General features: G+C 71.7%; 39 protein-coding genes (1 of these 39 cut by a window edge). 16 read left to right on the top strand and 23 right to left on the bottom strand.

All coding sequences use genetic code 11. From position 1 onward, the window contains the following. Positions 1-69 precede the first annotated feature (69 nt). A complete protein-coding gene (locus tag OG199_RS06955; protein WP_356802379.1) occupies positions 70-549 on the bottom strand; it encodes a carboxymuconolactone decarboxylase family protein in 480 nt (159 codons plus the stop codon). Between the two features lie 342 nt (positions 550-891). Between OG199_RS06955 and OG199_RS06950 the strand changes: the two genes are divergently transcribed. From OG199_RS06950 to OG199_RS06940, 3 genes are all read left to right on the top strand, one after another. Continuing rightward, positions 892-1,617 carry a hypothetical protein gene (locus tag OG199_RS06950; RefSeq protein WP_405828600.1) on the top strand — a complete coding sequence of 242 codons (726 nt, stop codon included), beginning with the start codon at positions 892-894 and terminating at the stop codon, positions 1,615-1,617. A 36-nt stretch (positions 1,618-1,653) separates the two neighbouring features. Beyond that, positions 1,654-2,079: a hypothetical protein gene (locus OG199_RS06945; RefSeq protein WP_405828598.1), complete on the top strand. Its 426-nt coding sequence runs from the start codon at positions 1,654-1,656 to the stop codon at positions 2,077-2,079. Positions 2,080-2,282: 203 nt separating this feature from the next. Next, the gene (locus OG199_RS06940) at positions 2,283-3,503 is read left to right on the top strand and encodes a carbohydrate-binding protein (RefSeq protein ID WP_356802373.1); all 1,221 of its coding nucleotides are present in this window, start codon (positions 2,283-2,285) and stop codon (positions 3,501-3,503) included. 174 nt (positions 3,504-3,677) lie between these two features. Here the strand turns inward: OG199_RS06940 and OG199_RS06935 are convergent, their stop codons facing one another. After that, on the bottom strand, positions 3,678-4,892 hold the full coding sequence (locus tag OG199_RS06935) for a dipeptidyl aminopeptidase (protein ID WP_405828596.1): 1,215 nt from the start codon (positions 4,890-4,892) through the stop codon (positions 3,678-3,680). 287 nt (positions 4,893-5,179) lie between these two features. On the opposite strand from OG199_RS06935, the gene OG199_RS06930 reads away from it, so the two are divergent. Next, entirely contained in the window at positions 5,180-7,273 is a 2,094-nt protein-coding gene (locus OG199_RS06930; RefSeq protein ID WP_356802370.1) for an FUSC family protein, read from the top strand. Between the two features lie 93 nt (positions 7,274-7,366). Here the strand turns inward: OG199_RS06930 and OG199_RS06925 are convergent, their stop codons facing one another. Together OG199_RS06925 and OG199_RS06920 are read right to left on the bottom strand one after the other, a co-directional pair. Then, complete coding sequence (locus OG199_RS06925) at positions 7,367-9,298, bottom strand: N-acetylmuramoyl-L-alanine amidase (protein ID WP_405828594.1); 1,932 nt, start codon at positions 9,296-9,298, stop codon at positions 7,367-7,369. Positions 9,299-9,738: 440 nt separating this feature from the next. Further along, complete coding sequence (locus OG199_RS06920; RefSeq protein ID WP_405828592.1) at positions 9,739-11,253, bottom strand: M1 family metallopeptidase; 1,515 nt, start codon at positions 11,251-11,253, stop codon at positions 9,739-9,741. A 126-nt stretch (positions 11,254-11,379) separates the two neighbouring features. Between OG199_RS06920 and OG199_RS06915 the strand changes: the two genes are divergently transcribed. Further along, positions 11,380-11,553, top strand: coding sequence for a hypothetical protein (locus OG199_RS06915; protein ID WP_356802364.1), 174 nt, complete (start codon positions 11,380-11,382; stop codon positions 11,551-11,553). A gap of 423 nt (positions 11,554-11,976) precedes the next feature. Then, complete coding sequence (locus OG199_RS06910) at positions 11,977-14,700, top strand: SpoIIE family protein phosphatase (RefSeq protein ID WP_405828590.1); 2,724 nt, start codon at positions 11,977-11,979, stop codon at positions 14,698-14,700. A gap of 121 nt (positions 14,701-14,821) precedes the next feature. Here the strand turns inward: OG199_RS06910 and OG199_RS06905 are convergent, their stop codons facing one another. After that, the gene (locus OG199_RS06905; RefSeq protein WP_405828588.1) at positions 14,822-15,985 is read right to left on the bottom strand and encodes a PP2C family protein-serine/threonine phosphatase; all 1,164 of its coding nucleotides are present in this window, start codon (positions 15,983-15,985) and stop codon (positions 14,822-14,824) included. 623 nt (positions 15,986-16,608) lie between these two features. On the opposite strand from OG199_RS06905, the gene OG199_RS06900 reads away from it, so the two are divergent. Then, positions 16,609-19,074: a SpoIIE family protein phosphatase gene (locus tag OG199_RS06900; RefSeq protein ID WP_405828586.1), complete on the top strand. Its 2,466-nt coding sequence runs from the start codon at positions 16,609-16,611 to the stop codon at positions 19,072-19,074. A gap of 33 nt (positions 19,075-19,107) precedes the next feature. On the opposite strand, the gene OG199_RS06895 is transcribed toward OG199_RS06900, so the two are convergent. Together OG199_RS06895 and lpdA are read right to left on the bottom strand one after the other, a co-directional pair. Further along, on the bottom strand, positions 19,108-19,842 hold the full coding sequence (locus tag OG199_RS06895; RefSeq protein WP_356802359.1) for a hypothetical protein: 735 nt from the start codon (positions 19,840-19,842) through the stop codon (positions 19,108-19,110). Positions 19,843-19,860: 18 nt separating this feature from the next. Further along, positions 19,861-21,261 carry a dihydrolipoyl dehydrogenase gene (lpdA, locus tag OG199_RS06890; RefSeq protein ID WP_356802357.1) on the bottom strand — a complete coding sequence of 467 codons (1,401 nt, stop codon included), beginning with the start codon at positions 21,259-21,261 and terminating at the stop codon, positions 19,861-19,863. Between the two features lie 516 nt (positions 21,262-21,777). On the opposite strand from lpdA, the gene OG199_RS06885 reads away from it, so the two are divergent. The 3 genes from OG199_RS06885 to OG199_RS06875 all read left to right on the top strand — a co-directional run bounded on the left by OG199_RS06885 (position 21,778) and on the right by OG199_RS06875 (position 25,126). After that, positions 21,778-22,971 (top strand): trypsin-like serine peptidase, encoded by a 1,194-nt coding sequence (locus tag OG199_RS06885; RefSeq protein WP_405828584.1) that lies wholly within the window; start codon positions 21,778-21,780, stop codon positions 22,969-22,971. Between the two features lie 262 nt (positions 22,972-23,233). After that, on the top strand, positions 23,234-24,142 hold the full coding sequence (locus OG199_RS06880; RefSeq protein WP_356802354.1) for an SDR family oxidoreductase: 909 nt from the start codon (positions 23,234-23,236) through the stop codon (positions 24,140-24,142). A 279-nt stretch (positions 24,143-24,421) separates the two neighbouring features. Then, the gene (locus OG199_RS06875; RefSeq protein WP_405828582.1) at positions 24,422-25,126 is read left to right on the top strand and encodes a TetR/AcrR family transcriptional regulator; all 705 of its coding nucleotides are present in this window, start codon (positions 24,422-24,424) and stop codon (positions 25,124-25,126) included. A 93-nt stretch (positions 25,127-25,219) separates the two neighbouring features. Here the strand turns inward: OG199_RS06875 and OG199_RS06870 are convergent, their stop codons facing one another. From OG199_RS06870 to OG199_RS06855, 4 genes are all read right to left on the bottom strand, one after another. Continuing rightward, on the bottom strand, positions 25,220-25,642 hold the full coding sequence (locus tag OG199_RS06870) for an SsgA family sporulation/cell division regulator (protein WP_401807912.1): 423 nt from the start codon (positions 25,640-25,642) through the stop codon (positions 25,220-25,222). A gap of 530 nt (positions 25,643-26,172) precedes the next feature. Then, on the bottom strand, positions 26,173-26,721 hold the full coding sequence (locus OG199_RS06865) for a GNAT family N-acetyltransferase (RefSeq protein ID WP_405828580.1): 549 nt from the start codon (positions 26,719-26,721) through the stop codon (positions 26,173-26,175). 541 nt (positions 26,722-27,262) lie between these two features. Further along, positions 27,263-28,492, bottom strand: coding sequence for a phosphodiester glycosidase family protein (locus OG199_RS06860; RefSeq protein WP_356809625.1), 1,230 nt, complete (start codon positions 28,490-28,492; stop codon positions 27,263-27,265). A 481-nt stretch (positions 28,493-28,973) separates the two neighbouring features. Then, on the bottom strand, positions 28,974-30,227 hold the full coding sequence (locus tag OG199_RS06855; RefSeq protein ID WP_401807908.1) for a PP2C family protein-serine/threonine phosphatase: 1,254 nt from the start codon (positions 30,225-30,227) through the stop codon (positions 28,974-28,976). Positions 30,228-30,544: 317 nt separating this feature from the next. Between OG199_RS06855 and OG199_RS06850 the strand changes: the two genes are divergently transcribed. The 3 genes from OG199_RS06850 (at position 30,545) to OG199_RS06840 (ending at position 34,501) form a co-directional block, all read left to right on the top strand. Further along, the gene (locus OG199_RS06850) at positions 30,545-31,564 is read left to right on the top strand and encodes a DUF4331 family protein (RefSeq protein WP_356805932.1); all 1,020 of its coding nucleotides are present in this window, start codon (positions 30,545-30,547) and stop codon (positions 31,562-31,564) included. A 722-nt stretch (positions 31,565-32,286) separates the two neighbouring features. Further along, entirely contained in the window at positions 32,287-33,255 is a 969-nt protein-coding gene (locus OG199_RS06845; protein WP_405828577.1) for an SDR family NAD(P)-dependent oxidoreductase, read from the top strand. A gap of 217 nt (positions 33,256-33,472) precedes the next feature. Next, on the top strand, positions 33,473-34,501 hold the full coding sequence (locus tag OG199_RS06840) for a terpene synthase family protein (protein WP_356805934.1): 1,029 nt from the start codon (positions 33,473-33,475) through the stop codon (positions 34,499-34,501). 96 nt (positions 34,502-34,597) lie between these two features. On the opposite strand, the gene OG199_RS06835 is transcribed toward OG199_RS06840, so the two are convergent. The 3 genes from OG199_RS06835 to OG199_RS06825 form a co-directional block, all read right to left on the bottom strand. Further along, positions 34,598-34,993, bottom strand: coding sequence for a hypothetical protein (locus OG199_RS06835; protein ID WP_356805935.1), 396 nt, complete (start codon positions 34,991-34,993; stop codon positions 34,598-34,600). Between the two features lie 11 nt (positions 34,994-35,004). Beyond that, positions 35,005-35,241, bottom strand: a complete 237-nt coding sequence (locus OG199_RS06830; RefSeq protein ID WP_356805937.1) for a hypothetical protein — start codon at positions 35,239-35,241, stop codon at positions 35,005-35,007. Between the two features lie 137 nt (positions 35,242-35,378). After that, positions 35,379-38,063 (bottom strand): MGH1-like glycoside hydrolase domain-containing protein, encoded by a 2,685-nt coding sequence (locus tag OG199_RS06825; protein WP_405828574.1) that lies wholly within the window; start codon positions 38,061-38,063, stop codon positions 35,379-35,381. Positions 38,064-38,691: 628 nt separating this feature from the next. Here OG199_RS06825 and OG199_RS06820 point away from each other — a divergent pair. Next, a complete protein-coding gene (locus OG199_RS06820; RefSeq protein ID WP_405828572.1) occupies positions 38,692-40,563 on the top strand; it encodes a glycoside hydrolase family 76 protein in 1,872 nt (623 codons plus the stop codon). Here OG199_RS06820 and OG199_RS06815 read toward each other — a convergent pair. Further along, a complete protein-coding gene (locus OG199_RS06815; RefSeq protein WP_405828570.1) occupies positions 40,551-41,363 on the bottom strand; it encodes an SDR family oxidoreductase in 813 nt (270 codons plus the stop codon). The two genes, OG199_RS06820 and OG199_RS06815, sit on opposite strands and share 13 nt — an antisense overlap. Positions 41,364-41,587: 224 nt before the next feature. Here OG199_RS06815 and OG199_RS06810 point away from each other — a divergent pair, with 224 nt between their 5' ends. Both OG199_RS06810 and OG199_RS06805 read left to right on the top strand, forming a co-directional pair. After that, on the top strand, positions 41,588-42,403 hold the full coding sequence (locus OG199_RS06810; protein WP_401807887.1) for an endonuclease/exonuclease/phosphatase family protein: 816 nt from the start codon (positions 41,588-41,590) through the stop codon (positions 42,401-42,403). 145 nt (positions 42,404-42,548) lie between these two features. After that, entirely contained in the window at positions 42,549-42,950 is a 402-nt protein-coding gene (locus OG199_RS06805) for a hypothetical protein (RefSeq protein ID WP_405828568.1), read from the top strand. A gap of 219 nt (positions 42,951-43,169) precedes the next feature. Here the strand turns inward: OG199_RS06805 and OG199_RS06800 are convergent, their stop codons facing one another. From OG199_RS06800 to OG199_RS06765, 8 genes are all read right to left on the bottom strand, one after another. Then, the gene (locus OG199_RS06800; RefSeq protein WP_405828566.1) at positions 43,170-44,513 is read right to left on the bottom strand and encodes a protein phosphatase 2C domain-containing protein; all 1,344 of its coding nucleotides are present in this window, start codon (positions 44,511-44,513) and stop codon (positions 43,170-43,172) included. Next, positions 44,510-45,973, bottom strand: coding sequence for a hypothetical protein (locus tag OG199_RS06795; protein WP_405828564.1), 1,464 nt, complete (start codon positions 45,971-45,973; stop codon positions 44,510-44,512). Before OG199_RS06795 ends, OG199_RS06800 begins: the two co-directional genes overlap by 4 nt. 3 nt (positions 45,974-45,976) lie before the next feature. Continuing rightward, positions 45,977-47,779 (bottom strand): hypothetical protein, encoded by a 1,803-nt coding sequence (locus OG199_RS06790; protein ID WP_405828563.1) that lies wholly within the window; start codon positions 47,777-47,779, stop codon positions 45,977-45,979. Further along, entirely contained in the window at positions 47,779-51,264 is a 3,486-nt protein-coding gene (locus OG199_RS06785; protein WP_405828561.1) for a hypothetical protein, read from the bottom strand. Before OG199_RS06785 ends, OG199_RS06790 begins: the two co-directional genes overlap by 1 nt. A gap of 1 nt (position 51,265) precedes the next feature. Further along, positions 51,266-53,914 carry a hypothetical protein gene (locus OG199_RS06780; protein ID WP_405828559.1) on the bottom strand — a complete coding sequence of 883 codons (2,649 nt, stop codon included), beginning with the start codon at positions 53,912-53,914 and terminating at the stop codon, positions 51,266-51,268. A gap of 178 nt (positions 53,915-54,092) precedes the next feature. After that, positions 54,093-54,668: a hypothetical protein gene (locus OG199_RS06775; protein WP_405828557.1), complete on the bottom strand. Its 576-nt coding sequence runs from the start codon at positions 54,666-54,668 to the stop codon at positions 54,093-54,095. Beyond that, entirely contained in the window at positions 54,665-56,560 is a 1,896-nt protein-coding gene (locus tag OG199_RS06770; protein WP_405828555.1) for a hypothetical protein, read from the bottom strand. Before OG199_RS06770 ends, OG199_RS06775 begins: the two co-directional genes overlap by 4 nt. 350 nt (positions 56,561-56,910) lie before the next feature. Then, on the bottom strand, positions 56,911-57,671 hold the 3' portion of the coding sequence (locus OG199_RS06765; protein WP_356802294.1) for a Crp/Fnr family transcriptional regulator. Its footprint extends 55 nt past the window's final position; the window shows 761 of its 816 coding nt (coding positions 56-816); its start codon lies beyond the right edge, outside the window; the stop codon is at positions 56,911-56,913.

Below are 57,671 nucleotides of genomic sequence, written 5' to 3'. Positions count from 1 at the left end.
GCCGACGGATTCGGCCGGTGGCGCCGGCCCGGCGCCCCGGGGCACTGACGCGGGGTCAGTGCGTCGCGGTCAGCCGAACTGGCCGGGCTGGTAGTCGCCCGCGGGCTGCCGGACGATGACGTTCATACGGTTGTACGCGTTGATCAGCGCGATGAGCGACACCAGCGCGGCGAGCTGCTCCTCGTCGAAGTGCTTGGCGGCGTTCGCCCAGACCTCGTCGGACACACCCCCGGCGGCGTCGGCGACGCGGGTGCCCTCCTCGGTCAGCTCCAGGGCGGCACGCTCGGCGTCGGTGAAGACCGTGGCCTCCCGCCAGACCGCGACCAGGTTGAGACGGAGGGTGGACTCACCGGCGTGCGCCGCGTCCTTGGTGTGCATGTCCGTGCAGAAGCCGCAGCCGTTGATCTGGCTGGCACGGAGCTTGACCAGTTCCTGTGTCGGGTGGGGCAGCGTCGACTCCGAGACGACCTTGCCCGCCGAGTTGATGTGTCGCGCGAACTTGGCCGTGAGGGCGTTGCTGTAGAAGTTCAGACGGGGTTCGGCGTTCATCGTGGTCTCCTTGTTGCGTCGGTGGATACACCCCCATGACGGACCGGCCCGGCGGGATGTGACACCGAGGCGGGGCGGGTGGGTGTGACCCGCGTCTCCCCGGTCGGACGGGCGCAGCGGATGCGGGGGGAGCGGGGCGGTCGCAGCATGAGAGGCAGAGGTCTCGCCTCAGCGCCGAGCCGGGGGACACCTCGTGCCCTCGGCCCGATACGGCGGCTCAGGCCGCGGAGGTGTCCGATGGCTCCACCCGATGCGACGCACGGCCCCGGAGGGACGGGGACCGGCAGGACTCCGCCGCCCGGTGGCGCGGGGGCCGGTTCGCGGCCGAGGTCCGTGCCGCCCATGACGGACGGGGAACGGACGCCGGCCGGGCCCGTGCCCGGCCCCGGACCCGTGCCCGTGTCGCTCGCGCGGGCCGACGCCTCCGGCCGCGAACCCCCGCACACCCGCGGCGTCTTCCTAGGGTTCGCCCCCTGGATCGTCTTCGACGTCGTGGCGAGTCCCAGTACGTGGAAGTACGCCGCCCTGGCCGCGCTCGTCACGGCGCTGGTGCTCAACGTTCCCGAACTGCGGCGCGGGAGCCTCAAGGTGCTGGAAGCGGCGGGTGTGGTGTTCTTCGCCGTCCTGTGCGTGCTGGGGCTCGCGCTGAACCGTCAGGAACTGATCTGGCTGGAGACCTACGCGCAGACGTTGTCCAACGGGGTGATCGCCGCCGTGGCACTCGGGTCCCTCGCCTTCACCCCGTTCACCGAGCAGTACGCCCGCGAGTCGGTGCCCCCCGAGTACTGGCACTCGCCGGTGTTCCGGCGCACCAACCGTGTCCTGACGGCGATGTGGGGCGGGGTGTTCCTGGTCACGGCTCTGCTGGGGCTGCTCGCCCTGCGGGTGAGGTCGGGGGCGGACTGGCTCAACTGGGTCGTCCCGATCGCCCTGCTGGTCGCGGCGGTCCGCTTCACGAAGTGGTACCCGGAACACGTCCGGGCACGGGCGCGGGCCCAGGCGCAGGGGCCTCCCCGGGGCCAAGGGGACGACCGCGTTCCGGGGGAGGGGCCTCGCACGCTAGGGTGAGCGGCCATTCGTGCAGGTGAGGGGCAGGGGAGTCGGATGCTGGATCACTCGGAGGACAGGCTTCTGGAGGAGGCCCTCGGCGCGATCGCCGGACAGGGGCGCCTCGGCGCGAAGTTCGCGGCCAGGTTCCTCAAGCACGACGTCCACGAGATCGAGTTGCGGCTGCCGCTGAGCTTCGACCTCGCCCTCGAACGCGTCCGTGGGAGCCTGGTCGAGTCGACGGACGGTACGGATCCGTCGCTGCTGCAGTCCGGGGCGGACCGGGTGGCGCTGCGCGTGATGTCGGGGGCGGGTTTCGCGGCGATGAACCCGGTCGTGGTCACGGTCACCGTGACCCGCGTGGAGGAGGACAGCACCGGGATACGGGTGCGGGCGGTGGCCAAGGAGGGCCTGATCAAGCAGCACGCGGGTGAGAAGACCGCGCAGCGTGTGGCGTCGGCGCTGGAGGGCCCACGCGGGTGACTCCGGCCGGGCCCCGCCACGGGCGCCCGCGTCCACGCCCACGTCCGCGCGCGGGCCGTCGCCCACGGCGTCGAGCGCCGGGGGAGAGGTAAAGAATTCGTCTGGTCTAGTCCAAAGGGAAATCTGGTCTAGGCCAATCCATTGACATGGCCGCAACAGCATCAGGAAGCTGGGGCGAACCCCCTCTCCCCTGGAGGCACGCAGTGAGACGTCTTCGCGCATGTCTGGGCGCAGTCGCCGCCGTCGGACTCGCCGCGGCGGGTACGACCGCACTGGTCGCGGGCAGCGCTTCCGGCGCGACCTCCGCACTCGCCAACCGCTGGTACGCCGCGGCTCCTTACCTGATGCCGCTCGACAACGACCCGCCGGACCCGGGCGCCATCATGGACGCCACCGGCCTGAAGGCGTTCCAGCTCGCCTTCGTCCTCGCCCCCAACGGCGGTGGTTGCAGCCCCACTTGGGGCGGCACGGCCGCGGTCTCCTCGGACACCGCCGTCCAGTCCGTCGTCAACACCATCCGTGCCAGGGGCGGCGACGTCTCCGTCTCCATCGGCGGGTACGGCGGTACGAAGCTCGGCCAGGCGTGCTCGGACGCGGCCGCCACGGCTGCGGCGTACCAGCAGGTCATCACCAAGTACGGACTGCACGCCATCGACTTCGACCTCGAGGAGCCGGAGTACGAGAACACCGCGGCCATCAAGAACGAGATCGGTGCCGCCAAGATCCTCCAGCAGAACAACCCCGGCCTGTACGTCTCCGTCACCACCGCGGGCACGGCGGACGGCACCGGCTGGTTCGGCAAGCAGATGCTGCTGGAGGCCAAGTCGCAGGGGTTCACCCCGAACAACTTCTCCATCATGCCGTTCGACGGCGGCTTCAACGGCGCGGCCTCGCAGACCAGCGCGCTCACCAACTTCAACCAGATCCTGCAGTCCACCTTCGGCTGGGACCAGGCGACTGCCTACGCCCACGAGGGCTTCTCCGGGATGAACGGACGCAGCGACACCGGCGAGTACTTCACGCAGGCCGACTTCCAGACCGTGCTGGACTACGTCACCGGCCACAACATGGACCGCTTCACGTTCTGGTCCCTCAACCGCGACCGCCAGTGCACCCCGGCCGACAACGGCGGCCGCACATCGGGGACTTGCTCCAGCGTCGCGCAGAACTCCTGGGACTTCGCGAAGTATTCGGTGAAGTTCGCGGGCGTCACACCGCCCACCTCGACCCCCACGCCGACGCCGACGCCGACGCCCACGCCTCCCGGCACGGGCTGCAAGACGGCCTGGAGCTCGACCGCCGTCTACACCGCCGGCAACGAGGTGTCGTACAACAAGCACAACTGGAAGGCCAAGTGGTGGACCCAGAACGAGACTCCGGTCGCCTCCGACTGGGGCGTCTGGCAGGACGAGGGTGCCTGCTGAGGTCCTGACGGGAACGGTGGGGCGGGGTTCCCGGGGAGAGGTCTCGGGAACCCCGCCCCACCGCGTGCCGGCCCACGGCCGGTCTCCGCGCCCGTCGGGACAGCAGTGCACGGGCGGTGTCCGCGCCCGTCGGGACAGCAGTGCACGGCCGGTCTCCCCGCCCGTCGGGACGGATCAGTCCGGTGGCCCGGCTGCCAGGCGCGCGTCCAGCCAGTCGAAGACGCGCTGTTCGAACAACGCGCGGCCCATCGGCTCGCAGTGCAGATGGGCGCCCTCGGCCTCGGTGAAGCAGACCAGCGCCTTCGGACCGGGCAGCGCGTCGTAGAGCCGCCGCGACGCGCCGGGCCAGAAGTTCTCCCCCTCCGGCTCGGTGATCAGCAGCGGGGTGGTGATCCGCCCGGCCACCGCGGTCACGTCGTACCGGGCGACCTCGGCCAGCAGGTCGTACGGCGAGTCGACCCCGTACGGCCGGGCACGCCTGCGCCACATCGCGGCGAGCGCCGGATCCGCCTCCAGAGCCTCGCGGACGACCTGGTCGAACGTGTCGCGGTCACCTGAGTCCCACAGGCCGCGCAGCTCCGGGCCGAGGTGGCGCCACCAGCTCTCCGCGACGTCGACGACACCCGGATCGGCGACCGCCGCGGCGATCCGGTGCTCGAACGCGAGCGCGCGCGGAACCCAGTACCCCGCCTGGCTGATGCCCGCGAGCGCGATGCGCCCGGCGTCGACGTCGGACCGCGCGGACAGGAAGTCCACGACCGGCGTGACGACCTTCTCCCAGTCCGGACGGAACGTCACCCCGTTCTCGAACAGCATGGACTGCTGACCGGGCCCGTCGAACAACAGCGCACGGTGGCCCCTCGCCACGGCGGGCGCGCCGAGAAGCGTCCAGGCGGAGCTGACCGTGCCGTCGCTGCCGTTGTTGACGATCACCGTCGACAGCGGTCCCGGACGACCGGGCGGGCTCATCAGATAGCCCGGCAGCGTCCCGCCCCCGTACGGGATCGCGACCCGCTCGGCGGGTGGGTCCCATGCCCGCGCGAACCGGTCGAAGCAGTCGCGGTGTTCGCCGAACACCTCGCACAGCCGCGTCCGCGGGTCCTCGCACGACTCGACGCCCACGAGGGCCAGGCCGAAGTATCCGGCGGCCCGCAGGAAGGCGTCCCGGGCCGTGGCCGACCGGCCGCGGGCCGCGCTCTTCTCGCCCTGCTCCCGGACACGGCGGCCGAGCGCGGCCCAGGTCCAGAACCACGTCTCCCCACCGGCGTCCGACACGGCGGCCGAAGTCGCCAGCACCTCGCCCACGTCCGCGCCGTGCCGCCAGACGGAGCCCAGAGCGATCAGGATCTCGTGGTCGAACTGGTCGTTCTCGTTGAACCGGTACGCCATGGCGACTCCCGTGGCCCGCGCCGTCGGACGCCCCCGCGCCCGCGAGCGCACCGTTTCAGGCTACGAGTCCCCCCGTCCCCCCGCACCCGGCGGCGACCGCCACCACGTGCGCGGGTCCTCCACCGGGTCGAAAATGAGCAGAGGCCCGGTCGCCGAGCACCCGTGGCGCCTGCCGAGAGGAACATCCGCATGTGCCCCATGAGCCGCAGGACCGCGACGCCGCGACCCCCGTCACGGACCGGCCGTGCCGGGCGTGCCGGGCGTGCCGGCGTGGGTGGCGAGCGGGCATGAGGCCCGGGCCCGCCGGTTCCGCGGTCGTGCGGCGGTCCGTACAGGTCACCTGCTCGGCGAGCGTCGGCTTCTACGTGTTCCTCTACGGTCTCCACCAGCCCGTGGCGGCGCTGTACGCGCTGTTCACCCCCATCGCGTTCGGCCTGCTGTCCGTCATTCCCGGGACCGGCCGGCGGCAGGCGTGGATCACTCTGCGGACCCTGCCGTTCGGGCTGGCTCTCGTCGCTCTGGGCACGGCACTGGCGCGGTCCACGGCGGCCGCCGTCGCGGGCATGCTGGTCGTCGGGTTCCTGCTGACCTTCAGCGTGGTGGCCGGGCCCCGCGCGGCGGGACCCGCGCCCGGTCTGCAACTCCTCTACATCCTGGCCTGTTTCCCGCCCTACGCCCCCCAGACGCTGGGCGACCGGCTGACAGGCGTGGCCGTGGGCGTCGTCCTCCTCGCGCTGTGCCACGCGTACCTTCTGCGCGGACCGCCCGCCGTGGGCTTCCGCGACCTGCTGGCCGACGCGCTGGAGACGGGCGCGGTCGCGGCGGCCGACTCGGACCGCGTCCCCGTCGCGAGGCTGCGTGAACTCAGTGAGGGAATGCGGCTGTCGCGGGTCGCGCCCGGTGAGCGCCCCACCGGCCCCGGCCGCGGGGACCGGGCGCTGGGCCAGGCGGGCGCCGCGGCCCGCCGGATCCTGGACCAACTGGCCTCGCAGTTCGAGCTGTCCGCGTTCGAGGGCGTACCGCTGGGCACGGACCGGACGTCCGCGGCGCTGCGCGCCCGGGTCGCCGCCATGTGCGCGGACACGGCCGCGGCCCTGCGCACCGGTCGGCCACCGCCGTCGGCCGACCTGCTGCGACAGGAGATCCAGCGCTTCCAGGCGGACCGGATCCGTCGCGCGGCCGATCCCGGGGAACAGGGCGTGGACAGCCGTGTGCTGCGACGGCAGGCCGCGGTCCTGACGCTGGCGGAGTCGGCGTGGATCGCGGTGACCGCCGTAGGGGTCGCCGCCGCGCGGCGCCGCGGCGCACCGCTCTCACCCCGTGAACTCTTCTGGTACGTGGACCTGTCCACCGCGCAGCTGTGGGCGCGCCGGATCGCGGGGAACGCGACGCATCGCTCGGTGTGGTTCCAGAACGCGGTACGGGTCGCGTGCGGGCTCGCCGTCGCCCGGCTCGTCGCGGGCACCCTCGACCTCACGCACGGATTCTGGGTCCTGCTGACGGTCCTCACCCTCGCCCGCACCACGGTCGGCGCCACCTGGCGCGCGGTGCGCGAGGCGGTGACCGGCAATCTGGTGGGAGCCGTCGTGGCCGGTGCCCTGCTCATCGCCCTCGGCCGGCACCTGGACGCCTACGCCGCCCTCCTCGTTCCGGGCATGCTCATCGCCTTCGCCCTGGGCCCGCGGCTCGGAGTCGCCTGGGCACAGGGGTTGTTCACCCTCGTGGTCGCCCTCGCCTTCGCGCAGATCACCCCGACCGGCTGGCGGCTGTCGGAGGCACGCCTCGTCGATGTCGTCACCGGCAGCGTCATCGGCCTGTTGTGCGGGCTGCTGGCCTGGCCGGCGGGGGCCCGGAAGGAGGTCCGCCGGACCATGGCGAGCCTGCTGCGTTCCTGTGGGGCGCTGGTACCCGCCACGGTCGAGGCGCTGCTGGACGCGCCGGGGGCCGACCCCTGCGCGCCCCCGACCCGGCCCACCCTGCGTCACCTGCGGCTGGCGGAGGCCGCCTACGCGCAGTTCCGCAGTGAGCCGCCCGCTGCCTGGGAGGCGGTCCAGGTCGACTGGCACGGGGTGCTCGTGGTGGCGTACCACACCGTGCTGGGGGCCCAGCGGCTTCCCTGCTTCGAGGTACCGCTGGCCGATGTGCCGCCGGACGCGTGCGCCTGGGCGCGCCGGACCGCCGCCGAGCTGACGACGGACGTGGACCGCATCGCCCTGCACTTCACCACGGAGAAGCGCCCCGCGCCCTGTCGGCGTCCGTGCGCTCCGCCGCTGCCGCGGCACCATCCGGGGCTGCCCACCCTCGTCGACCTCGAAGTGTGGCTGACGGCCATGGACCATCAGCTCCGCCGCATCGAGGCTTCCGTCGCCGTGAAGTCGTGAAGTAGTGCAGCCGCGAAACCGCGAAGCCCACCGGCGTTCCGTTCCGGGACTCCGACCGGGACCCGGAACGGAACCCGGGTCCGGCCGTTCCGGTCACCGCTCGTGTGGGGGCGCCGCGTTGCCCGCCGTGGAACCGGACCCCTGCGACTCGACCACGTCCACGTCGCTCGCCCGGACGAAGGCGATCCGCTGGCCGAGCTGGATCTCGTACCACTCCTCACGGCCCGTCACGACCGGGCTCGGCGTGTCACGGAACTGCGACCTGTCGATGTGGGATCCGACGAGGCGGGCCTCGGTCGCGTACCGCTGCCCCGCGAGGAAGTGGTAGGGCAGCGGCGACTCGGGCTGCGCCGGGACCCCGTCCGGGTAGGAGTCCTTCTCCGGGAGGGCGCGTCCGTAGACCGGGACCTCGGTCAGGCCCGCCTTCGGAGTCACCATCCGGCCGCTCGCCCCGACGGCGGTCGGGTGGTTCTTCGAGTTCTCGAACCACGCCCGCTGTCCCTGGTACCAGATCGCCGTCCAGTCGCCCTCGTACCCGGCCACGGCGAAGGTCTGGCCCGCGGAGACCCGCGACCCCAGATCGTCGACGTCCACCGTGGAGGCCTCGCCCCCCGGGCGCCGGCCCGGGTCCTGGATCAGCGGAGCGCTCTCGTCCGGCGCGGTGTGGAGGCGGACCGCGCTGGAGCCGTGCGGCGCGCAGGGCGCGCCGGCCTCGGTGCAGCCCGTGAATTCCGGTCTGTGGGTGGCGTAGTCCGGCAGCACGGTCACCATGTCGCTGTCGGCCCCGGCGGTGGCGCGCAGGGGTACGCCGAGCAGGTCGAAGTAGTGCCGCCAGTCCCAGAAGGGTCCCGGGTCGTCGTGCATGCCGGGAACGGACGAGGCGGTCGGACCCGGTACGTTGTCATGGCCGAGGATGTGCTGCCGGTCGAGCGGGATGTCGTACTTCTTCGCCAGGTAGCGCACCAGACGGGCCGAGGCCCGGTACATCTGTTCGGTGTACCAGCTGCCGGGCTGTTTGAGGAATCCCTCATGCTCAATGCCGATCGAACGGGCGTTCACCATCTGGTTGCCTGAGTGCCAGGCCATGTCCTTGGTCCTGATGTGCTGGGTCACCTGGCCGTCGCTGGAACGGATCGAGTAGTGCCACGACGGCTCCTTCGGATTCTGCACGGTCTGCAGCATCGACCGCAGGGTCGCCTCGGTGTCGTGGAGGACGATGTAGTCGATCCTCTGGTCGCGGGGCCGGTCGGCCACGTCGTGGTTGCCGTAGCTGCCGTCGTCCGTCCGTACGTACGGGGCGCTGAGCCAGTCGCAGTCCAGCTCCGGCGGGCACTCGACCTCCTTCGGCCGGTGCGCCTTCCGCTCGTCGGCGGCGCGGGGGCGCACGCGTGGGCTGGCGGGCAGGGTGATCTGCTCGCCCGCGTCGGTGGTGCGGTGCGCGCCCCGGCGGATCAGCGAGAAGACGTCGTTCGCGTAGGCCGCGGCCGACACGGTGTCATCCGTGCCGGAGAAGCGCGCCACCGCGTCCCACCAGTCCGTCGGGTCGGCGCTGAGCGGTTTGCCGAGCTGTCGCTGGGTCGCGGCCAGCAGCGCCGCGCCGCCGCGGACGTTGGCGGCGGTGTCCGTCCGCAGCCGTCCCGCCGGGGCCCCGATCAGCAGGGCGGCGCGGCGCAGGTCCGCCGGCTGCTCGGCGGGGCTGCCCGAGGAGCCCTTCGGGGGAGCGGCCGACGGCCCCGCCGCGATCGCGGGCGAATCGGCCCGTCCGCTCGGTGGGGTCGCCGGGGCCTTGGCCTGACGGGTGTCCACCAGGTGCATCGGACCGTAGCCGCCGGCGACACTCGGGGTGCCCGGCCGGGAGTCCCACCGCGACTGCAGGTACGAGACGCCCATGAGCACGCTCCGCGGCACGTGGTACTCGTCCGCCGCGTCCGTGAAGACGTTCTGCAGCTTCGGGCCGGGAGCCGGGCCGCCGCAGGCCGGGGTGCCGGTCAGCAGCGGTATCAGCAGCGCGGCGGACGCGGTCATGCGGACGGTCCGGCGGCGCCCTCGTCCAGCAGCGGGGCTTCGGCGGGCGGCACGTGTCTTCATCCCGGAGATCTCCAACCATGCTCGTCGCGGCCAGGGCAAGGAGTTGCCCTTTGCACCACCCCTTGTACGTTTCCGTGCCCGACACGCGACGGCGCGTCGAGCGTCACCGGTGTGGACCAGCGGCCCGGCAGAGGCCACCCGGTCGGCGGCAGAAGCGCGGAATCTGACAGGTGGTCAGCAAGAATCCCCGTTCCGCGCAAAAGGGAGGGGAACGGGGGTGCGACGGCGAGGTGGGTCGGATGGCATGACGGACCGTTATGACGGCCTGGCGGGTACTCGAACTGACGGCCGGTCGGACTGACGGGTGGTCGGGCCGAAGGCCGGACCGACGAGCGGGTGACCTGACGGGCTGACGGTCTGACGGACGGCGCGACGCCTCAGCCCTGGACCGGGTCCGGGTGCCAGTCGGGGTGCCCCGGCATGGGCGGGGTGTGAGCCCCGTACAGCCACGGGGTCAGAAAGGAGCTCAGGTCCTGGCCGGCGACTCCGGACGCGAGCGCGACGAAGTCGTGGGTGCCGGCCACCCGGCCCTGATACGTCGTCACCCAGGACCGCTCGATCCTGTCGAAGGCCTCCTCGCCCACCTTCTCCCGAAGGGCGTAGAGCACCAGCGCCGAACCGTCGTACCGCATCTGCTTGAACAGGTGCGCGTCACCGTCGGGTTCGGCGGGCGCCCCGTCGTCATGACGCCACTGGTCGTGCCGTTCGTACGCGCTCCGCATCGCGTTCTCGAAGCTGTCGCCGCCGTGTGCGCCGGAGTACAGACGTTCGTAGAAGCGGGCGTGGCCCTCGCTCAGCCACAGGTCGGACCACCGTCGGATGGCGACGCTGTCGCCGGTCCACTGATGGGCCAGCTCGTGGACGAGGTTGCGCTCGGCGTCGACCCGGTCGCCCAGCAGGTCGGCCCTCGGCACCACGGACAGGGACTGCGTCTCCAGCGCCACCGGCAGGTCGGTGTCCCCGACCAGGACGCCGTAGCGGCGGAAGGGGTACCGGCCGAGCCGCCGTTCCAGCCAGGTCAGGTGCTCGGAGGTGAGTGAGCGGTACGCCTTGGTGCCGGCGACCAGGCCGTCCGGGACCACGTCCCGAACGGGCAGTCCGTGCGGGCCGGTGCTCTCGACGAACGTGAACTTCCCGATCGCCACCTGGACCAGCTGGGCCGCGACCGGGTGCTCGGAGTCGTACGTCCAGCGGATCCGTCCGTCGGGCCGCCGGACGCGCTCGACGAGCCTGCCGTTGGCCACCGCGCCGAGATCCGGTGGGGTGGTGATGTGGAAGGTGACCGGCGCCCGCAGGCTCGGATGGTCGTCCACCGGGAAGATCATCTTGGCGCCGTCGGGCTGCGGGTAGAGCACGATGCCGTCGGGTGTCGGCACCCAGCCGTAGTCCGCGATGGCGTCGCTCCGGTGCCGTTGCCGTGTCGGATCGGCGGTGTAGTCGACCCGCACGGTGAAGGCGCCGCCCTGGGCGATGGGCCGCACGGGTGTGATGACGAGCTCGTCGCCGTCGCGCACGGCGCGCGCCGGCGTGCCGTCGACGGTGACCCGGCGCAGGGTGTTGCCCGCGAAGTCGAGGTCGAAGCGGGAGAGGGCCTGCGTGGCGGTGGCCTCGACGGTGGTGCTCGCGCCGAACGGTGTTCTGGGGGCCGCCCAGTCGAAGTCCAGGGTGTAGCGCCGGACCGTGTAGCCGCCGTTGCCGTCGAGCGGCAGGAGCGGGTCGCCGATGCCCGGCGCGCCGGGGGAGGGGGCGGTCAAGGGCGAGGCGGGGGGTGCGGGGGAGGGGCCGGGGGCTTGGGTGCCGGGGCGGACGGAGGCGCGGTGCTCCCCGGAGGGGAGGGCGCCGGCGAGGGCGACCGCGCCGGCGATGCCGACGGCACCGGTGAGGGTGAGCACGACGACCGTACGGCGGGAGCGGAGACCCCCGCGGGGGCGTCCCCGCGGGTCGGCTTCTGGCGGGGGTGGCGTGAGCGGCGCGTTCACCGGAGGAACCGGCGGACGTCACCGCACGCGAGGACCGGCGTGCACGCGGAGGTGTGCGGGAGGCCGTACGCGCGGGTGTGCGAGCATGCGGCCGTTGTGTACGAGGGTGCGGCCGTCGTGTACGAGGGTGCGGCCGTCGTGTACGAGCACGCGGCCGTCATGTACGAGGGTGCGGGCGTGCGCGGGCGAGCGGGCGTGGTCGTGCAGGGGTGAGCGCCAGTGATCGTAGGCCGGCGGACCTGAGTGGGCCTCGGTCGGCGGACCGTCGCGGTCGTCGTTCGGTGGACGCGGCCGCCGGTCCACGGACGCGTGCGGCTCGCGGTCCTGTGGGGGACCTGGCCGACGGCGGTCGCGATCTTCATGGCCGCACTATGACAGCAAGAGGTGCCAACGGCGGCTTACCTCCTCATACCGTCCGCCCGCATGGACTATCCGGGCGTGAGGAGCGGTCCCCTATGTTGCCACCGCCCGCCCCGGAGCCCGCGGCCGTGGAGCGGGTGGCGCCCCACCGTCATCGCCGGCCGGCGGCGGCCGGCCGGTCAGGAGGTGAGCCGGAGGGGTGAAGTGCCGGGACGGGCGGGTCCACCCCGCGGGTGGCCCATGGCCGCCCGGGATCACCAGTGCTAGAAAGGTCACATGGCGAATCGTTTCGCCGGATTTGGACGGTTTTCACTCAGGCCACTGGTCAGCAAGAGCCCGCGTAGCGTAGCCGGGCAGGTGTTGGTTCTCCAGGTGGCACTGGTCGTGCTGCTCGTCGCCTTCGGTGTGCTCGGGCTCGCCCTGCAGTCGAAGCGCGACACCGACGCCGAGGCCAAACGCCGTTCCCTCGCGGTCGCGGAGACCTTCGCGCACTCCCCCGGCATCGTGGCGGCGCTGGAGAGCCCCGAGCCGAGCAAGATCCTCCAGCCGCTCACCGAAGCCGGTCGCAAGGCCGCCGGTGTCGACTTCATCGTCGTCCTGAACACCAAAGGGATCCGCTACACCCACCCCCTGCCGGGCCTGATCGGGAAGCGGTTCGTGGGCAACATCGCGCCCTCCCTGGCGGGGAAGATCTACACGGAGAGCGTCAACGGCCCGCTCGGCCGCGAGGTGCAGGCCACCGTCCCGGTCAAGAACGACGCGAACAAGGTGGTGGGCCTCGTCTCCGCCGGGATGAAGGTCAAGAACGTGACCAACCAGGTGGCCAGGCAACTGCCGATCATCCTGGGCGCCGGGGCAGGGGCGCTGGTGGTGGCCACCGGGGGCACGGCGCTGGTGGCCAAGCGGCTGCGGCGGCAGACCCACAGCCTGGCCCCGGCGGAGATGACCCGCATGTACGACCACCACGACACGGTGCTGCACTCCGTGCGTGAAGGGGTGCTCATCATCGGCGGCGACGGACGGCTGCTGCTGGCGAACGACGAGGCCAGACGGCTGCTGGCGTTGCCCGCGGATGCCGAGGGAAAGTTCGTGTCGGAGCTGTCGAGCCTCGACGAGGAGACGGTGGCACTGCTCGCCTCCGGACGCGAGGCCACCGACGAGGTGCACTTCGCGGGGGAGCGGCTGCTGGCGGTCAACCAACGGCCCACGGACCGCGGCGGAGGTCCGAAGGGCACCGTGGTCACACTGCGCGACTCGACCGAGCTGCAGGCGGTGACCGGCAGGGCGGAGACCGCACGCGAGCGGCTGAAGCTGCTGTACGACGCCGGAGTCCGCATCGGCACCACCCTGGACGTGCTGCGCACGGCCGACGAGCTGGCGAGGGTCGCGGTGCCCCGCTTCGCCGATTTCGTCACCGTGGACCTGGCCGACGCGGTGCTGCGCGGCGAGGAGCCCGCCCTCACGGCCACCGGCATGCGGCGCACTGCCGTGTGGGGGATCAGGAAGGACCACCCGCTCTACGAGAAGGGCCGGCTGATCGACTTCGTGCCCTCCACGCCCCAGGCGCGCGGCTACGGGACCGGCCACTCCGAGCTGGTGACCGATCTGTCCACCGCCAAGGGCTGGCACGCGCAGGACCCGGCGCGCACCAGGCGGATCATGGACTACGGCATCCACTCCCTCATCGCCGCCCCGATCCAGGCCCGCGGCGTCGTACTGGGCATGGCCAACTTCTGGCGGTGCGAGCAGCACGAGCCCTTCGACGAGGAGGAGCTGTCGCTCGCCGAGGAGCTGGTGGCCAGGGCCGCCGTCAGTATCGACAACGCGCGCCGCTACACCCGCGAACACGCGCTGGCGGTCACCCTCCAGCGCAGCCTGCTGCCGCGGGCCCTGCCCGAACTGAGCGCACTGGAGGTCGGCTACCGCTATCTCCCCGCCCAGTCGGGTGTCAGCGGGGACTGGTTCGACGTGATTCCGCTGCCGGGGAGCCGGGTGGCGCTGGCCGTCGGCGACGTCGTCGGTCACGGCCTGCACGCGGCCGCCACGATGGGCCGGCTGCGGACCGCGGTGCACAACTTCTCCACCCTCGATCTGCCGCCCGACGAGCTGCTGAGTCATGTGGACGATCTGGTGGGCCTCATCGACCAGGACGAGGCGGGCACGGACAGCGCCGTGGGCGTCGTGGGCGCCACCTGCCTCTACGCGATCTACGACCCGGTGACGCGTCGCTGTGTCATGGCGAGCGCGGGGCACCTGGCACCCGCGCTCGTCCACCCCGACGGGACCGTCACCTTCCCGAACCTGCCGGCCGGTCCCCCTCTCGGCCTCGGCGGCATGCCGTTCCTGACCACCGAGCTGGAGCTCGCGGAGGGAACGCAGCTCGTCCTGTACACCGACGGTCTCATCGAGGACCGCCGGCGCGATCTGGACGTCGGGATGGATCTGCTCGCCGCGGCCCTCGCGGGTCATCCCGACCGGACACCCGAGGAGAGCTGCGGGGCCGTGCTGGAGGAGCTGCTGCCCGGGCGACCCAAGGACGACGTGGCCCTGCTCATCGCCCGCACCCGGGGTCTGCCGCGCGACCGGATCGCCGACTGGGACGTGCCGCTCGACCCGGCCGCCGTCGCGGGGATGCGCGACGCCCTGTCGCAGAAGCTCGCCGAGTGGGGCCTGTCCGAGCTCGGCTTCGGCATGGAGCTGGTCCTGAGCGAGCTCATCACCAACGCCATCCGTTACGGCTCCGAGCCGATCCACGTCCGGCTGATCCGCGACCGTACGCTGATCTGCGAGGTGGCCGACGGGAGCAGCACCTCGCCGCACCTGCGGTATGCGGCGACGATGGACGAGGGCGGCCGCGGTCTGTTCCTGGTGTCGCAGGTGACCGAGCGCTGGGGCACCCGGTACACCCCCCAGGGGAAGGTGATCTGGGCCGAACAGGCGCTGCCGGCGAGTGTCGGGGAGCCCGGCCAGGAGCCCTTGGAGCAAGAGGACCCGGTCTAGGACTTCTGCCCGGGGCACTTCGCTTCTCCCCTCTCCGGTTCCCGGGAGGTTGCCCTTGTTGCCCTCCCGGACACCTCGGTCGCGGCCCGCCCGATCCGGGGTGGACCGGTCCGGGGCGGGGTCAGGGCCGACCGGTCCTGGTCGGGTCGGATCCGGGTTCCTCGGTCCGACACGTGGTGTCGGCCCGGTCGCGGCTCCCACCGTCCCGCTCCGGGGACTCGTCCGGGATGCGGTACGCGGCCAGGGCGGCGGTGTCGTCGTCGAGGTTCCCGCCGCTGTGCGCCAGCAGGTCCTGGTGGAGGCTGTCGAGCAGTTCGCGGGGCGGCAGGCGGCACCAGGCCCGGACGCGTTCGGCGAGCGGGTAGAAGTCCCCGGCGCGGTTCCGTGCCTCGGTGACACCGTCCGTGTACAGCAGCAACTGGTTGCCGGGGTGGAAGGGCACCACGTCCGCGTGGTAATCGTCCCCGGCCAGAACACCGAGGTTGAGGGGGAGCGAGGGGTCGGCCGAGTCCAGCTCGGTGACGCTGTCACGGTCGATGAGCAGCGGTGGCGGATGGCCGCAGTTCACGATGCGGACGACGGGTTCGTCGTCGGGAATCTCGGCGAACACGGCGGTGACGAAGCGTTCCGCGCCTTCGCTGCCCGGCAGCTGCACGGCTCTGCGGTTCATGCTCTTCTCGACCCGGCGCGCCACCCCGGCCAGATCGGGTTCGTCGTGGGCGGCCTCGCGGAAGGCGCCGAGCATCGTCGCCGCCGTCTCCACCGCCATCAGGCCCTTGCCGCGGACGTCGCCGATCAGCAGGCGGACCCCGTACGCGGTGGGCACCGCCTCGTACAGATCGCCCCCGATGCGTGCCTCCGCGGCGGCGGACAGGTAGAGGGTCTCCACACAGATCTGGCCGAGGCGGCGGGGCACCGGGCGCAGCAGCACGCGCTGCGCGGTCTCGGCCACGGAGCGCACGGTGGCGAGGGTCCGTTCCCGGCGGATGCGGTGGGCGGCCAGGATCGTGCCGAGGACACCGACCAGGGCGGTGGAGATGTACGAGGCCACGTAGTGGCGCTCCCACAGGTAGCCCACCGAGCGGCCGGCGCAGCACGGGGTTCCGGCCAGGACACCTTCGAAGACCACGGCGAACACGGTGACGGCGGCGACGACGGCGGGGCCGTGGGCGTAGGCGGCGACCAGGGGGAGGGCGATGAGCAGGAAGCTGACCGGCCACTGCACCGGGGTGACGGGTTCGAGCACCAGGAGGAAGGCGACATAGAGGGCCGGCAGCCAGCGCATCCACAGGGGGGTCTCCGGACCCTGCAGACCGGTGGCACTCGACCGCTCGGCACGGCGTCGTTCGGCTCCGCGACTCCCCGGCCACCTCACTGCCCGCTCCGGCGAGGGCTCGGCGCCGGCTGGAGCGGGCAGTGAGGTGGCCGGGGAGAACCGGCCGGGCGCACGGAGGGGGAGTCCGGGCCCGGACGGAGGTCCTGGCGGATCCACTCAAGCGGCCTGTGCACGAGAACTCCTGGCGGGCTTGGTCAAGACAACCGCCCTGATGCGGCTCAACAGCTCGACCCGGTCATGGCTCCGGCAAGGGCATGTCAGGATCTTTGGGGCAATCCTACGACGTGGAGATCCTCGCGAGGGGGCTGAACCGCATCAGACGGGAGGAATCGCCCGCGACCGCGGCACCGCCGGCGCACCGGAAGCGGCTCCTTCCCTCCCGGGTCGGGCCTCTCGACGCACTGGAGGCGCCGTTGGGGGCGCCGAATCCGGACCGACCGCTGCCGCGGGAACCGGACCGCTGCCGACCGCCCGCCCGGGACCCGTGTCGCTCCCTGCGGACCGTGCCTGTCGGGCGGCCGGGCAGGAACACCGGCCAGGCAGGAACATGTGGAGGTAACGAGGAGGGAGCCATGGCTTCTGGTCGGAACGATTCGGACGCGCCTCCGTCCGTGGGACCACGCGATGCCCTCGACGCGTCCAACGACGCGGTGGCGGTGGTCTCCGGCGCGGGCGTCGTGGTCGGCTGGACCCGCGGCGCGGAGGCGCTTCTCGGCTACGCCGGTCCAGAGGTCGTCGGCCGCTCCGCCGCCCCGCTGCTGGCGATGCCCGAGGACCCGGCCCGCGTGGCCGGTGTCGCGGAACGCTGCCGGGCGGGCGTGGGCTGGAACGGGCTGATCCCCCTGCGGCACCGCGACGGCGCCCGCGTCGAAGTCGACCTGCGGGTGTCCGCGTCCTTTCCGGTCGGCGCGGACGAGTGCTTCCTGATCTCGGCAAGGGAACAGCGGCCGCCGCAATGGACGGTGGGCCAGTCCGTCCTCGACGGGCTCCTGACCCGCTCGCCGGTCGGCATGGCCGTGATGGATCTGGAACTGCGCTACATCTGGCTGAACGACACGCTGGAGAGCCTTGGCGGCGTCCCCCGGGACCAGCGGCTGGGCCGTCGTCTGAGCGAGGTGCTGCCGGGAATGCAGGCGGACACCATCGAGGCACTGATGCGCAAGGTGCTGGCGACCGGGGCCCCGATCACCGACCACGAGTACGCGGGATGGAGTTGGTCCGACCCCCATCGCCAACACGCCTACTCCGCCTCCTTCTTCCCCCTGGTGGACGCGGGCGACTCCGTCACCGGCGTCTGCTACATGGTCCTGGACGTCACCGAGCGCTGGAACGCCCGCCGGCTGCTGTCGCTGATCAACGAGGCCGGGGCCAGCATCGGCAGGACCCTGGACGTGATACGGACGGCCCAGGAGCTCGCCGACTTCGCCGTTCCCCGTTTCGCGGACTTCGTGGTCGTCGATCTCCTGGAGCCCGTGCTCAGCGCTGAGGGGCAGGGGACCTGGCTGTCCGACGCCGGACCCGCCCCCGCCAGGCCGGTGATGCGCCGGGCCGGTATGAGCTCGGCCCGCGAGGGCTGCCCGGAGGCCGTCGCCCGGATCGGGGACAGAGTGGAGTTCGTCCCCCCGCCGCACAGCCTGAGCCTGCTCGTCAGCGGCGAACCGGTCTTCGTCCCGGTCCTGGACCCGGACGGTCACCTGTGGGGAGGCGAACAGCCCGCCAGGGCCGCCCGCCTGCGCGAGTTCGGCATGCACTCCCTCATCTCCGTGCCGATGCGGGCGCGGAACACCACCCTGGGCCTCACCACGTTCGTACGGTCGGTGAACCCCGTCTCGTTCCATCAGGACGACCTGCTGCTCGCCCGGGAGTTGGTGGCGCGGGCGGCGCTGTGCGTGGACAACGCGCGCCGCTACACCCGCGAACACACGGCGGCGCTCACCTTGCAGCGCAGTCTGCTGCCGCACGCCCTGACGGGTGGGACAGCGCTGGAGGTGGCCTCGTACTATCTGCCGGCCGACGCGACCGGCGGGGTCGGCGGTGACTGGTTCGACGTGATCCCGCTGTCCGGCGCGCGGGTGGGCCTGGTCGTCGGCGACGTGGTCGGCCACGGCATCTCCGCGGCCGCGACCATGGGGCGCCTGCGCACCGCGGTCCAGACCCTCGCCGACATGGAGATGCCGCCCGACGAACTGCTGGCCCACCTCGACGACCTCGTACTCCGGTTGAGCGCGGAGGAGACGGGCGAGGGGACGGAGGACCGGACCGTCACGACCTTTCTCGGCGCCACCTGCCTGTACGCCGTCTACGATCCGGTGACGAGGCGGTGCACCATGGCACGGGCCGGCCACCCGCCGCCGATCGTCGTCTCCCCCGACGGTCACGTCCGCTTCCCGGAGCTTCCCGCCGGTCCTCCGCTGGGGCTCGGCGGGATGGCCTTCGAGGCCACGGAGATCGAGATCGCCGAGAACAGCCTGCTGGGTCTCTTCACGGACGGCCTCATCGAGGGAGCCGACCGGGACATCGACCAGGGCATGGCCCGTCTCGGACAGGTGCTGTCCCGCTCCGGCTCCGACCTCGGGACGCTCTGCGAGACCGCGGTGCGACAACTGGTCCCGGTGCCCCAGCCCGACGACATCGCCCTGCTCCTCGTCCGCACCCACACCCTGGACCCCGACCACGTCGTCTCGTGGGAGGTGCCGTTGGACCCGGCCGCCGTCGGCGAACTCCGCGGCCTGGCGACCCGTCAGGTGACGGCCTGGGGCCTTGCCGACCTGGCCATGACGACCGAACTCATCGTCAGCGAGCTGGTCACCAACGCGATCCGCTACGCCACCCCGCCCATCCGGCTGCGGCTGCTCCGCGACGCCCGCCTGACCTGTGAGGTCGCCGACACCAGCAGCACCGCCCCGCGGCTGCGGCACGCCCGCAGCACCGACGAAGGCGGCCGCGGCCTCTTCCTCGTGGCCCAGCTCGCCCACCGCTGGGGCGCCCGGTACACGCCCGAAGGGAAGATCATCTGGGCCGAACAGGAGATCCGGTGAGGGGTGTGCCGGAGCGGGTATGCAACTCCCTTGTCATCGAAGGATGTTGACCGCCCGGGCCACCACCAGGACCACGGTCACCAAGGAGATGGAGGACTGCAGCATCATCAGCATCTTGGCCCAGCGCGAGAGCGGCATCACGTCGGTCGGGCTGAAGGCAGTGGAGTTGGTGAACGACAGGTACAGGTAGTCCAGGAACGCCGGTTCCCAGTCGGGCGGCGCGGTCTCCGGGCTCTGCATCTGCACGAAGAGGAAGTCGGCGAACTGGTGATGGCCGCGGGCCCGCAGCATCGGTCCACCGCGGTCCCACTCCCAGTACCACAGGGCGAACACGATGACGTTCGTGAGCCAGATGCCACCCCCGGTCAGCAGCAGCGGCCCGGCATCCTCGCCCTCGGTGCCGTTCACCAGTCCCGCCACCAGTCTCACCGCCGCCCAGCCGTTGGCCAGACTGATCACGGAGATCAGGGCCAGGCCCAGCCACCGCAGCCACCGGTTCCGGGGCTCCACCCGCCGGGGGTTCGCCATGATCAGACCCGCCAGCAGCACCAGCTCCAGGGCGGGCAGCACCCAGTAGGGCTGGAGGGCGAGCTCGTGCGGCACCATCCACTGAAGGGCGACCGCCACCAGGATCACGGCGGTCACCGCCCAGCGCGGCTCGCCCCGTGTCGCCCGGCGCCAGGCCGGTGCCACCTCGCGCTCCCGGCTCTCCAGGAGCCGCTCGATCCTGGCCAGGCGGCTCTCGGCGTCGTTCATCCCGTCGGTCATGGCGAGAATTGTCCCGGGTCACATGTTGATCATGTGACCCGCCAGTCCGTGGATCGCCTCCTTGACCGCTTCGCCGAGCGTCGGGTGGCCGTGCACGTTGCGGGCGACCTCATGGACGGTCAGATCCCACTGCTGGGCGAGTGTCAGCTCCGGCAGGAGCTCGGTGACCTCGGGGCCGATCAGATGGGCGCCGAGGAGTTCACCGTGCCGGGCGTCGCTGAGGATCTTCACGAAGCCCGCGGTGTCGCCCAGACCGTGCGACTTGCCGTTGGCGGTGAACGGGAACTTCGCCACCTGCACGTCGAAGCCCTTCTCACGGGCCTGCGCCTCGGTCCAGCCGAAGCTGGCGATCTGCGGCTGACAGTAGGTCGCCCGCGGAATCATGACGTAGTCGAGTTCCATGGTCTCCGCGTCGGCGATGGTCTCGGCCGCCACGATGCCCATCGCCTCGGCCGCGTGAGCGAGCATCAGCTTCGACGTCACGTCACCGATGGCGTAGATGTGCGGGACGCTCGTGCGGCACCGACCGTCGATGTCGATCGCCCCGCGGTCGGTGAGCCGGACACCCGTGTTCTCCAGGCCGTAGCCCTGCACACGCGGCTGGAAGCCGATCGCCTGGAGCACCTTGTCGGCCTGCAGCGTCTGGCGCTGGCCGCCGGTGGTCACCATGACCTTGACCGAGTCGCCCGAGTCGTTGATCGCCTCGACGCGGGTGGAGGTCAGCACGTTGATGCCGAGCCGCTTGTAACGGCGGGTCAGTTCCGCGGAGACCTCCTCGTCCTCCAGCGGGACGATACGGTCGAGGAACTCGACGAGGGTGACCTCGACACCGTAGTTGTGCAGGACGTACGCGAACTCGACGCCGATGGCGCCCGCGCCCGCGATGATGACGCTCGCCGGGAGCGAGTCGGACAGGATCTGCTCCTCGTACGTCACCACGCGCTCGCTGAGCGAGGTGTTCGGCAGCAGCTTCGTGGTGGCGCCGGCGGCGACGATGCAGTGGTCGAAGGTGAGGGTTTCCGTGCCGCCGTCGGTGAGGGCGACCTGCAGGGTGTGGTCGTCGCTGAAGGTGCCGCGACCGGTGTACTGGGTGATCTTGTTCTTCTTCATCAGGTAGTGGACGCCCTTGACGCGCCCGTCCGCCACCTTGCGGCTGCGGGTGAAGGCCTCGCCGTAGTCGAAGGTCACTTCCCCGTTCACCCGGATGCCGAAGGTCTTGGCCTCCTGGGTGAAGATGTGGGCCAGTTCCGCGTTGCGCAACAGCGCCTTCGACGGGATGCACCCCACGTTGAGGCACACTCCGCCCCAGTACTTCTCCTCGACGATCGCCGTGCTGAGCCCGAGCTGGGCGGCCCTGATCGCCGCGACATATCCACCCGGGCCGGCGCCCAGGACCACTACGTCAAAGTGTGCGCTCATGGCGGCCAGCCTAGTACTCCGGCCTCGAATGCCGATCTTGCCGGTCGGGGGTGGCGTCGGGGAGTGTCCGGAACTGGTGGGTGACCAGGACGGGCGGGTGACGGGGGTCCCCTCGCGCCGACGTTCGGCCCCCGCGCCCCGGGACGCACGATCACGGCTCGCGCGTGGGACCGATCGACCGATGCGCAGGGGCACCGCCGGCGGGCGCGGGTGTGCGACCCCGACATGTTGCTGGGAGCACCCCAACTGCACAGGCGCAAACCGGAATACAAGATGCGCATTCGCGCGTCCGTCATGCGATCATGACGGCTGCGACCGCTGACCACGGTCGATCGAAAGCCGCCGTACGGCGCACGGGGCCGCAACGGAGGCCGCCGTCGCGCGCGGTGAGCGCGGAGCACCCGTCGGCGGAAGAGCACGCGTCGGACTCCGCAGCGGTGTTCGCCCGCTGTTCCGTCGTGGGCGCCTGCCCTTCGGGTCCTCGTGCCGTCCGGCCCGCTCCTTGGAGGGACCTGAATGCGGAAGACCCCATCGCCCCCCAGCCGCATACGTCTCGGGGCCGTCGCGGTGGTGAGCGTCCTGGCGCTGCTGGGCGACGCAACGGCGGCCCTGGCCGGTACCGCGCCGCCCCCCGTCCCCGCCACGCCCACGCAACCCGCCTCGGCGACTTCGCGGAGCGCTGCCCCCGCGCCGAAGCCGCCGGCCGGCCCGACTACCACAGCCCCGACCGGCCCGTCCGCAGAGCCCCCGGCATCGGACGCGGTGCTGCCGGCCGCCGACGACGACTGGACGGTCGAGGCCGCCATCCGCTTCTGGACTCCCGAGCGCATGGACTCGGCCACCGACCCCTCGGGCCGTACCGCCCCACCGGAGGGATCGCCGGCAGCGGCCCGGAGGCCCTCCGCCGGCGGGGTCACCGCCCAGCACTTCAAGGGCGTCAAGTCCGTCGGCACGATCTTCAGCGAGGACAAGGGGCCGAAGGGGCACCGCTGCACGGCCGGCGTGGTGCGCAGTGCGGGACACGACCTGATCCTCACCGCGGGGCACTGTGTCGGCTCGAAGTCCATGTTCGTACCCATGTACGACCACACCAGGACGGCGGCCGCGCAGCCCTACGGGGTCTGGGCGGTCGACACGTGGTTCCGTGACAAGAGGGCCACCTGGGACAAGGCCAAGACCTCCGACCTGGACTACGCCTTCGCGAGATTGAAGGCGAACGGTCGTGAGAACGTCCAGGACGTCGTGGGCGCCAACACCCTGGCCCGTACGCCCGGTTACGCCAACAAGGTGACCGTCGTCGGCTACCCCAGGACCGCGCACAACCCGCTGGACCAGGCGGTCCGCTGCCCCGACGTCCACACGACCGCGCTGTCGGGCTACTACCAGATGCAGATCTTCTGCGCCGGGATGTGGGGCGGAGTCTCCGGCGGACCGTTCTTCTCCCGGCTCGACCCCTCCGGCGACACCGGCACGATCATCGGCAACGTGGGCGGGTTTCTTCAGGGCGGCCCGGATGTGAGCGCATCGGATCCGCGATACAACGAGATCACCTACAGCCCGCTGTACGGTGACCGCTTCTTCCGCCTCTACGCCGATGCCCAGCAGGGCCGCAACCCCGACTACGGTCCCTACGAACAGCCGGCGCTGCGATGGACCACGGGCTCGGGCGCGCCCAGGAAGCGCGCCGGGCTCATGACCCCGGGCACCTGACGTACGCCCGAACGTCGGGCTGTGGAGCACGGCCTCGCACGCGGTGCGGGCACCGAGCGGACGCGGCGGCAAAGGCGTCCGACGGCGGAGCGCACCTGTCCGCCGAGGCCGGCCTCCCCGACCTCGGCGGACCGCTCCTTTCAGTCGCGTGCTTCCTTTCGGGCGTCTCACCCGGTGGGGCGTCCGTGGCAGGTGGAGGAAGTCAGGGCGTGATCGACTGGCCGGAGCGATGGGGCCGCGCGTCCGTCAGGAGGCAGCAGTGATGCAGAGCCGGCCGAGCGGACGGGTGGCGGTCGTCACCGGCGCAGCACGAGGGGTGGGAGAGGCGACGAGCCGCAACCTCGCGCGTCGCGGGCTGCGGGTGGCGTTGCTGGGACGAGAGCTGGAGTCGCTGCGGCGCGTGGCGGACAGCCTGCCCACCGAAACGTGCTGCTTCGAGGTGGACGTCACCGACGAGGCCGCCATGCAGGGTGCGGCACGCGATGTGCAGGCGCGGCTGGGGCCGGCGTCGGTGGTGGTGGCGAATGCCGGGATCGCCGCCGTGGGCCCGTTCGCCAGCAGCGAGGCAGCCCTGTTCAACCGGGTCATCGACGTCAACCTCATCGGCAGTGCGAACACAGCCCGCGTGTTCCTCCCCCAGCTCGTACGCACGGGCGGCTACTTCCTGCAGATCGCCTCCACCGCGTCCTTCGGATCGTCACCCTTGATGAGCGCCTACTGTGCGTCCAAAGCGGGAGCAGAATCCTTCGCTCAGGCCCTGCGCGGCGAATTGCGCCCCGAGGGCGTCGGCGTGGGCATCGCCTACCTCCACTGGACCGGCACCGACATGATCGACGCCCGCGACGACCACCCCGTACTACGCGCCCTGCGCTCCCACCAGCCCGCACCCGTCCGCCGGGTCCACACCCCCGAACAGGTCGCCGCCTGGCTGACCCGAGGTATCGAACACCGCGCCACCAGCGTCTACGCACCACCCTGGCTGCGCCTCGTGCAGCCGCTGCGCCCTCTGCTGCCCCTGCTCGTCTCCCGCATCGCGCGCCGATCCCTCGCGGGCCTTCCCGCCGCGGAACTGCACCGCACCACGGGCGTCCTGGGGGCAGGCGGCCGTGCGGACTGGGAGGCCCGCCGGCCGGAGCCGCCGGCAGCACCCGCCACCCCACCCCAGTGCTGAAACGCCCGCACGGGCGGAGAACAACCCCCGCCCTTCCGGTGATGCGCGCTGTGCGGTCCTGGTGGGCAGGTGGGGGAAGCCCGCGTGGATCGCGCGTTCGGCGCCGCGCCTTGCCGACCGACCGCTTCCCGCGCCTGACAGTCGCCGGGTCGCCGTGTCACGCGACCGTTCGCAGGGCCTTGCCGGCCACCTTCGCCTCGGGCTCCGCTCGTTCCGGTCCGCGTCATGAGAAGGGTCACATCCGGGAATTTGAGGGCCCCCTCATGTTAACCTGGGTACATGAGTCCCCGACATGTCCTGTCCGCGTCTCAGGCGCCGGCGAAACCGCTGCGCCGGGATGCGCAGCGCAACAGGGACGCGATCGTGGCCGCCGCCCGCAAGGCCTTCGCCGATCAGGGCGTGGACGCTTCTCTGGAAGGCGTCGCCCGCGACGCCGGCGTCGCGATCGGAACGGTCTACCGACACTTTCCCACCCGGCTCGACCTGGTCGAAGAGCTCTTCACCGTGAAGTTCACGGAGCTGCTCGGCGCGACCGAAGAGGCCGCAGCCATGGACGACGCCTGGGAAGGGTTCTGCCACTACCTGGAAAAGCTCTGTGAGCTTCAGGCCTGTGACCGTGCCTTCAACGACCTGGCCTCGGCCCGGCTGCCCGTCCACGCGCTCGGCCGGGGAATGTTCGAGCGCGCCCAAGAACTGGCCGCTCAGATCTTCCGCAACGCTCAGGAGCAGGGCGTCCTGCGCAACGATGTCACCCCGGAAGACATCATCTTCGTGATCTGGTCCCAGGCCGGGATCATCCGGGCCACACGTGCCGTCGCCCCTACAGCCTGGCGCCGCCACCTTCACCTGATGCTCGACGGCTTCCGCGCCGAGTGCGCCCACGAACTGCCCGAGCCTCCACTGACCAGCCGACAGGTCGACCAGACCCTCACCACTCTCGAGTGTCCTGAAGAGGAATGCCATGAGTGCCACGAGGAGGCATGATCTCCGCGGCAGGTGAGGCCGCGGGGCGCGAGGGCATCTGCGGTGGGGACGGTGCCGCGGTCGGCAACCGGGCCCTCACGCCCGAGGGGGCGTTCAGCTTCCCGCCAGCAACTGCGCGAGCTCGGCGTCCAGGTCGAGCCGGCTGGACTCGGCCCCCGGCGGCACCACGGACCGCGTGTCGCGCAGGAAGAACTTCACGCCCCGCGCGGGGAGTCTGAGCAGAGCCGATCCCGCGGGCGAACGGAGGGCGATGTACAGCGCGCCCCGTTCCGAGCCGCCGGCCGGCCACATCCGCACGTCTCCGTGCCCGGTGTGCTCGCTCAGAGCCTGGGCGAGCATGTCACGGCTGAGGAGCCACTCGACCGCCCCGCCCTGGTCAAGGGGGTGGAAGGCGGCACGGACGGTATAGGGATCGTCCGCCTCGTACCGCAGAGCCGCACCCATCGACACCGACACGTCGTGTGACACGACGAACTCCACGGGCAGCTCGTGCACCACGGTTCTGATCGACCTCACTGTCCCTCACTCTCATGATTCCTCGCCCCGCCCTCTGATCGCTCACTCATTTGGTCCGGGCCCGATGTCGGCCCGGGGCGCGGTCGTCAGGCGGGGCGAGGACGCAACCGCCGGGCCACGTCCCACTGCCTCGTCAAGCCGACCGCGATGCCCTGGGGCCGCGTCAGCGCTGGACCAGCAGGAGCTGGTCCAGGTACCGGCGGTCGACGCCGACGCCGACGCCGACGCCGACGCCGACGCCGCGCCACGACGTCAACCATTCGGAGGGGGTCCTCATGTTCAACTTCGCCAGCGTACTCGAGGGATGCCTCATGTTATGGGTGAGGCTCATCACAGCAGGTCGGAGGGGATGTACCAGCATCAGCGGGGTGGCAACGACCGAAAATGTGCGGACGCCTGCTCAGGCTCCGCTGCCCTGAGGTGGCGGCCATCCGGACGCAACCGGCAACCGGTCGCTTGACGGGACCGGGCGGGCGGCCCGCACCCCCAGCGTCTAGGAGGCCACGGCGCCGCACCGAGCCCGCGCCACCTCAGCGGGGGGCCGCAGGCAGACGGAGCCGCGCCGGGATGATGGGGCGTTCGCCGGGGCCGAGGTTGCGGTTGGTGTTCGTCGCCGGGCCAGGTGTACCGAGGGTGAAGCCGAGGGCGGCGAGGAATGCCCGGCCTGGCCGCCAGCCCTCGGCCACCGAGGCGACGACCTCGGTATGGCCGCGTGCGGTGAGTTCACCGAAGAGGGCGGAGGCGACCTGGCGGCCAAGGCCGCAGCGCCTGTGGGCAGGATGGACGAGGAACATGCCCAACGAGCACGTGCTCACGGTCGGGTGGTGAAGCACGGCATCGATCAGGCCGACGATGTGGCGGTCGGCCTCGATCACGAGGAGGGCCTTGTCCTCGAAGGCCGCGCCCTCGGGCAGGGCGTAGTAGAGGCTCTGTATGTCGCCGGGGGCGGCAGGCAGACCGGTGGTGGCCGTGAACCAGTCTTCAGCCGCGTCGAACAGCGCGAGCACTGCGTTCTCGTCGACGGGTTCCAGGTCGCGTACGCGGAACTGCCCGTCTGCGACCTCAAGTTCCCTCAGCATGACGGCCAGTCTATTGCTGTGCGGCTTCGCAGTCCGGTCCCGTCAAACTGGGCCCCACTCGCCGCTACTTGGTCGCAGCGGATGGGGACGCGCCGTCGGTGGTGGCCCGGGCAGGGGCGGGAGGGGACCACCGCGTGATCATCAGTGGCGTGGACTCCACGACTCCTGAAGACGGTGCGACGGCAGCGGCCGTCCCCCGTCCTGTTCCGCGGGAGCGAGGCATGGAAGTCGACCACGAGTCGCAGCCGGCCGCCGTCGCGACCCCACACAAGTCGACCGCCCCGGCCGGGATTTGTACTCGGCCGGGGCTGCGCGCGTATAAGTCACGCGGGTGTCGTGGTGCGCGGGCCGCCGGTGGGGGAGAGGCCGGCGGGCGCGGTGCCGGCGTGCGGGATGGCACCACCTACCGGCGGCGTCGCGGGCGACGTTCCTCCGGCAGCGACGACTCCGGCGGCTGATCGCTCACGTAGACCGCGGCCGGGCGGGCCGTCCGGCGCACGGCGGAACCTGCCACGGCACCTGGGCCCGCCCGGCCGGCGGATCAGCGCGAGAAGAGCCCGATGCCCTCCGGAACCGGGCGTTCGGCGCCACCGGTCGGGTGGTTGCGGACGAGAGGCGTTCCGGTCACCGGGTCCCGGGTCACCAGGGTGGACGAACCGCCACCGTCCAGGTTCACCCCGGCGTCAGCGCCCACGGTGTCGAGTACATCGGCGACCTCGGCGACCGTCAGGCCCGAGCCGCTCTCCGCACTTCCGTCCAGCACCAGCAGGTAGAGGCGCCTGCCGTGGTCACCGAGACCCGCGCCGGTCCGGGTCGCCGCGGCCTTCGTGTCCAGGCCGGGCAGGGGCTTGCCGTCCCGGAGCACGGGGAAGCCGCCCACGGCGAACCGCAACCGCTTGCCGCTCGCGGTCTTCAGCCGGTCGGAGACCTTGACCTTGTCCCCGGTCCGGAGCGCGCGCAGCCGGTCCGCGCCGGCCTCCCGGCCGACCAGCACCACGGTGTCCTCGGCGATCGCGCCCGCCCCGATCGTCGCGGATCCGGAGACCACCCGGCCGTCGCGGACGGTGACCTCGTAGGTGTCCGTGGAACAGGCCGCGGAGCGGACGGTGTCGGTCCCGCAGACCGAGCGCTGCCGGGAGACGTCGCCCCACTTCGGAGTGAACGCGCCCACCCCGCCCACCGGGATGGCGTACTGGTTGAAGCCGCCGAGGTCGAACGAACCGGACTTGGTGCGGACGCTTCCCTTGAGCGTCAACTCGTCCAGCCGGGCCCGCTTGTTGTAGCCCACCCCGATCACGTCGCGCGTCGACGTGCCGGGCGGCAGGCCGGGACCGAACCGCTGGCCGTCCGGCACAGCCGCCTTGAGCGCCTCACCGTGGGCGATCGCCGGGCCGACCGCGGAGTTGGTGGGAGCCACCCCCACGTGCTGGGACTCCTCGATGTTGAAGAAGTCCGCGTTGACGCCCGCCACCGCGCCCTGGGCGGCGGCCATCTGGGACAGCTTGACGCGGCTGGAGACGGTGCCGGGGGTGAGCAGGTCCACCGAGACGTGCCGGTTGGTGAGGTCAGCGGTGACCAGATGCCCGGACACCACCCCGTGCGAGCCCGTCACCGAGAAAGCCCGGTAACCGATGCCCGGTGCCACGGTCACATCGTCGGCCAGCCGGACCCTGTCCAGCGCGGTCGCCTGCCCGGTACCCGCACCCGCGACCACCGCACCCACGGTGGCCGCCGCGGCGACGACCGTACGAGCCCGAACAACAGATCTCATCAAGTGATGTCCCGTCATGTCTTCTTGCCTGCCGGATCTTCGACAGACGGCATGACACAGGACGGGACACAACATCGGACAACGGCACACCGACGAGACGGCGAACTCTGCTGCCGCGGCCCACGAAAGCGTCTCCTCGACGGCTGCTCTGATGATCGAGGAGACGGCAGGTGAGCGGGACGACGATCGACATGCGTGGGTGAGTCAGCCGGTCGGTGCGGCCACCCCGGACGAGCGGCTGTTCGCGAGGCCGGCCGGCCGGGCGAGGCACGGAGCGAGGGCCCATCCGGCCGAGGTCTACGGCGCCGAGGTGTCCAGTCAGGGCGTCTCCACGATCACGACAAGGTGATGGAGGGGACGGCCGAGTGGACCAGCCTGCTCCTTGACCGCGGGCGCGTCCCTCGGTGATCGCGCATCAGCTGGTCAATGTGCCGGGTGGCGGTGCGGGCACTCGACGCCGCGGCGCAGGGGGACTTGCCGGTTACGGCTGGGGCTGCTGCTGCCGCCGCTGCGTGCGCCCGGCCGAGGCCTGTTGGGTGTCCGCGCCGGAGCTGACGTGGCGTTGGGTCTCCTGGGGGCCGTGCCAGTCCAGGCACATCACGGTGGCATCGTCCTCGAGGCGGCCGCCGGCGGCGTCCCGGACCGCGGACGTCAGGGTCAGCGCGGTCTCACGCGGGTGCAGGTCCTGGGTGCGCTCCAACAAGGAGGCCAGGTCGATCTCCTCCCCGTGATGTTCGAGCATGCCGTCGGTCAGCATGAGCAGACGGTCACCGGGGCGAAGGTCGATGTCCTGAACACGGAAGGGGTGGGGCACGTGCACGCACAGTCCGAAGGGATGGTCCACTTCGCAGGCGATGACCTCGGCGATCCCGTCGCGTATGCGCAGCGGCCAGGGGTGACCGGCATTGACGAGCTGGGCCCGTCCGGTTCGCAGGTCGACGCGCAGCAGCTGCCCGGTGGCGTGGCCGTGGCCGTGGTCGGCCAGCGCCTGGTCGGCCGAGCGGGCCTGCCCGGCCAGGTCGGCTCCGGCACGGCGGGCGCCACGCAGGGCGCCCACCAGCACCGTGGCGGCGAGGGCGGCGTCGATGTCGTGGCCCATGGGGTCGGTCACCGACACGTGCAGCGTGTCCCGGTCCAGGGTGTAGTCGAACGTGTCGCCGCTGAGGTCCTCGGAGGGCTCCAGGCTCCCGCACAGCGTGAACTGCGCGGCCTCGCAGGACAGTGACGGGGGGAGCAGCTGGTACTGGATCTCTGCGGCCAGGGTGGGCGGTCTGGAGCGCTTGCCCCAGGTGTAGAAGTCGGTGAAGCGCTCGTTGGCGATCACGATGTAGGCGAGGACATGGGCGGCTTCCCCGACCGCGTCGAGGACGTCCTCGCCGGGGGCGGCCGGCAGGAGCAGTTCCAGCAGCCCGATGGCGTCTCCGCGGTTGGTGACCGGCACGATCACCCGCTGTCCCCGGTCGGTGGCCTCCTGATAGAGCCGCTGGGTGCGGATCACCTGCTCGTAGACGCTGCCGAACATGGGGATCCGTTCGGCTTCCCGCTCGCATCCCACCGTTCCGGCGGTGGACAGGCGTGCCACGGCCTTGCCCGTCAGGTCGACGATGAGGAAGGAGACCTTCGTGGCCTTGAACCGCTGCCGCAGGTCCTGCGCGATCACGTCGACGGCATCCGCCGGCGCCGCTGTCTCCGCCGCCGTCAGCAGTCGGGGGAGTTCACTCTTTCCGCCACTCACGGCCGCGGTCCCTTCCACCAGCCCTGACACCAGCTTGGGTGCCTCCACGGTGAGCGGCAACCCGTGACCAGGAGCCGTCCGGAAGACCGACGCCCCGTCCCCATGGCCCTGCACTCGGACCGCGAGACGATCGCCTTTCGCCTGCCGGTGACCCGTTCGAGCGTTGTTTGACGGTGGTGCCTTCGCCCTCGGTGGTCGGACCGCCGCGGCGGGCTAGCGTGGCTGCGCCGCTCAGGAGCGGTGTACCTCACGCGCCACAGGACGGCCGTTCGAGCGTTCTGGCGGTGTTCCGGCGAGCGAGCATTGGAAGGCCTGACATGTCCAACCACTTCACCGGCCTCAGCCTTGGACCGCCACTCGGCGACCAGCGTCTCGATCTGTGCGACCTGTACGCCTTCGGGGCACCCGGCGATCCGAGCAGGACCGTTCTCATCCTCAACGCCAATCCGAACGCGGACGCGCTCCACCCCGACGCCGTGTACCGCCTGAACGTCGACAATGACGGCGACTACCTGACCGACGTCGCCTTCAGCTGGGTCTTCAGCCCGCCGGCATCCGACGGCTCGCAGACCTACAGCGTCTTCATGGCGACGGGCGCGGAGTCCCGCAGGCCCGAGGCGGTCGGCACCAAGATCGTGTCGGACGCCGCCGTCTCCTTCGGCCCCCAGGCCAACGTGGTCGACAGCGGCGACTACAAGGTGGCCGCCGGTAGCCGCAGTGACGCCTTCTTCTTCGACTTCGACGGAATCAAGGATCTGTTCGACACCAGCGGGAAGCGGAATTTCACCGCGCCGCATCTGGGCGGAAAGTCCCCCTGGACCGGCGTCGACTCCAACACCACGGCCAACGTCTTCTCCATGGCCATCGAACTGCCGACCGCGGAGCTGGCCCCCCAGCCCGAGCTCCACATCTGGGGCCGGTGCAGCGTCCTGCGCGACGGCGAACTCGTCCACGCGGACCGGGCCGGGCACCCGTCGATGAGCAGCTTCTTCAACACCGACGACACGAAGGAGGAGTACAACGCGAGCGAGCCGGTCAACGACCGGGCCAGGTGGACGGACCAGTTCGTCCACCTCCTGGGCCACACCGGCGACTACTCGCGCGAGGAGGCGATCATCGCGCTCGAGGAGCACGGCCTCCTGCCGGACGTGCTGCACTTCGACCCGTCCAAGCCTGCCGCGTACCCCAATGGCCGGACGTTCACGGAAGACGTCATCGACATCCGCGTCGCGTTCCTCACCAAGAACGAGGCGCCGCCCACCGGTCTGACGCCGCACACCGACACCCTGGACCGGTTCCCCTACCTCGGGGACCCGCATCCGGCCGCCACCTCCTGACGGATCCCGGCGGGACACCCCAGGACGGGCTTCGACCACATCGGTGACTCCCCCGGCTCCAGAGCGGGCATCTCCTCCTGTGCACAGCCGCACAGCCGCACGGCTGCACAGCCGCGCGCCGCACAGCCGCAGAGGACGCGGACCCGCACGAGGCGCACGGCCGGGTCGCCGGTGGCGCCGTGGCATTCGGCGCCCGTGCCGGGTCGAGCGGCGGAGCGCTCCGCGGCGCGTCCTGACCGTCCCGTCGGCTCCCGGAGGCCTCCGCCCGCGACGGCGACCCGCGCAGGCCGGCCTGTCTGCTGACCCCGGCACCAGGCTTCAGGGATCGTCATCGCACCGGCCGCCACGACAGGGCGCCGTACTCGGCCAGGCCGCCGGTCGCAGCGCTGCGTCGTGGCGGGTTCGTTTTCACGTCGTGCCTTCCGGCGCAATGGCGCGTGCCGGAGCGTTTGGCGCTTGTGGCGCGCCCGGATGCGTCGGGTGGATGCCATGCACCCTGTCCTGGCCCGGGCGGTCCGGGCAGGGTGGTTGGCAGGGGGGCAAGGAGTGACGCTTCGTCGGGGATCAAGCGTCTTCCCTGCGCGGACTGCGCGGACTGCGCGGAGCGTATGGACTGCGCGGAGCGTGCGGGCCGGCGGCTGCGGGCCGGTCGCCGGGTCCGTGGGGGTGCCCGTCGGGGGTCGGGGCTGACAGCGCGTCTTCTGGGAGGGGTGGTGGGCGGGGTGGATTCGCTTCGTTTCGACGGCCGTGTGGCGGTGGTGACGGGTGCGGGCCGGGGTCTGGGCCGGGAGTGCGCGATGCTCCTCGCGGCGCGGGGCGCGAAAGTGGTCGTCAACGACGTGGGGACCGGGATCGACGGCCGGGGGACGTCGCCGTCGCCCGCGCAGGCGGTGGCCGAGGAGATCCGGGCGCTGGGCTGCGAGGCCGTCGCGGATGTCCACGACGTTGCCGCCACGGCCGGCGCGCAGGCTCTGGTCGCGGCGGCGCTGGAGCGCTGGGGGCGGCTGGATGTCCTGGTCAACAACGCGGGGATCTCGGTCCTGCGGCCGTTGGGAGAGCTCTCCGACGAGGAGTGCCGCCGTGTGCTGGAAACACATGTGGGCGGGACCCTGAACATGCTCCGTGCGGTGTGGCCGCACATGGCCGCGTCGGGGTACGGGCGGATCGTCAACACGTGCTCCGACGCGCTGTTCGGCGACAGCGGGCTCAGTGTCTACGCGGCAGGAAAAGGTGCGGTGCTGGGCCTGACCACCTCCCTGGCCGCCGAAGGCGCCTGTCTCGGCATCAAGGTGAACGCGGTCGTGCCGGTCGCCGGCACCCGCATGTCGCTGGAGGCGGTCCAGGGGGACGACCAGATGACCGCGATCCTCACGTCGCTGTTCCCCGCCCGGCATGTCGCGCCCGTGGTGGCGTTCTTGGCCCACGAACGCACGCCCTGCACGGGAGAACTCCTGCACGCGGCCGGCCGCCGGACCGGGCGGATCTTCCTGGGCGCCACCGAGGGTGTCCTGTGGGAGGAGGACCCGACGCCCGAATCGGTGTGCGAGCACTTCCCCCGGATCCGGAGCACCGAGGCGTTCCGTACACCGCAGAGCGTGGGCGCCTCCATGGCGTTCTCGCTCGCCCGGCTGGGGGTCGGCGGCGCCGAGCCGCTCGCCCTGGATCTCACGACCCCGGCCACCCCGGCATGAGAGCCGTTCCAGATCCGGTGATGCCTGCCCGGACCGTACGCACAGCAGTGGTGACCCGACATCCGGGCAAGCCCCCCTTGACCAGCGCCTCCACCCAAAGCACGGGTCGGCAGCCGCCTTGGGGCCCGGGCCGACGTACCGGCGCCGAGCCGTCGGCGGCACGCCTCGGCCCCCACGGCACCAGGCCGCACTCGCTGTCCACGATCCGGGAGGACCTGTGCCGCAGGACATCGATTTCGACCTGCCCGCCATAGCGGGGATCAGCCCCGACCTCGACGGCGCCCGCCTGCGCAATCTCCACTGGGTGCGCCGCATGGGCCTGGTGGGCGACGAACGGTCCCTCGCCTGGTACACCTCGTGGGACATGCCAGGCCTGGCCGCCCTCGGCTTCCCGTACGCCCAAGGCCCCGCCCTGGACCTGTGCGCGGACGCGATGGGCTTCTTCTTCGTCTTCGACGACCAGTTCGACGGCCCCCTCGGCCGGGAACCCGCCCAGACGGCCCGCGTGTGCCAGCAGTTGATCGACATCGTCCACGGCACCGCTCCGCAAGCCGGCGCGGACCCGTGCTCGCACGCGTTCGCCGACATCTGGGCCCGCAGCACCCACGACGCCCACCCCGGCTGGATCGCGCGCACCGCACACGAGTGGGAGTACTACTTCGCCGCCCAGGCCCACGAGGCGATAGGCCGCCTCCGCGCCACCCCCGCCGACCTGCAGACCTACCTCCAGGTCCGCCGCGGCATCGCCGGCACCGACCTGCCCCTCTCCCTCGGCGAACAGGCCGCCGGCATCACCGTCCCCGCCGCCGCCTTCCACAGCCCCCAGCTGCGCCTCATGCGTCGAGCCGCCATCGACGTCACCCTGATGTGCAACGACGTGTACTCCCTGGAAAAGGAGGAGGCACGCGGCGACATGGACAACATCGTCCTCGTCATCGAACACACCCGGCGCTGCACCCGCGACGAAGCGGTCACCGCTGCCCGTCAGGAAGTGGCGCTGCGCGTAGGGCGGTTCCAGGAACTCGTCGGACAGGTCCCGGGCCTGTGCGCGCAGCTCGACCTCTCCGAACAGCAGCGGACCGCGGTGAACACCTACACCGGGCTCATGACAGCGTGGATGAGCGGCTACCACGAGTGGCAGACCAGGACCCTGCGCTACCGCACCGCCCCGCAGGTCGTCCCGGCCTCCGGCCCCGGCTACTTCGATCAGGTACTGCGCACGCGACCCGACACGCGCTGCTCCTGACGGGCTGAGGGTTCGAAACCCCGCCCATGTGACGCGACCGTGGAGTTCCCACGGACGTCGGAGGCCGCTGACGGTCGCCGGCTGGATCACGGCTGGTCAGGCCACGGGAGGCCGCACCCAAGGCGCGAGGCGTTCCCCGGCCGCGAGCTCGCGCCAGTACCGGAGGACGGTGCCCCGGACGATCTCGAGCTGCCCGGCGGCGATCAGACAGGAAGCCCGCTCCGGGCCACCTGCGTCCGCCTCGAAGGCAAGGACAACAGGTGGTGTCTCCCCGATCTGATCGGCGACCAGCCGAACCTCCTCGGGCGCCGGCGCGCGGAAGACGGGATCCTGGAAAGCGGCGGGGCACCTGACCAGGACCGGGTCCGTGAAGACAAGCTCCAAGTGATGGGCGTACGAGATGTCGTGTCCGGCGCCGAGACGCAGCCTGCCCGCGTTCCACTCCACAACGTCCCAGTCCCACCAGGATCCCTCGGGGAGCCGCACCACCACACGATCCCTCCTCACGCTCCGAACTCCGGTACGGCCAGCCCGAATCCGCGCAATCGGGGAAGGCAGACCTCCAAGCAGGCCTCCACCGAGACGGCGTCCGTCCGCACCAAGAGGTCGTCGTGGAACGGGGCACCGCTCGCGACGAACGTCCACGGCTTCACGCCCTCACGCATGCGCTCGGCATCGGCCTTGAACAGCACCGTGACCCCCTGCTGGGCCAGCGACTCCATGACGCGCACCACATCCACCGAAACTCCCCCTCGCGCCCGCGATCGAACAGGGCACTTGGGCCGCTGCTCCCGGACGGTCCGGCACGGGCCGTCGGACGAACGCCCATGACCTACCTGTACCGGACCGTCGCTCTGGCATTGTCCTCGACTGCTCCTCAGGACGTGAGGTAACAGCTCTTGCGTACGCCGGGCAACGGATCCGTGCCGAGTGCCGCGGTGGTGCAGGGCGTGCCACCGGTGAACGACTTGTAGACGAAGCGGCCCCGTGCGCCGTAGGCGACGGTCTGCTGCCCGCTGAAGCCACACGTGCCGTCTTCGGCGGAGCAAGCGGTGGCGTAACCAGGTGGGCCGCCCGCGGAGGTGTAGCAGGCCTTCGACTCGCCGGGGATCGGGTCGCCGAACGCGGCGTCGGTGCACGGGGTGTCGCCGGTGACCGTGATCAGGGTGAACGCGCCGTAGGCGCCGTACATCACGGGCTGCCCCGCGACGGCCGGGCAAGTGCCGTTCTGGTCCGCGCACTTGGTCCAGCCGCCGGACGGCCCTCCGGCGGGCGGCAGGTAACAGGACTTGGCGACGCCGTCGACGGGATCGCCGAAGTGGGCGTTGGTGCAGGCGACGGAACCATTGGTGACCTGATGGGCGAAGTTGCCGTTGGCGCCGTACGCCACGTCGCGGTTGTAGCCGGGAACGGAACAAGTGCCGTTCTCGGCGGAGCAGAGGGTGTATCCAGGAGGGCCGCCGACGTCAGCGACGTAGCAGGACTTGACGAGATTCGACGCGGGGTCGCCATCGAAGGAGGCGTTGGTGCAGGTGATGCGGTCGGTCGCCGTCCTGTACGTGTAGGCCCCCGCTCCGTAGGCCACCGCGCGGGTGCCGCTGAAGGCGCAGGTGCCGCCCTCGCCCGCACAGCGGGTGAAGCCCGCGCGCAGGGCACCGGTACCCGGCTCGGCAGGCGCGGAGGGATTGCCCAGTCCTGTCGCGGTCACGGTGTAGCCGCCCGGAGCGACGCCGGTGAGGTAGACGTAGGCGTCGTCCTGGCTCGCGCCGGAGACACCACCGGTGGGAGTGAAGGTTCCGTTGCTCCAGACGACCTTGCCGTTCACGGACACCGATGGGTTGCCGCCTCCGAACTTCGGGACGCCGATGCGACCGGTGGTGCCGGCCGGGCTGGTGAGGTGCGCCGCATACGTGCCGGCGGCAGGATCACGGGACCAGGAGGCGTCGAGGGCGCCCTGCGGCATGGTGATGCGGCCCTGGGCGCTGGTCAGATCGCCTGCGTGCGGAACGAAACGGTACGCGCCGGCCGCCGACTCCGGTGCGGTGCCCAGCACGTCGAAGGTCAGCGTGGAGGTGGGCGCGGTGGACCAGCCGTGGGCCAGACTCATGAAGGAACCGCCGTAGGCGAGGCCGCCGTCGGCCTGGACGCCCTCCCAGAAGGTGCTCCTGGTGCCGATGTCGCTGTTCAGCATGTGGCCCCAGGTGCGGCGGATCTGCGCCAGCGCGCTGTAGTCGTCATTGGCGGTGAAGCGGGCGTTCAGCTCCATCCCGCCCGCGAAGGGCGACACGTTGCCGCCCCACTCGGGGGTGGTCGGACCGTACGCGCCCCATCGTGTCCCGAGCCCGGCGATGATGCTCCGCGACTTCGCCGCGGAGTCGGTGAGCCCGTACCAGACGGCGAGCGAATTGCCGTCCTGCGGATACATCCCGCTGGTGGGGTTGTCCTTGTACATCCCCTTCGAGGCGTCCCACAGCAGGGAGTTGGCCGCGGCCTTGAGCGCGGCGGCCTTGCCGTTCCAGCTCGCGGCGAGCGCGCTGTCGCCTTCGACGGTGGCCAGGGTGGCACCGGTCCTGAGCGCCGCGTACAGCAGCGCGTTGGCCGAGATGTTCTCACCCCCCTGGCCGACCCGGGCCCAGTCCTGGGTGCGGGTCACGTTGAGCAGGTTGTTGCCGTCGATCTTGTTGCTGATGAAGGCCATCCCGCGCTTGTAATCGGCCCACTCGGAGTCCAGCCAGGCCCGGTCGGCCGAGTAGGTGTAGTACGTGGCCGTGCCCAGCAGCGTCCAGGTGTGGTAGGTGTCCGAGCCGGTGAGGTTGAACGGCGGTCCCGACCAGGGGATTTCTCCCCCCGCCGACTGTGCGTTGTACATCGTGGTGAGCGCGTTGCGGGTCGAGGTGAGGTCGTTGGAGTACGCGTACTGCGTGGGTACGGCGATCCCCAAGTCGCCGGGCCACACCGTACGGTCGCGCTTGGCCCCGTCGACCAGGACGGAGTCACCCACCCCGACGGTGGCGCCGTTGTCCCACTCCGAGGCCGGCGGGGGCCAGGCGCGGCCCTGGCCGGACGCGATCGTGTTGAGCTGCACCGTGTACGCCCCGGCGTACCAGATGCGGTTCAGCAGGTCGTCGTTGGAGTGGAAGTAGTTGGCGTAGTCGGCCGGGTCGGCTTTTCCCGGAGCCGCGGTGAAGTCGAGGCTGACGCCCGTGAGGTCCACCCAGCCCGAGGCGTCGAGGAAGACGGTCAGGTAGCGGAAGCCGCCACGCAGTCTCGCGGTGGGCATCGTGTAGGTGCCGTTGGCGGAGGCCGTGGTGTAGAGAGCGCCGTCCTCGCCGTCCCGGCCGCTGCTCCGGTCGCTGTTGGTGCCCGCGTACAGGGACGACTCACTGAAGGCCAGGCCCACTCGGCGGCCACTGGCGCTGGTACTGCCGAAGGACAACGTTGCCAGGCCGGCGACCTCCTTGCCGAAGTCGAGGGTGATGGCCGACTGCGAGCCGGAGATCCGAGTCGGCTGCCCGCTGAGGACGTTCTGCGGGTTCGCGACGCTGCCGGACGTGGAGTGCACGGCGGCCGGCTTGAGGGTGCGTGAGGTCGGCGAATAGTTCAGGGCGTCAGAATCCGCCCGGGGTACGGCCGTTGCCGCCGCGGATGCGGCCACGGACGGGGGAGGGGAGGCGCCGGCGGACGGCGCGGTAGCCGCGGCGGCCACGGCGGTCACGGCCACGGCGACAGCCAGGTCGAGCAAGCGCCCTGGACCGGGCGATCGGTTCAGCGGGGGACGGGCGCGGCGCATGGGGACCTCCCGGATCGGGTGCGGGAAAGGCGGCGTGTTTGAATCGATTCAAAGCGGTGCCCGCGAAGGGCGCGACCGATGGAGCGGTGTGGTGTGCGAGGCGCCTCGCCGAAGTTGCACCGATGATGGGCGCCGGAAAACGGAGTGTCAACCTGTGGGCCCGCCGTGAACTCCGGTGAAACGCGGCAGGTTTGAGGCATTGACAGGGCCTCGCCAAGTCGATTCACTTTTTCGGAGGCAGGTATGGACCAATGCTCGAATCCTGGCGGGCGCATCGAGGCTGTCGGCTGACGACGCGCCCGCCGACGGCGACTTCATCACGGTGAAATCGAGGCGGGTCATGGTGCACTGGGGACGGTCCGACATCGTTGTCAGAACTTCACGGCCGCTCACTTGCCTGATGGCGGTCCTTCTCGTGGCCCTCGGGCTGGGCCTGGGTGCGACGCCCGCGGCCGCCGCCGGCACGGTGTGCGTCCTGGCCTGTGACACCCAGGATCCCTCGCTGGCCCGCCAGGAGAGCTTTCCGGTGCCGAACAAGGACCTCAACGGCCGCCGCCTCGAACTGCACGTGTCCGACGCCGACGACATGGCCTGGGCCAGCATCGACAACGGCGTGACCGGCGACTCGGTGTGGCTGGACCGCTCCTGGGACGGCGGCGCCACCTGGGAAGGACTGCTCGGAAAGGCGGCCATCCCGGCTACGTGGACCGGCACCAGGACGCTGATGTACAACATCACCGACCCCCGCAACCACAGACGCGGGCTGGTCCGGGCCTGTGGGGACGCCGCCGCCGTCGGCTGCACGAACTGGGTCTACCCCAGCGTCTGCGACACCCTCTGTGACGGAACCGGCGCCGGCCAGGCGGCCGGTGACGACCAGCCGGTGCCGTCGACCACCCTCTACGGCCGCACGATCCGGCTGCATGTCGACCAGAGGAACTCCATGGCCTGGGCCGGCATCGACACCGGGGGCGCGGGCGACGAGATCTGGCTCGACCGCTCCTGGGACGGCGGCTCGACCTGGCCGGACGGCTCCTCCCTCGGCCGCACCAGCGTCCAGTCCGGAGCGACCGGCACCCGCACCGCGATGTACGCCACCCGCGACCCCCGCGGTCGCCTCTACGGCGGCGCGGTCCGCGCCTGCGGCCGCGAGGCCGCACACCAGGAGGGCAGCTGCACCGCATGGGCCAGGCCCGCGCCGACCGGAGCGCGCGCGGCGGCGGACGCGCTGATGGCCTCGTACGACCCCTACAACGGCTGGTGGCCGAGCAGTTGGTGGAACTCCGCCGCCACCCTCACCTCCCTGATCGACTTCGCCAGGACCACCGGCACGCACGACTACGACTGGGTCATCGCGCGCACCTTCGACCAGAACAAGGGCACCTTCGCCGCCGGCGTGCGCAGCTCGGACGCGATCGAGGGCGACTTCATCAGCCGTGCCATCGACGACTCGGGCTGGTGGGCCATCGCCTGGCTCGACGCGTACGACTACACCCGCGACTCCCGTTATCTCGACGAGGCGACCACCATCGCCCAGTACGTCCAGCGGTACTGGGACACCGGCACCTGCGGCGGTGGCGTGTGGTGGGACCGCGAGCGCACCTACAAGAACGCGGTGACCAACGGTCAGTACCTCTGGCTTACCGCGGCGCTGCATCAGCGCATCCCGGGCGACACCGTATGGCTCCAGCGGGCGAGGACGGCAGCGGCCTGGTACAGATCCAGCGGGCTGATCAATTCCTCGGGGCTGGTGAACGACGGACTGACCTCGACGTGCGCCAACAACGGGGGCACGGTGTGGAGTTACAACCAGGGACTGGCCATCGGTGGTTTCACCGAGCTGTGGAAGGCGACCAACGACGCCTCGCTGCTGACCACCGCGCGGACCCTGGCCGACGCGGCGATCAAGAGCTCGACGCTGACCAGCGGCGGAGTGCTCACCGAATCCTGCGACGTGGGCCCGTCGTCCTGCGACGACAACCAGAAGCAGTTCAAGGGCATCTTCATGCGGCACTTCGCCGATCTCGCGAAGGCCACCGCTTCCAGCGACTACCGGAGCTACGTCCAAAAGCAGGCGGACACCCTGTGGGCGCGGGACCGCAGTTCCCTCAACACCCTCGGTGAACGCTGGTCCGGCACCAGCCCCAACCAGACCGACTGGCGCACCCAGGCCAGCGCCCTCGGCGCGCTCACCGCCGCCGCCGACCCCGTCCTCGCTCACGGTGACGCCCGGTCGCGCGTGTCGCGGCGGGACTCTCGTCACACGCCCTGAGCGAGACCGCCGTTGCTCATCAGCAACTGGCCGTTGATCCATTCGCCTTCCCGGGAGCACAGGAAGTCCACGAGGTGCGCGGTGTCCTGCGGAGTGCCCAGACGGCCGAGCGGGGTGTGGCGGACACAGTGCTCCCGGGTCTCCTCGGACATCCATCCGGTGTCGACCGGTCCAGGGTTGATCACGTTGGCGGTCACGCCGAGGTGGGCGAGTTCGCGGGCGGCGGCCAGGGTGATGCGGTCCAGGGCTCCCTTGCTCGCTCCGTAGGGAAGGTTGCCGACGGTGTGATCGCTGGTGAGGCTGACGATCCGACCCGTTCCCGGGGTTGCGGCGAAGCGGTGTCCGAACTCGCGGATGAGCAGCCAGGTGGCGCGCGCGTTGACGGCGAAGTGCCGGTCGAAACTCTCGACGGTGGTGTCGAGCAGCCCGGAGTCGACCGACTCGCAGTGACACATCACCAGAGCGGTGACACCCCCCAGCCGCTGTTCGACCTCGTCGAAGACGCGTGCCGGGGTGTCCGGGTCGGCGAGATCCGCCTCGATCGCCGCGGTGGACGCACCAAGTTCGCTCAGAGCTCGGCCGATCGATTCGCTCGCGCCGAACTCGCTGCCCCAGGCCATGCGGTCGTCGTAGGGCGTCCAGTAGGTGAAGGCGACATCCCAGCCCGAGGCTGCCAGCCGACGGCCGATCCCCGCGCCGATACCGACGGTGCGCCCCACGCCGGTGACCAGAGCGAGCGGGCGAAGGCCGGGAGGGGTCCGCCCGCGGGCGGACCGGTCTTGATCGCTGCTCGTCGTCACGGCCTGGGATCGTTCCCGACTTGAAGCGGAGCGTCAATCGTTTTTCCCGGCATCGTGCGGGCCGAGACCCGTTGTCAGGGTGTTCGTGCCAAAGGATCACCCACCGTGCCACCTCCGCAGCGGACGCACGCCCCGCACCGGTGGCGGTGACGCCTGAGCGAGAGGGGGGTGAACTCTTCTCCGGCAGGCTTCCTGACCTGGCGTCGCATCAAGACAATCGCCCCATGATCAGATCTTCCTTGAGGCCTCTGCGCTCGTTGATCCTCGGCTGCCTGTTGGGCGCCGGGCTGCTGCTGTCTCCGAACACCGCCGTGGCTGCCACCACGGCTCATTCCGGAGGGGCGCACTCGCACCACGCGCACCGGACCTTCGCGCTCCTGCAGATGAACGTGTGCTCCAGCGGATACGCCGGCTGCTACGCCAAGACCGAGTACCCGAAAATCGTCGACGAGGCAGTGGGCCGCATCCGGGCCGACCACGTCGACGCGGTCACGCTGAACGAGGCGTGCAGCGGCGATGTCGCCACGATCGCGGAGCGCACCCGCTTCCACTACCGCTTCGCCACCGTGATCTACAACGGTGCCCCGCTGCCCTGCAAGTCGCCTGACGGAAGGGGCTTCTTCGGCAACGCGGTACTGACGAAGGAGGCGATCCGCGCATCCGAGGACGCGCCGTACTCCGTGTTCAGCGGAGTGGAGCAGCGACGCTGGCTCTGCGTGACGACAGCCCGCAAGCTGGACGTGTGCACCAGCCACCTCTCCACCGACGGCGAGGCGCCCGGCACCGCCAACTCGGTCCAGTGCGCCGAGTTGACTCGGGTGCTCGCCTCCCGTGGCCGGCCCTCGATCTTCGCCGGTGACGTCAACCGGCACGCCTCGTGCGCGCCGGAGAAGCAGTGGACGCTGACGGACGCGGCCGCGACCCAGTCACCCGGCATCCAGCATGTCTACGGCAACCTCGCCGCGCCGACGCTGGAGATCGAACCGACGACGTACACGGACCACGACGCGCTGGTGGTGCGCGCCAGGCTGCGCCACTGACCTCCCATGGTTGGGCGGTCCGGGGGCGTCGGCTCCCGGACCCGCCCATATCCATGTCCGGTGTCCCTGTTCCGGGCGGTGGTTAGTATGAGCCATGAAATCGAACTCCACGCATTCCGGGACAAGTTGGGACCGGAGGCGCGCAGTGGTTCTGGCTTTGCTGCTGAGTGCGGCGGCCCTCGCATGGGCTGCGGTCGCACTGAGCGTGCACACGACCGGCTCGACCGCGCTGGACCCCGACGGCGTGACCGATGCCGATGTGGCCCGGCTCGGTGCTGCTCTGATGGCCGGCATCGCGGCCCTGGCTGCCGGACTGTGGTGGTGCCACTGGACCACCGTCGGTCGGTCAGCGACCGGCGGAGGTTGGGCACGGGGGGCGTTCGCCGTCTCCGCCATCCATTCGATGTGTGTCGTACCGGTGATCGCGTTCGCGTCCTGGGACTGGAAGGTCCCCGCGATCGCGTTCACGTGCGCGGTGCTCGCCGTCGGTGTGCGGGAGGCCGCCGGGGTGACCGCACCCGCCACCGGGGTCGTCCGTCTGGGGTGACGTCGTGGTGGGGCCGACGCGGCGCCGACGTGACGGGTCAGTCGTTCCACACCGGTAGGACGGCGCCGCCGAGCTGCTGCTGGGCCGCGAGGCCCACGGATGCCTGCGTGTCCCTTTGGGTGGTCGAGTCGGCCAACGCGGGCGACGAGCCCGTTCACCCGGATCGCGGTGCCGGCGTACCGCCCCGGCACCCGCCCGCACCGGGCCGGACCGCGCGGGTCAGGAATCCGCCGACGGGGTTTCCCGGGCGTCGCCGAAGTCCCAGAGGCAGACGACGGTGCGGTCGCCCCCGGGGGACCGCACCGGCACGTTCACCTCGGAGAGGAACGAGGTGAGATAGGGCTGGCGCCCCGCCCAACGCTCGGCGAACCAGTCCCCCGCCTCGGGGCGCACCAGCAGGTCCGCCACGGATGAACTGCACAGTGCCAACAGGTCACCCGGACGGGTGGTCAGGCGGGCGCAGCGCACCTGTTGGGCGGCGGCGGGCAACCGCAGCCCGCGCTCGGCCACCGTCTCGCCTGGCGTGAACGCACTGGCCCAGACTCCGTCGCGCAACACCATCAGCGCGCCGTCACCGATCCCGAAGGCCACGTGTTCCCGCTGTCGGCTGTCCCCCAGACGCGAGAGCAGCCCTGTCAGCGCCACCCCGATCGCGGCGTCGTCCGGCTCGCCGCCCGGCCCTTCCCCGCGCGTCACCAGCCTCATGGAGTGCGCCACCCCCTGCAGTGCCGTCCGCAGCAGCCCGGTCAGGTCGTCGTCCGAGCCGACCGGCCCGTAGAGCTGATGGCCCAGCGTGTCCCCGTAGCGTGCCACCTGTGCGGCGAGGTTGCGGCAGGCGCGGTCGGCCGCGGACTGCGACCAGCGCCCGTGCGGAACCCCCGCCGCCACCGCGCTGAGCAGGGTGGGCGTGCGCATCTCCTCGACGAACCGCAGCAGGAACGCCTCGCGCCGGTGCTCTCCCTCACGCCGGGCCCGGTCTCCGCGCACCGACGCGGCACGGACGACGAGCGGTCCGAGATCCGCGCCGTCGACACTGCTGTCCGACGTCGCGTCCCGCCCCAGCGGCAGCCGGCGGGGGACCGCCGGGGACAGCGCGTTCGGGCCGAGCGGCGTCCCGCCCTCGGCCTCCGCCTCGGCGAGGCGCCGCTTCAGACCGTCCGCGTCGGAACGCGCGTCGTCCCGCTCCCGCGCCAGACCGCGCACCTCGCCTTCCAGGGTCCGCAACCGCTGCCGTGCCACGTGCAGTTCCTGCTGGAGGCCCGCGGGCTGCATGGCCGCGGCCGCGGACGTCTCCTGAGTGTCCTTCAGCAGGGCGCGCACCCGCGTCAGTTCGAGGTCGCGCCCGCGCAGCAGTTCGTGCGTTGCCGCCACCTCGCGCCGTAGATCGTCCAAGCGGGCTCGGGACGAGACGAGTTCGGGATCCACTCCCGACGGCTGGGCCAAGGCCGGGACGGGCGCCTGCGGCAGCGCGGCGCGGTCCGTCCTGACCAGCCGGAAGGCGAGCGCTGCGTTCCCCGCCAGCGACAGGACGAGAAGGATGATCAGCCAAGTGGTGGAGGTCATGGTCCGATGTCTCCCCGTGAACGTGAATCGTGTGGACGGTCGTCCGGTCCCACGGCGGGGGGCGGCCGTCGTACGGCCCGTCGCGCCAGCGGCACCGCGGCGAACCTGTCCAGCTCGTCCCAGAGTTGCCGGGCGGGTACGTCAGAGGCGAGCACGTCGGCGGCCGACGCCGGTGCGCGGCCCGCACCGGGCGGAACGTCGTACCCGTCGAGCCGGATGTCGTGCAGTGCCGCCCGGAACCGACGGGCGCTGAGCCGGGCCGTGGACGTGCGCGCGTCCCGCAGCGCGGGCGCGAGGGCCGCCGCGCACAGCGCGGACAGTCCGCTCGCCACCCACAGCTCCAGGGCCCGCGCCCGCGCGGGCGAGGCCCGGTCCGTCGGATGGAGCAGTACGCGCAGGGCGTCCCCGGCCCGCGTCGGCGACACCGCGTGGACGGGCAGACCGCGGGCGAACGGCCCTACGGTGTGCGGCAGGGCGCCGCGCAGCCAGCCGACCAGCCCGGAGAGGAAGTCGGCGCCTTCGTCTTCGGAAACGCAGGACACCAGGATCACCGGCGGCCGGCAGGGACCGCCCACCGACCCGGCGAGCAGTGCCCGGAATCCGGCGGACAGCGGCTCCCGGCCCGCGAGTTGCGGATGCGGTGCGGCGGCCAGCACCAGGTGCGCGGAGTCCAGGACCTCACGGACGTACGGCACAAGGGCGCCCCCCGCGGGCACGGGGACGTCCGTGACCGTCAGGCGCACGCCGTCGCCCGCCGGTGGCCACGGCAGGGGGTCGCCCGCGAAGGCGGTCGAGAGTGTCGCGGGTAGATCGGGTCCGTCGGGCGTGTCCGGTCTGTCCGGCGTGCGGGCGGCGGCGCGGGTGGTGGCCTCCGTGCCGGCCGCTGTCACATCCTGTATGCGCCGCCAAGCCCGTGCGACGGCGTCCTCGCCCGTCCAGCACGTCGCGAAGAAGCGGTCCCGCCCTTGCGCCGCGCGGATCCGCAGCCACATGACCGTCCCGTACCTGTCCCTCCCGGCGGCACGGGCCGTGCCCACCACGGAACTGTCCCGCAGGAGCCGCCGGGCCAGCCGGTCGAGAGCCCGTCGATGCCCCTCAGTGATCCTCAACTCCGGTTCCACCAAAGGCTGGTGGTCGTACTGAAGAGGTACGAGGTCGGTGGCGGCGGGAGGTTCGGGCAGCCGGATCCCGGTGAGCAGGGGAACGAGACCCGCGGCGGCGGCTCCAGTGCGCAGCACGACCACGCGGAGCACCGGATCGGCCTTCCGTGCCGGATCCCCGGCCGGAGCGCACGCCGCGGCGAGGTCGGCCACCAACTGCGGGGAGAGGCCGTTCGCACGCCCGGCCGCGCAGGCGCCGAGCAGCCGGCCCAGCGACGCGGCGTCGTGAGAGGTGGTGGACGGACCCGGGGCCGGGGGCCGTACGTCGGACGCGTGCGGCGCTCCACGCTGGAGGGTCATCACTCACCGCCGGGTGGGCTCGGCCGGACGTACGACGACTCGGCCCTTGTGCTTGTTGGGCCCGTAGTTCGCGCCCTTCTTGCGCCGCAACGCCGTCCACACCACCCACTGCACCTCGGGTTCGCTGGAGCCGGCGATACCCTTCACGGTCTCCGCGATCGTGTACTCCGCGGCGAAGTCCCGGTGCAGGTCCTCCAACGGCCGGAAGATCACCTCGTAGTTGGCGTCCTCGGCGAGCGGGACCAGGATCTGGGAGACCCGAGTGCGCCACTGGTACCACCAACTGTCCGGGGCGGCAGGACGTTTGTGCACCAGACCGCCCAGAACCATGTCCAGGTGATGGGCGGCACCCAGCCGGTTCTCCCGCGTCCACGCCATCCCCTCGTCCAGGCCCTGTCCCGCGGTGCGCAGCAGCGAGGCCAGCCTGCGTTCGTACTTGTCCCGGTGCTCCTGCTCGGCGAGGCTGCCCGGCTGGTGGTCGTGGAGGAGCGCGACGTGCAGTTCGGGATCGAGCGTGGCCAGCCGTTCGGCCTGCGCGGCCCGCACCGCCCAGGCAGGACGGGGATCGCCGGGCGGAAGGTCCCCGATCTCGGCCGCCGGAAGACCGAGGTACCGGTGGAATTTCGGGTCCGCGTCCCTGGCGGCGGCGGGCAGGTCGGCGAAGTCCAGCGGCAGCCGCTCCGCGGGACACAGACCGTCCGGCAGGCCGAGCACGATCACGTCGGGATCGGCGACCTCCTCGTCCGGCACCGGCAGGCCCGCGAGGGCGGCCCTGGCCGCCGCCGTCGTACGCCACTCCGCGGCCACGTCGCCGGGCAGCCGCAGCAGCGCCATGTGGACGCGCCGCCAGACCCGCCCGACGAGCTCCGCGGCGTCGCCGTCACGGTCTTCTCGGCGTGGAGACGCCGGCTGAGGGAGATAGCGGACCTGTTCGCTCCGCAGCTCCGACTCCAACTGCTCCAGTACGGCCGCGAAGTCCGCCAGCGGGTCCGTTCGTACGGCCGTGGGCCCGGGCGAGGAGCTGTGCGGTGACCCTGGCGCCGACTGAGGATCCGTCGACTGGGGAGTCGTCAACTCCGATGCGGCAAAGGTCGGTTCTGTCGGCCGCGGTTGCCTGACCGACACCGACGGCTTCGCGAGGTTCGCCGGGTCCAGCCCGTCCTGCTCGTCCGGTGTCTCCGCTGACTCCGGTGTCTCGGGTGTCACCGAGATCTCGGGTGTCTCCGGTGTCTCTGATGGCACCGAGGTCCCTGGTGGCTCCGACGTCTGCGATGTCTGCGACGTCTCAGGAGTCCGTGGTGGCTTCGGTCCCTCGCCTTCCTCGGGCACCGCGGACGCGTGGGACGGCGAGTCGGTCACTCGATCCTTCGGGACCGAATCCAGCCGGACCTCCGCTTCGCCCCCTTCGACGGAGGCGCCCGGATCGGTCCGGCCGACTCGTTCGTCCCCGTCCCCGTCCCCGTCCCGGTCTCCCTCCCCGCTCTCGCCCCCGTCCGGTTCGGACGTGCCGCCCCCCGCCGGGCGTTCACCGTGCGCGGCGGCCGTGAGCGCGGACGCCTCGCGCAACGCCCAGCCCAGCTGCGTACGCGCCTCCTCGAAGCGCTCGACGACCTCGCGCGGATCGTCCCGGTACGGAGGCAGGTGGCCCGGAACGTTCTGGAGAGCCAGCCAGCACTCGTGCAGCGCTTCGAACAACGCCTCCCCGCACTGCGAGGGCGAGTCCAGCAGGTCGGTGGCGGCCTGGGCGAAGGCACCGAGCCGGACTGCGTGCGCGTGCCTCGGCCGGTGGCCGTGGGCGTCGGTCATCAGTGCCTCCCGCTGTTGGGATCCCAGTGGTGGTTCAGCTTGTTGGTGGGCGGGTCCATGCGCAGGCGCAGCACCCGGCCGGGAACGTCCTCCACCTGGCGCAGCTTCTCGGCGGGCAGGTAGGGCACCAGGCCGCGGTGCACGCGCAGTTGGCCGTGGGCGTCCAGCGTGGCGTGGTGCCGGCCGTCCTGAACCGCGGGAAGGTAGCCGAGGAAGACCGGAGAACCGTCGCCGCGGTCCAGGAAGAACTCGTAGGTGAAAGTGTTGTTCACGTCGGTGGGCGGCACCGAGATCGCGGCGACACGCCCCGGCACCGGCAGGTCGTGCAGGTCGAGTGTGGGATGGAAGGACTCCGGCAGGTAGCCGTCGGCGGACACGACCGCGTCGCCCGCCAGATCGGGTGACGAGGGCGGGAACACCTCCACCAGGCGTCGTACGCCGTGGTCGTCCGTGCCCGCGTTGACGCAGATACGGCCGGGCACCGAGCAGCTCGGCAGATCGGCGTCGAAGGCGAGACCGGGCGCCGCGCCGTCCAGCGGGACCGCGGGACCGTCGACGAGCAGATGAGCGGGGCCGTTGCACAACAGGACGTACGGCACGAGCCGGTTGTCCATCTCGATCTGGTAGCGCACCCCGCGCCGGCTGCCGCTGGGCGGCCTCCACACCGACGGCGTCGGCTTGAACCCCTCCGCGCTCGCCGCCAGGGCGAGGTCGAAGGCACCCCACTGCAGCGAGTCGCCCGACCCGAGGTAGCGGTGGATCGACAGCGTGCGGCTGAGTGCGTTCCAGCCGGTGCGGACCCCGAGCCGCCCCGAGGTGTCGAGTTCGACATAGGCGTCGCCCGCCCGCAGCAGCGGGGTGACCCGGTCCATGTGCCCACGCGGACCGAAGTCGCACGGCAGACTGGAGAACAGCCCCTGGAGCCGGATGTCCAGATCGCTCAGCCGGATGGTGGCCCCGGCCCGTCCGCCCTCGTCGTTGCCGTGCCAGACCTGCCCGGCGACGTTGCGCACCGAGTGGGCCCAGGCCGCGCCGAGCGAGGTGACCTGCTTGGCGTACTTCACCTCGGCCGACAGCTCGGTGTTCTTGTGCCAGCCGAGACCGTCGCCGCCGTCCGCACCCTTCTGGCGCAGCACCGCCCGTACCTCTCCCTCCAGTTGGGCCATGCGGCTCGTACGTTCCGACAGCACCACCTGGTCGAGCAGCGGCTCGGGAAGCTCCGGCAGCCCCTTCGCGCGTCGCTCCTCGTTCTCCTCGTGGGCCCGGCGGAACGAGCCGCGCACGAGGTCGGCGCCGAGCGCGGCGGCCCGGCGCAGCACAGGCTGCACCAGTTTGGCGAACTGCCCGGCGTCCAGGGTGATCTGACCCTGCACCGGACCCAGCCGGTGGTGGGGACCCGCGTTCAGGACGTCGGCCACACGCTCCGGCTCCAGCACGGCGTCCCCCGCGCCCCGTGCGCTGAGCTCGCGCTTCTTGAGCTCGGCGAGCCTCCACAGCAGCTCGAACCGGGTCCTGCGCTCGTCCCGTTCGCCCGGGTCGCTGATCCCGGCCCAGTCCGTGGGCAGCGCCTCCGACAGGATCGCGCGCACCTCCGGGGAGACGATCGTGTCCAGCTCGTCCGCCGCACGCTCGGCCACCGCGTCGGCGTACGCGCGCCGCGGCACGCCCGCGCGCCGGCCCGGTACGTCCTGCCCGGCCCCTTCGCCGTCCTCCGTCTCCTCGCCGAACGGGTCCGCCTGGACGCTGAGTTCGTCCACCAGACGTGCCTTGATCCAGTAGAAGACCTGAAGCGTCAGCAGGTCGCCGCCGAGCCGCTCGTGGCCCGTCGACCCGAGCAGTTCGGGCTCCAGCCGGTAGTCCCGTCCCGCCACGAACTCCTGGTCGTCGCCGAGTGCCGGTGTCTGGTCGACCAGGGTCAGCCGCAGCAGCGCGATGTCGGTGGTGCCGCCCCCGATGTCGATCACCAGCATGATCCGCTGCCACGTCGGCGGCTTGTCCCCGACGCGTCGGCAGCGTGCGCGCAGCGACTCCAGGCCGGCGTTGAGGTTGTCGGTCAGGTCCCCCATCAGGAAGTACAGTCCGGCCGCGAGACCCTCGTCGAAGTCCATGACGACGCGCGGACCGCCGAGCGCCGTGCGGACCAGCCTCTCCAGCTTCTCCTTGACCTCCGGCAGGATCGTCGTCGGATACGTGACGACGACCGTCGCCATCCGGCTGATCGTCTCCAGCGCCGGGTTGTACGTGGTCTGTTCGGCGCCGTCGACCAGCAACAGGTACATGTGCTGGGCCAGATGGTCCGCGGACATGTCGGAGTCCGCCACCGGCTCCGGAGTGAGCTGCAGCGCCGCCCTCTTGATGCCCGTCAGCCCCTTGACGCCGGGCAGCCCCTCGGGGCCGTTGCCGCACAGCGCGAAGGCACGGTCGCGGGGATGCTCGGGCACGGTGCCGTCGGCGTACTCGACCTCGCGCAGCGCGCTGGCCGGGGCCGAGGTGAGCCGGCCCGAGTCGTCCGGGTACTCGACGGCCCTGAGCGCGTGCCGGTTCAGCGGCGGAGCGCCGATGACCTCCGCGTACCCGCTGTGCAGCCGCCGGTTGAGCCAGCGCCGCAGTTCCGGCCCCGCCTGCTCACGGATGGCCTCGACGCGCAGCATCAGCGCGTCGGCGACGTCGGAGTCGCTCAGCCGGGCCAGTGCCTCGGTACCCGTCACCTCGGCGTTTCTGCGCGGCAGTGCGACGGGCCCGGCGAGTAGCGCGTCCACCTCCTTGCGCCATTCCGTCGGCGCGTCGGCGGGCGGCGCGAGCAGGTCCGTCAGCAGGTCGGTCAGGGAACGGGCCTGTGCCGGATCGACCAGCTGGGCCCTGATCCGTGTCGGGTCGTGCAGGGTGGCGGTGGAGGCCGTCGTCCCGAAGTCGACCACGATGAACTCGTGTTCGTGCGTGCTGCCCGTGATGTCGCGCAGGGTCAGGAACTCGTCGTCGTCCTCGGGCTGCGGCGGCGCCGCGGGCTCCTCGCCCTGTGGCGCGAACTCCAGCATGACGCGGCCGTGCGCGGTTCCCGCGTGCTCGACCGACGCGTAGTCGACGCTCCAGTGGACGTCCAGCCGCAACGGCTCGTCGCCCGTGGCGGCCGGGGGAGCGGACGCGGGGTGCACCAGGGCCGTCGGCAGCATGGTGTCCTGGGACAGCGTGCGCGGCCCTTCCACGGTGATCGACGTGTACTGCTGCGGTACCCAGCAGTCGGCCAGCGCCTGCGCCAGCTGCGCCGGTACGAGGCCCCCGCTGGGGGTGATGACCTCGATACGGGCCGGCAGGTGCACGGTCACCATGCGGCTGCCGTCGGTGCCCTCCTGCTCCAGGACGACCTCGGGCAGCGCTATGCCCTCCGGACCGGTGTAGAGGCGGAACTGCCGGCGGCCCAGCGGGACGACGCCCGAGGCGGGATCGGCGTGCGGGGCGCGGAAGGAGATGGTCAGCTCGGTGCTCATGTCAGTCGTCGCTCCAGGCTCGGATCAGGATGTCGATGGGCTCTTCGACCGGTGCCTCCGCGGTACCGGTGCCGTCCCCGCCGGAGCGCGGGTCCGCCCCCAGGGGCTTGCGCGGCGCGCGCACCTCGTTCTCCCGGGGCAGGTACTCCACGGTCTTCGCGTACAGGGCGACCAGGTCCTTCTCGATCAGGGCGAGGGTGCGGCCGAGATGTTCGGTGACGAGCCTGGCGGCGGCGTCCGCGGTGTGCTGGCGCAGCTGCACCACCAGCAGCGGGTGCCGATCGCGTTCCTCGGAGCGCTGGTCCTCCAGCCGGGGCATGCGGTGGTCCCAGGGCAGCGCGTGCGGAGCCCGCATCGGGAACCGGTTCTCCTGGTCCGCGGCCGTCGGGCCGGGCACGGACGCCAGTTCCTCCACCCGCTGCCGCGCGTGCACCGGATTGAGAGCCGTCCACAAATGGTTCAACTGGTTGTCGGCCCGGTGCGCGCTGCCGCGCAGCCGGGTGAACAGGTCGTTGAGCAGGATGTCGGTGGCCGGGTCCGCCATCCACTCGCGCAGCGGGCCGAACTCGTCCTGCCAGTAAGCCGCCCACTGGTCGAACCAGATGCGCAGCTGGTCGTGCTCCTCGCCGGTGCGCCGGTCGACGAGCGCGCGGAACTTGTCCAGGAAGGTCGTCGTGACGTCGGCCGACTCGTCGCTGCCGGGCGCCTCCGCCGCGACGCTGGCGGTCCGGCCGGGCCGCGTCAGGGTGTTGATGCCGCCGTGCGCGGGCGGTTCGCTGCGGGGGACGAGGTGGTTGCGGTCACGCTCGGCCCGTCCCAGCAGCTCCTGCCACTCCCGCCAGTCGAAGACGTCGTCGCGCACCGAGTCCGCGATCTCCTCCCGGCGGGGCGGCCGTCCGCCGAGCTCGGCGGCGTACGAGGCGTCGTCGGCCCCGCTCACGCGCGGCGCGGGGGTACTGAGCTGGTACAGCGTCGGCAGCATCAGATCGAGCAGTTCCCGGAACTGGGCCAGCCTCTCGGCGAGTTCGCGGTACTCCTCGGGCTGCTCGCTGCCCGACGCCCGGTGCACCTGCCGCTGGAGCAGGCTCAGTTCGCGCCAGAGCTTGCGGTGCGAGCCGCGCGCCCGCTCCAGCTTCTGGTCCAGCCCGTGGCGGCGTACGTGGTGGTCGACCAGCAGGCGCAGCCGCTGGATTCCGCCGTCGTTGTCGTAGGCGCGCAGTCGGTCCGTCCACGGGTTGATCTCGTCGGCGCTGCGCAACCGGTCGGCGATCTTCTCCCACCGTTTGGCGCCCGGCGGGTCGAGGTCCGCCAGTGCCTTGTGGATGCGCTCGCGGGTCTCCGAGGAGGTCTCGGTGTAGGGGAGTTGGTGGGCGCGGATGGCGGCGATCGAGGAGACGGCCACGATGCCGTCCTCGCGGTGGTGCACGAACTTGTTCCCGTACACGTGCACGCCGTTGACCTCGGCCGAGTGCGACAGCAGCTGCCGCAGCGGCAGGGGCCCCTCCGGTACGTCCTGCAGCGCGGGCGGCTTGGCGAGGTCGAAGGCGTTCGCCGCGACGAGGGCCGCGCTGGCCAGGGCCTGCGGTTCCCGGCCGTCCTCGGTGAGCATGTCCCAGAACGTCGAGGCGCCCTTCGACTCGGGGCGTACGGCGCTGATGACCAGCAGGATGGTGTGCACGGACACCAGCTCGCGGCGGCTGAGGAAGGTGTCGCGGCCGTAGGAACCGGCCGCGTTGATGCCGGGGAAGTCCAGCAGCCGCACCGCGGTGTCCTGGGAGATCAGCCCGGACAGGTCCCAGTGGTCGGGGGAGACCTCGACCCGCAGCGTCACCTTCTCGACCAGCGGGAACGCACGGCGCAGCGCCTCCGCGGCGACCGTGGCGTCGGAGTTCTTGAGCTGACCCGCGTCGACGGGCTGCACGACCCGCTTGGGCGGGGTCTCGGGGGTGCGCTGGGCGGCTCCGAGGACCAGCGCCGCGCTGACCGCCCTGCCCGACACGGAGACGGAGGTGCCGAGCAGGTCGCGCTGGCTCAGGGCCGCGTCGCGGATCCGGCACAGCTCGGTGACGGCGTCCCGGTGCGCGGCGCCGATCGCCTCGTACGCGACCGGGCCGCCCGCGGCGGGCCACAGCCGCGGGTACCACGCCTCGAAGGGAGCCCAACCACGCGGATCGGTCACCGGGTTGTAGCCGGCGAGCGCGACTCCCGCGCCGAGCTGGGGGTGCCGTTCGTCCAGCACGCGGACCAGGTCGTCGAGAACGGCGCCCACGCACGCGGCGAGCTGCTTCTCGGTGAGGAAGGCGACGTCCGTGCTCTCGGCGGCGGTCGTCGGCCGGCCCGGTTCGCCGCGCGACAGTTCCAGCACCGTGATGTTGCCGGTGCTGGGCCCCGCCTCCACCGGCAACAGGTCGGGCTTGCCCAACAGGGTGCCCAGGAGCAGGGACTTGCCGACGGAGTACTCGCCGACCACTCCGATGGTGACCGGTGCGTTCAGCCGGGCGTCGAGCTCCGCCGCGAGCGACTGGATCCGGTCCCGCGACTCATAGGCCTCGGGTGTGTCGGGGATGTTCTGCTCGCTGAGCATGGTCAGGGCCTGTTGGGTGAACTCGCGCAGCTCCGAGAGGCTCGGGTTCTTCTTGAAGACGGTCACGATGCTCCACGCTCCGTTGGGCTGTGGGTGGGCGCTGTTCCCGCGCGCGTCGTACGAGCGGCTCGGCGCGGGCCGGTCGGGAGGTTGGTCCGGTCTGTCGGTCCGGGCGGTTGGCCCGGGCTGTCGGTTCGAGGCGGGATGAGAGCCTGGGATGTGAGCCGGGGCGGGACGAGGACCGTCACCGCAACAGGAAGAAGAGCTCGATCCGGGCCGTTCCCGACCTGATGTCGCCGCTGCTGTCGTGGTAGCCGCGGATGATCTTCTCCGAGTACGGCGGGAAGAAGCCGGGTTCGGTCCTCGGCAGCAACCGGGCCACCGCGGTGGCGTACGCATCGCTGCGTCCGCTGTCGACGGCCCCTCCCGCGCCGTGGACCGTCCCGAAGACCATGACGAAGGCCGCCGTCCGTCCCTTGAACCGTTCGACCCCGTCGGCGACCTGGTGCGCGAGATCGGCCCTCGCGGCCTTCGAGCCCGCGACCAGGGCGTTCGCGTCGGTGTGCACGGTGATCGAGCGGGTCGCCGGGTCGAGCCCGCCCGGCCCGGCCCGCGGCGTGGGTGTCGCGGTCGGCCCCGGAGAGGGCGATCGCCGTGCGGTGGACGTCGGTGTGGGCGTGGGCGACGGCTCCTGCGCGGACGTCCTGTCGTGCGGGGCCCGTTCGCCTCCCAGCACCACCAGCACGATCACCAGCAGCACGTCGGCGAACAGCCACCCCGCGAGGTACGGCACCGTCGCACGTCTCGACTGCCGGTTCACCGTGTTCCCTCCCGCCGCTCGTCCCCGGCATCGGGTCGCACGGGTTTGCGCAGCCGCCGCGTGGACGGGCTCTCCAGGGTGTCGGCCGGTTCGGGGATGTGCGCGGTGGCCGGTACGGCGGCGGACACGGGTGGCGACGTGGGTGTGGCCGTGGGCCCGGTCCCGTTGGCTCGGGCGGGGTCGGTCGTGACGGTGGCGGCGGGCCGGGGACGGGCGTCGGAGGCGCTCGGGGGATCGGGGAGCGGGTGGGACCCGACGCCTTGGGGCATGGGGTGCGCGGGCCGGTGGTGGGGCGTGTCGGAGCCAGGACCCGCGCCGGACTCGGGACCGGACTCGGGACCGGACTCGGAAGGGGAGTCGGGACCGGACTTGAGGCCGGACTCGGGGCCGACCGCGGCGCCGGGCCCCGGGTCCGGCAGGGAGGGGGAGCGAGGGGCCGGCCCCGCGGAGGGCCGGGAGTCGTCCGCCGTACGACGCAACTGCCGTGCGGCCGCGTTGAGTTCCGCGGAGCCGTGCACGACCGCGCGCCCCGCCTCGTCGAGGCCGCCGGTGACGCGGCGCAGCGCCTGCTCGAAGTCGGCCGTGGCGGTGCGCAACAGGTCCTGGATCTGCTGCTGGCCACCGCCGAGGTCGCGCTGGATCGCCCGCTGGCTGTTCACGACGCTGTGCAACTGGTCGATACGGTCGGCCAGTTCGGCGGACACCTCGCGTACCTCCTGGCGCAGCGAGGCGGCCAGGGCGGTGACGGCCATGTCGTACGCCATGCCGATACGGTCGGCTCCCTCGGCGGCCGAACCCTCCAGCGCGGTGGGCAGGCTGGTGAGTGTGCGGTCCAGTCCCTGCACGGTGGCGGTGAGAAGCCGCGTCGACTCGGTCAGGGAGGCCTGTGCCCTCTCCAGGCTGTCCCTGGCCTCGTCACGGATCCGCTCCATGGACTCGGTGGCGCGGTCGGCCACGGCGGACCCCCGCAGTTCGGCGGCCGAGGCGACCGCGTCGAAGCGGTCGGCGACGGATGCGCCGGCCGCGCCGATGTGTTCGGCGGCGATCCGTCCCGCCTCGCCGACCGAGTCACGCAGGGCCGCCACGGACGCGGCCACCCCGTTGGTCAGTACGTCCGCTCCCTGGGCGACCTGGCCCGCGGCCGTGGACGCGCCCCGCGTGGCCTCGCGTGCCTCGGAGGCTCCCGCGCGCAGGATGACGAGTGCCGAGTCGAGCGAGGCCAGGGCCGTGACGGTACGGTCGGTGGCCCCGTCCGCCTGCGCCACGGCCCGGCGCGCGCCCTCCTGGACGCCGACGGCCCGGCCGAGGAGCGTGTGCAACTCCGCCGCGGCGCCCTGCAGTTCCTCGGTGAACCGGCGTGGCGAGGTGGCCGCGGCGCGGACCGCCAGCGCCTCGGTCTGCGCGAGGGCCCCGGACAGCCGCTGGGAGAGCACCAGGCGTTCGCGCTCGTCGCGCTCCTCCCAGCGGTGGCGCAGCATGGTGGTGGTGGCCAGCGCGGCGAGCGCCAGCACCGTCCAGACCGCCATCATGTCGAAGCGGAGGAACGGCCACAGATGTCCGTCGAAGCCCTGCTGCCACAGTGTCAGGAAGGAACCCTCGGACCGGTTGCCGGAATCGGTCATGCGCTGGTTGGCCCAGGCCGCGGCGCCCAGTCCGAACCAGGTGATCAGCAGCGGGACGAAGACGAGTGCCGTCGGCAGCAGACCGAGCCGGCGGGCCCGGTCGCCCTTCTCGGCGGGGCCGTCGCCGAGCGCGTCGGGCCCGCCGTAGGCGGTGACGAGGCTGCCTCCCGCCCACACCTCGAGTCCTCTGCCGCTGCTGACCGCGTCCGCCAGATCGCGTAACGCCGCACTGTGCCGGGCGAGTCTCGGATGCGCGGCCAGATCGGCCAACTCGGCGGCCAGAGAAGCTGGTTCGCGATGCGTGGGACCCGGTTTCGGAGACTGCGCGGGTGCGCGTCCTCGCGTTCGGTGCGGAACGAGTCGGAACAGCCTCACAGCACACCACCCCCCGTAAGTGGCCGGTTGTCACCGGCCCACTGTCGGCTCGTCGGTGCGGCGAGATTCGGTCAGGTGACGTATTCCGCTGACGTATTCACGTTCACCACGACCCGCCGACCCGCCGACCCGCCGACCCGCCGACCCGCCGACCCGCCGACCCGCCGACCCGCCGACACGGTGTCGCGGTCCGGTGTCCCGGTGGTGCGTTCCGGTCGTGGGTTCCGGTCCGGCGGGTCGCGGGATCAGCCGGCCTCGGACAGCGGCGTGTCGCCGGCCTCCGCGGCGAGGCCGGCGGCCGACCCGGCGTGCGGCGCGGGCGGTTCGAGGGGTGCCCGCTTGGGCCTGGGCGGACGAGGGGCGCGCGGAGTGGGTACGCCCGGCAGCGCACTGCCGTCCGCTGCCGGCCAGCCGCTCTGCGCGGCGATGGCCCGCAGGATGTCCGGTTCACGGATGACGATGCCCCGGTACTTGGTGGTCACGGCGCCGGCGGCCCGGAGGCTGCGCAGCGCGCGCTGCACGCTCGCGTCGGAGATCCCGGCGAGCGCGGCCAGATCGGTGTGGCTGAGGGGTACGTCGATCCGCAGACCCTCCGGCACGGCCCTCGCGTAGCTGCGGACGAGGTTGTCCAGGGTGCGGGCCAGCCGGACGGTGGCCGTGCCGCCGCTCGTGTCGATGCGGTGGCGGGTGGCGCCGCGCAGTTTGCCCGCGACGGACCGCTGCACGACTTCGGCCGCTTCCCGGCTCTCCCGCAGGAAGGAGAGGAAGACGGCACTGGTCAGGGTGCGGGTGACGGTGGGGCGGGCGGCGATCACGGTGGCCGAGCGCGGCTGCCCGTCCAGCGCCGAGACCTCGCCGACCAGTTCGCCGCGCACCCGCAGGGCGAGCAGGACCGTGCCCCCGTCCTCGACGGCACCGACGACCTTGACGCAGCCGTCGGTGAGGAGCAGCACGGTGGTCTCGGGTCCGCCTTCGCGAATGAGGACGTCGCCGGTCTCGTAACGCA

Origin of the sequence: Streptomyces sp. NBC_01176 (genome assembly GCF_045039825.1) — a bacterium.
Classification (GTDB): Bacteria; Actinomycetota; Actinomycetes; order Streptomycetales; family Streptomycetaceae; genus Streptomyces.
This window is presented reverse-complemented; position numbering and strand designations above follow the sequence as displayed.

Coding starts and splice junctions, on each gene's coding strand:
- OG199_RS06955 (WP_356802379.1), bottom strand. CDS start 549: ATGAACGCCGAACCCCGTCTGAACTTCTACAGCAACGCCCTCACGGCC.
- OG199_RS06950 (WP_405828600.1), top strand. CDS start 892: ATGACGGACGGGGAACGGACGCCGGCCGGGCCCGTGCCCGGCCCCGGA.
- OG199_RS06945 (WP_405828598.1), top strand. CDS start 1,654: ATGCTGGATCACTCGGAGGACAGGCTTCTGGAGGAGGCCCTCGGCGCG.
- OG199_RS06935 (WP_405828596.1), bottom strand. CDS start 4,892: ATGGCGTACCGGTTCAACGAGAACGACCAGTTCGACCACGAGATCCTG.
- OG199_RS06930 (WP_356802370.1), top strand. CDS start 5,180: ATGAGGCCCGGGCCCGCCGGTTCCGCGGTCGTGCGGCGGTCCGTACAG.
- OG199_RS06925 (WP_405828594.1), bottom strand. CDS start 9,298: ATGACCGCGTCCGCCGCGCTGCTGATACCGCTGCTGACCGGCACCCCG.
- OG199_RS06910 (WP_405828590.1), top strand. CDS start 11,977: ATGGCGAATCGTTTCGCCGGATTTGGACGGTTTTCACTCAGGCCACTG.
- OG199_RS06905 (WP_405828588.1), bottom strand. CDS start 15,985: ATGCGCTGGCTGCCGGCCCTCTATGTCGCCTTCCTCCTGGTGCTCGAA.
- OG199_RS06900 (WP_405828586.1), top strand. CDS start 16,609: ATGGCTTCTGGTCGGAACGATTCGGACGCGCCTCCGTCCGTGGGACCA.
- OG199_RS06895 (WP_356802359.1), bottom strand. CDS start 19,842: ATGACCGACGGGATGAACGACGCCGAGAGCCGCCTGGCCAGGATCGAG.
- lpdA (WP_356802357.1), bottom strand. CDS start 21,261: ATGAGCGCACACTTTGACGTAGTGGTCCTGGGCGCCGGCCCGGGTGGA.
- OG199_RS06885 (WP_405828584.1), top strand. CDS start 21,778: ATGCGGAAGACCCCATCGCCCCCCAGCCGCATACGTCTCGGGGCCGTC.
- OG199_RS06880 (WP_356802354.1), top strand. CDS start 23,234: ATGCAGAGCCGGCCGAGCGGACGGGTGGCGGTCGTCACCGGCGCAGCA.
- OG199_RS06875 (WP_405828582.1), top strand. CDS start 24,422: ATGAGTCCCCGACATGTCCTGTCCGCGTCTCAGGCGCCGGCGAAACCG.
- OG199_RS06865 (WP_405828580.1), bottom strand. CDS start 26,721: ATGCTGAGGGAACTTGAGGTCGCAGACGGGCAGTTCCGCGTACGCGAC.
- OG199_RS06860 (WP_356809625.1), bottom strand. CDS start 28,492: ATGAGATCTGTTGTTCGGGCTCGTACGGTCGTCGCCGCGGCGGCCACC.
- OG199_RS06850 (WP_356805932.1), top strand. CDS start 30,545: ATGTCCAACCACTTCACCGGCCTCAGCCTTGGACCGCCACTCGGCGAC.
- OG199_RS06820 (WP_405828572.1), top strand. CDS start 38,692: ATGGCGGTCCTTCTCGTGGCCCTCGGGCTGGGCCTGGGTGCGACGCCC.
- OG199_RS06810 (WP_401807887.1), top strand. CDS start 41,588: ATGATCAGATCTTCCTTGAGGCCTCTGCGCTCGTTGATCCTCGGCTGC.
- OG199_RS06800 (WP_405828566.1), bottom strand. CDS start 44,513: ATGACCTCCACCACTTGGCTGATCATCCTTCTCGTCCTGTCGCTGGCG.
- OG199_RS06795 (WP_405828564.1), bottom strand. CDS start 45,973: ATGACCCTCCAGCGTGGAGCGCCGCACGCGTCCGACGTACGGCCCCCG.
- OG199_RS06790 (WP_405828563.1), bottom strand. CDS start 47,779: ATGACCGACGCCCACGGCCACCGGCCGAGGCACGCGCACGCAGTCCGG.
- OG199_RS06785 (WP_405828561.1), bottom strand. CDS start 51,264: ATGAGCACCGAGCTGACCATCTCCTTCCGCGCCCCGCACGCCGATCCC.